Below are 57,671 nucleotides of genomic sequence, written 5' to 3' on the forward strand. Positions count from 1 at the left end.
ACACCTGCGCGGTCTTCCCCTCCGAGGAGGCCTCGCTGGAGGAGGCGCAGTTCGCCAAGTTCGACCTGGTGGCCAGGAAGCTCGGCCTCAAGCCGGGCATGCGGCTGCTGGACGTGGGCTGCGGCTGGGGCGGCATGGCCATGCACGCCGCCCGCGAGTACGGGACGAAGGTCCTGGCGGTCACCCTCTCGCGCCAGCAGGCCGAATGGGGGCAGAAGGCCGTCGCCGAGGCCGGCCTCGGCGACCTGGTCGAGATCCGGCACATGGACTACCGCGACGTGCGGGAGACCGGCTTCGACGCGGTCAGCTCGATCGGCCTGACCGAGCACATCGGCAAGGAACAGCTGCCGTTCTACTTCCGGTTCCTGTACGGCAAGCTCGTCCCCGGCGGACGGCTGCTCAACCACTGCATCACCCGGCCGACCGGTGTGGAGAAGACCCTCAACGCCGGCGGTTTCATCAACCGCTACGTCTTCCCCGACGGGGAGCTGGAGTCGGTCGGCTATCTGATCCGCCAGATGGAGGACCTCGGCTTCGAGATCCGCCACGAGGAGAACCTCCGCGAGCACTACGCGCAGACCCTGCGCCACTGGTGCGCCAACCTGGACGAGCACTGGGACGAGGCCGTGGAGGAGGTCGGCCAGGGCACCGCCAGGGTCTGGCGGCTCTACATGGCCGGCTGCGTCGTCGGATTCGAGCGCAACAAGATCCAGCTCCACCAGGTGCTGGCCACCAGACTCGACGCCCAGGGCGGGGCCCACATGCCGCTGCGCCCCTCGCTCGACTGGCCCTGACCGGCGTCCGGACCCTGACCGGTAGCCGGATCCGGCCGGCACCGCCGCCGTCGTGCGCGAGAGCCGCGGCCGTCCCGCCCCCGCACGGGCGGACGGCCGCGGCCCTCTTCTTCAGGCGGCCATGATCGGGTCGGTGTCGTCGGCCGCGACCCAGCGGCCCCTGCCCAGGCGCTTGGCGGAGTACATCGCGGCGTCGGCGGCCCGCAGGATCCCCGGGGCCGTGGCACCGGGACTCGCGCCGTCGTGGACGGCGATGCCGACGCTGGCGCCCACGGACAGCCGGTGCCCCCGGAACAGGGTCGGCGTGGAGACCTCGTGCAGGACGCGCTCGGCCAGCTCCACCGCGGCCTGAAGCGGCCTGTCCCGGCACAGCAGGACGAACTCGTCGCCGCCGAGCCTGGCCGCCAGGTCGCCGTCCCCGGCCAGGGCGGACAGGCGGCCGGCGACCGACAGCAGGACGGCGTCCCCGGCGTCGTGGCCGTGGGTGTCGTTGATCTCCTTGAAGCCGTCGAGGTCGAGGTAGAGCACGGTCACCCCGGAGCGGGCGTCGTCCACGGCCAGCTGCAGGGTGTCGTTCAGGACCGTCCGGTTGGCCAGGCCGGTGAGGGGGTCGTGCCGCGCCTGGTAGGCGAGCTGGGCCTGCATGCGCTCCTGCTCGCGGACCGCTCCGGTGAAGCGGGCCAGTACGAAGGCCGCGCAGGCCGCGCTGACGGCGATGGTCAGCACCTCCTGCTCGCTGAAGCCCGCGTACCTCAGGGCGAGGGTGGGCGTGCCCAGCAGGGCCAGCCCGAGGAAGACGACCCGGGCCGGGTGCAGGGTGTGGACCCGGGATCCGGAACGGGTCAGCTCGGCCCGGCCGGGATGCAGCGCGGCCGTGACCAGCACGGCGTGGCCGAGCAGCAGTCCGGCGCCGAGCTTCTCCACGTACGTGTAGTCCATCACGTAGGGCAGCAGGTTGTAGCCGAGGTCGACGGCCAGATAGACGAAGACCGCGGCGAGCAGCAGGCGGGTGGGGGCGCCGCGTTCGCCGGGGGACAGGGTGAGGAACAGCGTGGCCGCGAGCAGGACGATGTCGCCGACCGGATAGAGGGCGGGGATGATGGCGTCGTCGAGGCCATAGCCCAGGAGCGGCTGGATCAGGAACTGCCAGGAGGCCAGCCCGGCCACCGTGGTGAGGGTCAGCGCGTCGAGCACGCCCCCGCGCAACCGGCCGGGCGCCCGGCGGCGGGCCATCAGCACCAGGGCGGTGGCGATCAGGGGATAACCGCCGAGCCAGAACGCGTCGCTGATCCCGACCGGGGGCACCTGGCCGGTGGTCAGCAGGAAGCCCATCTCGATCGAGTCACCGGTCAGCCAGAGCGTCTGGGCGAGGGCGATCAGCAACCACGGTCGCCGGTCCCCGTCGGCCACGACCCGCAACGCCGCCCACCAGGACAGGGCGCAGATGACCCCGTACAGGGAGAAGTACATGATCTCGCCGGCCGTCGTCGCGTACACGACGGCGGTCACGGCGGCGATCGCGCCCGCCACGCCCAAAAAGGCCCATGCTCTTCCGGCTGCCATGCCCGTCCATCGGCAGCCACGACCTCGACCTGAGCGGAATCCGCCTCTGTGATCGCGTTCACAGACGCCCGGGCCTCACCCCCTCGCCCGCCGGCTCCCTTCCTCCGGCTCCCTTCCTCCGGCGCCGGTACGGCGGGCCGGGACGCGGAGGTCTCCGGCGCCGCCGTACGGCGAGCGGGAAGCTAGCGGAGCTCGCGCTTGAGGATCTTGCCGGTGGCGGTCATCGGCAGGGCGTCACGGAACTCGACGATCCGCGGGTACTTGTAGGCCGCCATGTTCTCCTTGCACCACCCGACCAGCTCCTCCTCGGTGACGGTCGCGCCCGGCGTGCGGATGATGTAGGCCTTGACCTCCTCGCCGTGCGAGTCGTGGGAGACGCCGACCACCGCGGCCAGGGAGACCTGCGGGTGGGTCATCAGGACCTCTTCGAGCTCACGCGGGTAGACGTTGAAGCCGCCCCGGATGATCATGTCCTTGGCCCGGTCGATGATGGCGTAGTAGCCGTCGGAGTCGCGCGTGGCGATGTCGCCGGTGCGGAACCAGCCGTCCTTCATCACCTCGGCGGTCGCCTCGGGCCGGTTGTAGTAGCCCTTCATCACGTTGTGGCCGCGGATCGCGATCTCACCCGGGCCCTCGCCCTCGACCGTGTTCCAGTCGCTGTCGATCAGCTTCATCTCCACGCCCCAGACCGGCGTGCCGATGGTGCCCGCCTTGCTGGGCCTGCCGACCTGGTTGAAGCTGGCCACCGGGGAGGTCTCCGACAGGCCGTAGCCCTCCAGGATGCCGACCCCGAAGGTCGTCTCGAAGTCCTTGAGGACCTCGACCGGGGAGGACGCGCCGCCGGCCACAGCGACCCTGAGCGAGGAGGGCACCTCGTCGCCGTCGGCGTGGATCTTCGTGAGCATGGCCCAGTACATGGTCGGCACGCCCGCGAACAGCGTGACGTTCTCCTGGCGCATCAGCTCCAGCGCGGGGCCCGGCTCGAAGCGCGGCATGAGCACGATGGTGCCGCGGCGGCGGAACCCGGCGTTCATGATCACGGTCTGGCCGAAGGAGTGGAACAGCGGCAGCACCGCCAGGTAGGCGTCCCCGCCCTCGCTCCGCGGGAACATCTCGTCCGAGACCATGGCGTTCATCAGCATGTTCTGGTGGCTGAGCTCGGCGCCCTTGGGCTGGCCCGTGGTGCCGCTGGTGTAGAGGATCACCGCGGTGTCGTCCGGGGCGGTCTGCACCGTCTCGAACTCGCCGGAGACGCCGTCCAGCGCCGCCCAGATGGTCTCGCCGTACTCCGACTCGGTGGCGAACGGCGTGGCCGGCAGCACGAAGAGGTGCTCGGTCCCCGCGGCGCCCTCGAAGCCGGCCTTGCCCCGCTCGCCCAGCGGCAGTTCGGGGGAGCCCTCGAAGCAGAACAGCGCCTTGGCCTCGGAGTCCTCCAGGTGGTAGGTGATCTCGCGGGACTGGAGCAGGACGTTGAGCGGCACCACCGTCGCCCCGGCCTTCAGGATGCCGAAGTAGACGAAGGGGAAGTAGGGAAGGTTCGGGCAGGCGAGCGCGACCTTGTCACCCTTGCGGATCCCCCGCGAGACCAGCAGGTTGGCAACCTGGTTCGCGACGGTGTTGACCAGGGAGTACGGCAGACGCAGCTCACCGAAGACGAGAGCGGTGCGGTCTGGGGCCTCCCGGGCGCTGTCCTCCAGCACGATCGACAGGTTGAGCATGGATGGGTCCTCCGTCCGAACAAACTCTGACCCGCTCATCCTGGCAGGCGGGACATACCAACCGGTAGGTAGCCCAGATTACAAATTGACGGGTAAAGCGGAGGCGAGTAAGCAGGTAAGAGCCCGCTTATCGGGGAGGCGAGCTGACCGTCTGGACGAAGGAAGGGTCAGTGAGCATGGAGTACGACTACGTGATCGTGGGCGCCGGCTCGGCGGGGTGCGTCCTCGCCAACCGGCTGTCGGCCGACCCGGGAGTCCGCGTCGCGCTGGTCGAGGCGGGCGGGTCCGACAGGAAGCTGGAGATCCGCATGCCCGTCGGGTTCGCCAAGCTGTTCAAGACCCCGTACGACTGGGACTTCACCACCGCCAAGCAGCCGGAGATGTCCGGCCGGGAGCTCTACTGGCCGCGCGGCCGGGTGCTGGGCGGCTCCTCCTCGCTCAACGCCCAGATGTGGGTCCGCGGCCACCGCGCCGACTACGACGGCTGGGAGGTCCCCGGCTGGTCCTATGACGAGGTCCTGCCGTACTTCCGGCGGGCGGAGCACCGCGTCGGCAGCAACCGCGGCGAGGTGTACGGCACCGACGGCCCCATCCACATCTCCGAGCTGCGCAGCCCCAACATCACCACCGCCGCGTTCCTGACGGCCTGCGGGGAACTCGGGATGACCCGGCTCGACGAGCTGAACGGCCCCTCCAACGAGGGCTACTGCCCGACGCCCGTCACCCAGGACCGCGGCCGGCGCTGGAGCGCCTGCGACGCCTACCTCAGGCCCGCGATGAAGCGGCCCAACCTGACCGTGATCACCTCCTCGCAGGTGAACAGGATCCTCATCGAGGACGGGCGCGCGGTCGGCGTGGAGTACGACGGGCCCACCGGAGGTGCGGGCGGGACGGGCGGTGTGGGCGAGCCGGGCGGGGCGGCCGGGACGGGTGAGCCGGGCGGCGGCACGGTGCTGCGCGCGAGCCGGGAGGTGATCCTGTCGGCCGGGGCGATCGGCTCGCCGCACCTGCTGATGCTCTCCGGCGTCGGGGACGCCGGGGAACTGCGCGCGCAGGGGGTGGAGCCGGTCCACGACCTGCCCGAGGTCGGCCGCAACCTCCAGGACCACCTGGCCTCGGGCGTCATCCTGCACTGCCCCCGGCCGGTCACGCTCGCCGGCGCCGACTCCGTCACGAACCTGCTGCGCTTCCTGGTCGGCCGGCGGGGCATGCTCACCTCCAACGTCGGCGAGGCCGTCGCCTTCATCCGGACCACGCCCGACGAGCCCGCCCCGGACATCGAGCTGATCTTCGCCCCGGGGCCGTTCATCGACCACGGCATGACGCCGCCGTCCGGCCACGGCCTGACCATCGCCTCGATCCTGCTGCAGCCCGAGAGCCGCGGCCGGATCTCCCTCAACGGCCGGGAGGTGGTGATCGACCCCGGTTACCTGGCGGCCGAGGTGGACGTCCGGCGGCAGATCGCGGGACTGCGCAGGGCCAAGGAGCTGTTCGCCACCGCCGCCCTGAAGCCGTTCGCCGGCCCGCCGATGGACCCGTACTGGGGGGCGGAGACCGACGAGGAGCTCGCCCGCTGGATCCGCGAGCGCAGCGAGACCCTGTACCACCCGGTCGGCACCTGCCGCATGGGCGCCGACGAGGAGTCCGTGGTCGACCCCTTTCTGCGGGTGCGGGGTGTCGCGGCGCTGCGCGTGGCCGACGTCTCGATCATGCCGGTCATCAACCGCGGCCACACCCACGCCCCCGCCGTCATGATCGGCGAGAAGGCGGCCGACCTGATCACGGAGGGACAGCGGGCCTCGTGGGCGAAGCGTGTGTCGTGACTCACACTTGACGTAAGTAATCACTTGCAGAAACCTGGGTTAATGACCGCGAGTGTGACGGACATCGACCTGTCGCAGATCCCGTTCTGGGCTCTCCCTCAGGCAGAGCGCGCGGACGCCTTCCGGCGGCTGCGCCGACTGGACCGGCCCGTCTTCGTCAAGGAGAACAAGGTCCCCTTCGTCGGGCACGGGCCCGGGTACTACGCGCTGGTACGGCATGCCGACGTCGCCGAGGCCAGCAGGAACGCCGGGGTCTTCAGCAGCGAGCCGACGGCCAACAGCATCGTGGACATGCCCCGGTGGATGGCGGTCTACTTCGGTTCGATGATCAACATGGACGATCCCCGGCACGCGCGGCTGCGCCGGATCGTCTCGCGGGCGTTCACGCCCCGGATCCTGTCCAAGATGGAGGAGGACCTCCAGAGCGCGGCCACCCGGATCGTGGACGAGGCGATCGCGCGGGGCCCCGGCGACTTCGTCACCCAGATCGCGGCCCGCCTCCCGGTCCAGGTCATCTGCGACATGATGGGCATTCCCGCGGCGTACCACGACCGGGTGCTCCGGGCGACCAACATCATCCTGGGCAACGCCGACTCCGAGTACACCGGCATCGAACCCGAGTTCAAACGCTGGAACGTGGCCCGCGGCCTGGTCAAGCTGATGAGCGCCGGGCGCTCGCTCAACCACCTGGCCGCCCGGCTCGGCCGCGAGCGGCGGGGGAACTCCAACGGGGACCTGACCAGCCTGCTGGTCAACGGCGAGGAGTCGCTGACGCCCCAGGAGCTCGGCTCGTTCTTCATCCTGCTCGTGGTCGCCGGCAGCGAGACCACCCGCAACGCCATCTCCCACGGGCTGAAGCTGCTCACCGACCACCCCGAGCAGCGGGAGCTGCTCCTTTCGGACTTCGAGGGCCGCATCGGCGGGGCGGTCGAGGAGATCATCCGCTATTCCACCCCGGTCATCCAGTTCCGCCGCACGCTCACCCGCGACCACTCGATGAACGGCATGGACTACCGCGAGGGCGACAAGGTCCTGCTCTTCTACAACTCCGCCAACCGCGACGAGAGCGTCTTCACCGACCCCGACGTCTTCGACATCACCCGCCACCCGAATCCCCACGTGGGCTTCGGCGGCCCCGGCCCGCACTACTGCCTTGGCGCCCACCTGGCCCGCCGCGAGATCACCGTGATGTTCCGCGAGCTGTTCACCCGCCTGCCGGAGATCCGCACCACCGGCGAACCCGACTATCTGCTGTCCAACTTCATCAACGGCATCAAGCACCTGCCGTACATCGCCGTGGGGGCGGCTCCGTGATCGGCTCGTCTCCTGTTCTCCGGCGCCGCCCACCTTCCTCCGGGTGTCCGGCCTGCCGCAGGGTGCCAAGCTAGTGTTAGGTTCACGGGCATGGAGATCAAGACGGTCACGGCCAACGGGATCGACTTCGGCTACCTGGAGATGGGGGAGGGGCCGCTGGCCCTGTGCCTGCACGGCTTCCCCGACACCGCCCACACCTGGCGGCACCTGATGCCCGAACTGGCCGCGCGCGGGTACCGGGCGGTCGCGCCGTTCATGCGGGGGTACGCGCCCACCTCGATCCCCGGCGACGGCGTCTACGAGCCCGGGGCGCTGGTCGCCGACGCCTGCGCGTTGCACGAGGTGCTCGGCGGGGACGGCGACGCGGTGCTCATCGGGCACGACTGGGGCGCGTTCCCGGTGTACGGCGCCACCGCCTTCGCCCCGGACCGGTGGCGCAGGGGGGTCGCCATGGCGGTGCCCCCGCCGGCCGCGATGCTGACGCGCTTCTTCGAGTACGACCAGCTCAAGCGCTCCTTCTACGTCTTCCTGTTCCAGACGCCCCTGGCCGAGACGGCCGCCGCCGGGGAGGGGTTCATCGAAGGGCTGTGGCGAGATTGGTCGCCGGGCTACGACGCCGCCGAGGACGTCGCCCACGTACGGCGGAGCCTGGGGGAGCCGGCGAACCTGGCCGCGGCGATCGGCTACTACCGCGCCATGCTGGGCACCGTGCCGCCGAGCGGCCGTTACGCCGCCGAGCAGGCCGCGACCGGCGGGGACGTCCCGATCCTCTACCTGCACGGGAAGCGCGACGGCTGCCTGGACCCGGGCCTGGCCGTGACGGCGCCGCATTTCCTGCCGAAGGGGTCCAAGGTGAAAGTGATCGACGAGATGGGCCACTTCCTCCATCTGGAACGGCCCGAGGAGGTGAATCGGCTCGTTCTGCACTGGTTGGAACAGTGACCGTATGGCAGGATCGGCAAGAAACCGAACTTGGTTCTAATGGAGGCTGGCGTGACGGTTTCGCAGGCGGGTACGGGGCTGCCCGAGATCGACCTGTCCGACATCGATCTCTCGGACGTCGCCTTCTGGGAGCGGCCGATGACCGAGCGCGAGTCCGCCTTCGCCGTACTGCGCGCGCAACCGCATCCGATCCGCTTCCCCGAGCCGGAGATCAGTTTCGCCCCCGCGGGCCCGGGTTACTACGCCCTGGTCAGGCACGCCGACATCATCGAGGCCAGCCGCAACCCCGAGGTCTTCTGTTCGGGCAGGAGCTCGACGAGCATCCACGACCTGCCGGTCGAGTTCAACGAGTACTTCGGTTCGATGATCAACATGGACGACCCGCGGCACGCGCGTCTGCGCCGGATCGTGTCGCGGGCGTTCACCCCGAAGATGATCAAGCAGTTCGAGGACGACGTGCAGTCCGAGGCCACCCGGATCGTCGACGACCTCATCGCCGAGGGGCCGGGCTGCGACTTCGTCACCGAGGTGGCGGCCAAGCTCCCCCTGAAGATCATCTGCGACATGATGGGCATCCCCGAGGAGCACTACCAGACGGTCTTCGAGGCCTCCAACGTCATCCTGTCGGGCGGCGACCCCGAGTTCATCGACGACGTCAGCCGCGCGGCCGAACTGCTCCTGGGCGCCGGCCAGCGCCTGCAGGACCTGGTCGTCTCCCTGGCCGACGCCGGGGGCGACAATCTCATCACCTCGCTGACCAGCGCCAACATCGACGGCGAGAAGCTGACGATGCAGGAGCTCGGCTCGTTCTTCATCCTGCTGGTGGTGGCGGGCAACGAGACCACGCGCAACGCCATCTCGCACGGCCTGCACCTGTTCACCGAGAACCCCGATCAGCGGGCGCTGCTGGCCGAGGACTTCGACGGCCGCATCGCCGGCGCGGTCGAGGAGATCGTCCGGCTGGCCTCCCCGGTCGCCTGGATGCGCCGCACCGTGACCCGCGACCACGAGATGAACGGCACCCTCTACCGCGAGGGCGACAAGGTCCTGCTCTACTACTGGGCCGCCAACCGGGACGAGGCCGTCTTCACCGACCCCCACCGCTTCGACATCCTGCGGACCGAGGGTCCGCACGTGGGCTTCGGCGGTCCCGGCCCGCACTTCTGCCTGGGCGCCCACCTGGCCCGACGGGAGATCACGGTGATGTTCCGCGAGCTGTTCACCCGGCTGCCGCAGATCCGCTCCGCCGGCGAGCCCGACCGCCTGCGCTCCAGCTTCATCAACGGGATCAAGCATCTGGCGTGCGAGTTCTAGGTGACGCATTGACGTAAGTCTTTGCTTGCGCAAAGACTTACGTCATGAGCGTGACGCCAGCCGAGCGGAGGCCGATCCTCTCCGCCGACGACTTCGACCTGTCGGACTACGACTTCTGGGCCCGGCCCATGGCGGAGCGGGAACGCGCCTTCCGGCTTCTGCGCGGCCTGGAGCACCCGGTCTTCTACGCGGAGCAGGAGGTCCCCTTCGCCCCCGCGGGACCCGGGTACCACGCCCTGGTCAAACACGCCGACATCCTGGAGGCCAGCCGCAACCCCGAGGTCTTCTGCTCGGGGGACGGCGGCGCCACCAACATCCCGGACATGCCGCCGGAGTTCACCGAGTACTTCGGCTCGATGATCAACATGGACGACCCCCGGCACGCGCGCCTGCGCCGGATCGTGTCGCGGGCCTTCACCCCCAAGATGATCAAGCAATTCGAGGCCGACGTCGACGCGGCGGCCGTGCGGATCGTGGACGACCTGCTCGCCGAGGGGCCGGGCTGCGACTTCGTCACCGAGGTGGCGGCCAAGCTCCCCCTGAAGATCATCTGCGACATGATGGGCATCCCGGAGAAGGACTACGGCTTCGTCTTCGACCGGTCGAACATCATCCTGGGCGGCTTCGACCCCGAGTACGGCGGAACCGACGTGGACAGCATCGCGGAGAGGCTGCTCATGGCCGGGCTGGAGCTGAACCAGCTCGTCCAGGACCTCGGCGCGCACCGCACCGAGCATCCCACCGCGGATCTCACCTCCTCGCTCGTCAACGCCAACATCGACGGGGAGCGGCTCACCGCCCAGGAACTGGGCTCGTTCTTCATCCTGCTGGTGGTGGCGGGCAACGAGACCACCCGCAACGCCATCTCCTACGGCCTGCGCCTGCTGACCCAGAACCCCGACCAGCGCGCGCTCTGGCTGTCCGACATCGACGGTCACGCCCCGGGCGCGGTCGAGGAGATCGTCCGGCTGGCCTCCCCGGTGAACTACATGCGGCGCAAGGTCACCCGCGACCACGAGATGAACGGCACCCTCTACCGCAAGGGGGAGAAGGCGGTGCTCTACTACTGGTCGGCCAACCGGGACGAGGCCGTCTTCACCGATCCGCTCCGGTTCGACATCCTGCGGACCGAGGGTCCGCACGTGGGCTTCGGCGGTCCCGGCCCGCACTTCTGCCTGGGCGCCCACCTGGCCCGACGGGAGATCACGGTGATGTTCCGCGAACTGCTGCGCCGCGTCCCCGGGATCGAGGGACACCGGCCCGAGCGGCTCTACTCCAGCTTCATCAACGGCATCAAGCACATGGAGTGCGTCTTCTGACGCGCGGCGGACGCCGTACGGCACGGGACGCCGGGCGGGCGCGACCGGCGCCCGCCCGCGCGGGTCCTCAGCCGCCGGTCGTCTTGATCCCCTTGAAGACGGTGTTGACGTCGGGCAGCAGCTCCTTGACGTCCCCCGGCACCGACATGTAGACGATCGAGGGCAGATCGGCCCCGGTGCTCACGGCCGCCACGACGACGGTCGTCTTCGTCTCACCCGAGGTGATCTCGTAGGCGGCGAGCTGCGCCGGCAGCCCGCCGACCGAGAGGGTCTGCTGGGCGGTCTTGCGGGCGGTGTTGCCCTCGGGGAAGAACTTCTTGCGGGCGGCGAGCGTCACCGCGTTGATCACCGGGGCGAGGTTCTCCGGCGAGGTGTAGCGGCTCTTCAGGCGGGGCGAGAGCGGGCCCGACATCACCTCCGCGTACTGGGCCTTGCCGGAGGCGTCCTGGCCCGCGGGAGCGTACTGGCGGGTGCTGAAGCCGTACGTCGTGGTCAGGTTCGGGCGGGTGTCCTGCTGCCACGGCGTGCCGAGCCGGGGGAGGGTGAGCGACGCGTTGGTGTCGGTGATCGTCCCGGCGACCGGCGAGGCGTCGCCCTTGTAGCGGGGCAGGCGGCCGATCGTCCGCGGCTTGGCGGTCTTCTTGGTGGCCGAGGGCGCGGGCGTGGGGGCCGGGGCGCTCTCTTCGGCGGAGGCCAGCGGCCCGGCCAGGAACGCCCAGAGCACCACGCCGACCAGCGCGATCACCGCCGACCCGGCGAGAGCGAAGATCCAGACGGGCTTGCCCGGCTCGTCGAGCTCGTCGTCCTCGCCGATGGCCTGGTAGTTCTCGCCGAAGACGGTGTTCCACAGCTCCTGCTGGCGCTCCGGCGGCGGGGTCTTGGGCCCGCTGATCTGACCGGCGGTGACGAACGGCCGGTTGGGGTCGGAGGGGTCGCGGCTCAGGTGGCCGCCCGGCGGGATCTGCTGCCCCTGCGGGCCGCCCGGCATGCCCTGGCCGGGGCCGTTGTGACCGGGACCGTTGTGCCCGGAACCGTTCTGACCCGGCCGGGGGTGCCCGGGGCCGCTCTGACCCGGCACGCCCTGGCCCGGCTGCGGGTCTCCCGGGCCGTGACCGGGCGGGAAGCCCTGGCCGGGCTGCAGGAGGCCCTGCTGGGCGGGGCCGTGCGGGCCGTGGTCACCGCCGGGCCGGCCGTTCCCGTTCCCGCCGCCGTTGCCGAACGGGTCGGCGGGAGCCTGGCCGGGAGGACCGAAAGTGGCGGTCTTCGCGAAGGGATCGGCAGGGAAGGATTCCGGCCTGGCGAAGGGATCGGCGGAGGCGAAGGAGTCCGGCCTGGAGAAGGGATCGGCGGACGGGAAGGACTCGGGCCTGGCGAAGGGGTCGGCCGAGGTGAAGGGGTCCGGCTTCGCGAAGGGGTCGGGGGAGGCGCCCCATCCGCCGTTGTCGCCGTTCCCCGGGGCGGTCGCGGCGGGGATCCCGACGGCCGGGGTCGCGGCGGCGGGGGACCACACACCGGAGTCCTCCTGCGCCGGGGCGCCCTGCGGGGCCGGGTCCTGCGATCCGAAGAACTGCTGCCACGAGCCGTTGCCGGGGACGGTGGCCTTCCAGGAGGTCGCGCCCGCGGCGGGCTGCTGCCGCTCGTTCGGGGGGAGGGGCTGCCGGGGGCCGGTGCCGCCGGTGCTGAACGGGTCGTTCGCCCGGGACTGCGAGGGCTCGGGTGTCTGCGCCCATGCCGGAGGCAGGTGGGGCTGGCTGGACTGCTCCGAGGCCATGGGTTCCTTACCTCTCGCCGGGGTGCCCGAATTGGGGGTATTGGGCATGCTCTCATGGGAAGCAGGGACGTTCGCAGGGAAACGAGAGAACGCCTCCCCGAACTGGAGCCCGCTGGGATCGGTCGGGGGATCCTGCATCGGCAGGCCCGCCTGCGCCGCCGGATCCGGGCCCTGTCCCGGCTCTGCTGAGTGTGCCACGGTGAAAAGGGTAAACGGGATGGACGCGCGAGGTCACAACGGATCTACCATTGCGGACTCCGTACTGCTTCATGGACGTCGCACCCATTGTGGTGGTCCGCGGCGCCGGTGTCCCGCGTTCGCCCGGACGGGCAGGTGGCGGGCTCGCCGTACCCGCTCCCGCGGACAGGCGACGGGGCCGCCGTATCCGCCTTCGGCCGCCGGTCGTGAAAAGCCCTCGCCGTCCGTGAAAAACCGCCGTTCATGAAAAGACGTGCGGACTGCGATAGTCTTTGACTATGCGTGCCGCGACCCTGCTGCTTACCGGGCCGCATCGGCCTTCCCGGCGCTGAGCGCCCCGTCGATGCGGCTGCCCTTCGCGTGAGCGGAGGGTTTTTCTATTGGGTCGGATGGTTCAAGATCATCTGCGCGGATGAACACCGAGGGAAGAAAACGTGAGCGAGCAAGCCGACATGCAGACCGACGAGCAGCACTATGACCCGCAGGCACTGCAGGTCAAGTGGCAGCGGCGGTGGGAGGAGCTGAACCCCTTCGCGGCGCCGGCCACCCCCTCCGGCGCGGGCGGCAAGCGCTACATGCTCGACATGTTCCCCTACCCCTCGGGCGACCTGCACATGGGTCACGCCGAGGTGTTCGCCATCGGCGACGTCGTCGCGCGCTACTTCTTCCAGAAGGGCTACGACGTCCTGCACCCGATCGGGTGGGACTCCTTCGGCCTGCCCGCCGAGAACGCCGCGATCAAGCGCAACGCCCACCCGGCCGAGTGGACCTACGCCAACATCGAGACCCAGGCGAACTCGTTCAAGCGCTACGGCATCTCCTTCGACTGGTCCACCCGCCTGCACACCAGCGACGCCGGCTACTACAAGTGGACCCAGTGGCTGTTCCTGCGCTTCTTCGAGCGCGGCCTGGCCTACCGCAAGGGCGGCCTGGTCAACTGGTGCCCCAACGACCAGACCGTGCTGGCCAACGAGCAGGTCGTCGGCGGCCGGTGCGAGCGCTGCGGCGCCGAGGTGATCCGCCGCGAGCTGACCCAGTGGTACTTCAAGATCACTGACTACGCCGACCGGCTGCTGGACGACATGGCCCAGCTGGAGGGCGGCTGGCCCGACCGCGTGCTGACCATGCAGCGCAACTGGATCGGCCGGTCCGAGGGCGCCGACGTCGACTTCGTGATCGAGGGCCGCGACGAGCCGGTGACGGTCTACACGACCCGCCCCGACACGCTGTACGGCGCGACCTTCTTCGTGGTCGCCCCGGACGCCCCGCTGGCCGGGGAGATCGTCTCCGAGGAGCAGCGGGAGGCCTTCGAGTCCTACCGGGCCGAGGTGGCCAAGCTGTCGGACATCGACCGGCTGTCCACCGAGAAGGAGAAGACCGGCGTCTTCCTGGGCCGCTACGCGATCAACCCGGTCAACGGCGAGCGCATGCCGGTCTGGGCGGCCGACTACGTGCTGTCCGACTACGGCCACGGCGCGATCATGGCCGTGCCCGCCCACGACCAGCGCGACCTGGACTTCGCCCGCGCCTTCGACCTGCCGGTGCGGGTCGTGGTCCACACCGGCCTGGCCGACCCCGGCGAGACCGGCGTGGCGACCGCGGGCGACGGCGCCCTGGTCAACTCCGGCCCGCTGGACGGCCTGGGCAAGACCGAGGCGATCCGTAAGATCATCGAGGTCCTGAGCGAGCGCGGCACCGGCAAGGCGGCGGTCAACTACCGGCTGCGCGACTGGCTGCTGTCCCGTCAGCGCTTCTGGGGCTGCCCGATCCCGATCACCCACTGCGCCGACTGCGGCGAGGTCCCCGTCCCGGACGAGCAGCTGCCGGTCACCCTGCCCGACCTGCGCGGCGAGGCCCTGGCGCCCAAGGGCGTCTCCCCGCTGGCCTCGGCCGAGGACTGGGTGAACGTGGAGTGCCCCAAGTGCGGCGGTGCCGCCAAGCGCGACACCGACACGATGGACACCTTCGTCGACTCCTCCTGGTACTACCTGCGCTACGTCGACCCGGACTACGAGGACGGGCCGTTCGACGTCGAGAAGATCCGCCAGTGGGGCCCGATCGACCAGTACGTCGGCGGCGTCGAGCACGCGGTCCTGCACCTGCTGTACTCCCGGTTCTTCACCAAGGTCCTGCACGACATGGGCATGGTCGACTTCACCGAGCCGTTCACCCGGCTGCTGAACCAGGGCCAGGTGATCAACCGGGGCAAGGCGATGTCCAAGTCCCTGGGCAACGGCGTGGACCTGGGCGAGCAGATCGACGCCTTCGGTGTGGACGCCGTCCGGCTGACCATGGTCTTCGCCGGTCCGCCCGAGGACGACATCGACTGGGCCGACGTCTCGCCCGCCGCCTCCCAGAAGTTCCTGGCCCGCGCCTTCCGGGTGATGGCCGAGACGGGTGCGGCCTCCGCGCCCGGCGCGGACGTCGCCACCGGTGACCTGAACCTGCGCAAGACCGTGCACAAGGTCGTCGACGAGGTCACGAAGCTGATGGAGTCCCATCGCTTCAACGTCGCGGTGGCCCGCATGATGGAGCTGACCAGCGCGCTGCGCAAGGCCATCGACTCCGGCCCCGGCGCCGCCGACCCGGCGGTCCGGGAGGGCGCCGAGGCGCTGGCGGTCATGCTGTCGCTGGTCGCGCCGTACGCGGCGGAGGAGGGCTGGGAGCGGCTGGGCCACCCGGCCTCGGTCGCCAGGGCCGGCTGGCCGGTCGCCGAGGAGGCCCTGCTGGTCGAGGACTCCGTCACCTGCGTCGTGCAGGTCGCGGGCAAGGTCCGTGACCGCCTGGAGGTCTCCCCGGACATCTCCGAGGCCGACCTGCAGGCGTTGGCGCTGGCCTCCGAGCGGGTCCGGGGCTTCCTGTCCGGTGCCCCCCGCAAGGTCATCGTCCGCGCCCCCAAGCTGGTCAACATCGTCCCCTGACGCACGGGCCGCGGGGCGCTCCGGCGCGCCCCGCGGGAGGGGAGCCCGGTCCCGCTCCACTGTGGATCGGGAGAGCCGGGGTTCTTCACTAAAGTACGTGTGTGCGACGTTTCGGGATGCTCCTGGCGCTGGCCGGGCTGGTCATGGCGGGCTGCTCGGGCGGCGACGCCGGGACCGGGTTGCGCGGGGCGATGTCCGAGGTGTCGGGTGGTGAGGCGGATCAGCCGTTCGCATACAACGACCTGGCCCACTGGCGGGAGCTCGGCGTGATGCGGGGCCGGGAGCCGGAGGCCGAGGGGCCCTGGCTGGACGCGGCCTACTTCGGGCTGGACGTGCTCGGGACCCCGGAGCTGCGTGACTCGATCGGCGTCGACCTGTCCGCGGCCGACCGGGCCGTCTCGGTCGGACACCGGCCGGCGGCCGTCCGGCTGGACGGCGCCTTCGACGCCGCGGCCGTGCGGGACAAGCTCGTCGCCTCCGGGGGGAAACCCGTGAAGGTCGGTGACCACGAGGTCATCTCCCGGGGCGGATACGCCACCACGACCGTCGAGAACGGCGGGCTGGCCGTCAGGGGCAACGACGACCCCTTCGCCGAGGTCGCCGTGAGCGACTCCGTCATCGCGACCGGCCCCGGGCTCGCCGACGTGCTCGGCGGCCCGCTCGACCTGGAGGACCATCCCGAGTACGTCGCGGTCGCCGACTGCCTCGGCGACGTGGTCACCGCCGCCCTGCGGCGGCCCGAGACGCCCGGCGGCGTCCGGCTCTACGGGGTCGGCCTGCGCCGTCCCGGCTCGGCGGACGAGCGGCCCTCCAGCGTGATCTGCGTGCTGCCGGAGCCCACTGCGGGCGCCGACGCGCGCAGGGGGTTCGCCGGCGGGTTCACCACGCGGGGTACGACCGACCAGGGCGAGCCGATCGGCCGCCACGCCGAGGAGATCGTCCACGACGAGGTCGAGTCGGAGGGCCTCACGGTGCTGCGCGCCGGGGTACGGCACACCGCCGGGAGTTCGGCGTCGTTCTTCCTCAAGACGTTCTCTCCCGAGAATCTCCTGTAGCCCTCCGGGGAACCACCTGCCGCCCGCTCCGGACCGTTGACAGGGCCGCCCGGGTCACGAGGCGGGACGACCTTTCACTAGGGTTCGCACATGCGAGGTATAGCCCGACGTACGGGTGCGTTCCTGCTGGCGGGCGGGCTGGCCCTGACCGCCTGCTCCGGTGGCGGCGCCAGCCCGCGGCCGGGCGGATCCCCGACCGCGCCTGAGTCCGCGCAGACCCCCGGGAGCTCCGGCGCCCCCGCGTCGCAGGGCCTGCGGGCCGCGATGGCCGGGGTCTCCGGAGACGGGCCCGCCGCCCTCCACTTCGAGTACGGTGACCTGGCCCACTGGCGGGACATCGGCGTCACCACCGATCAGGGGCCGGGGCGGGACAAGACCTGGCTGTCCGTCATCGGGTACGGCCTGGGCGAACTGGTCCGGGCGGGGCGGCCGCTCACCGAGCGGACCGGCATCGCCCCCTACGCGGCCGACCACGCCGTCTCGATCGGCGTGCCGCCGGATACGGCGGTCCGCATCGACGGCGGCGTGGACGCCGAGACGATCAAGACCAAGCTGACCGCGCTGGGCGGCGTACCCGCGAAGATCGGCGATCATGACGGCCTGTCGCTCGCCGACGACCACGCTCTCGACCCGGACGGACCGCTGATCGATCTCGGTCTGGTGAACCAGCTCAACAAGGTCGTCGTCACCGGCTCCACGGTCGCCGTGGGATCGGCCGCCGCACCCGTCTCCGCCGTGCTCGGCGGTGATCGTTCTCTCGCTGACGTCTCCGCGCACGCCGCCGTCGCCGACTGCCTCGGCGACGTCGTCACCGCGGTGCTCACCGTCCCGCAGAACTCCGGGGCGGTGGCGCTGTACGGGGTCGGGCTGCGCCGTCCGGCGTCCCCGGGCGACACGGCCGTCAACGTGATCTGCGTGGCGCCCAGGAGCGGGGCGATCCCCGCGGTGAAACAGGCGCTCACCACCAAGCTCACCACGGCGGCCCCGACCACCCAGGGCACGCTGTACGGGGATCATGCCAAGGAGATCGAACATGACGAGGTGGTGAGCGGGAATTTCACGGTCCTGCGCGCCACCCTCGCCCTCACCCCGGGCACCCCGGCCTCCTTCGTGCACCAGATGCTGCTCACCCGCGACCTGGAAGCGGTCGCCGACCCCACGGCGGTCAACAGCCGCCTGCCGATACCCACGCCGACCTCCTAGGATCTGCGCCCTGGACGGCGTCCTCTCCCGCCGCGCTCACCCGCGAGGGGTCAGTTTGGCCTCCACGGCGTCCAGCACCCAGCCGAGCCCGGCGTCGAAAGCGGTGCCGGCGTCCACGTCCGCGCCGTCGTGCACGGCCCTGGCCAGCGCGGGGTAGCGGCCCGTGGCCAGCATCCCGCTCAGGTACGGCCCGGCCGCGTCCTGCCATTCGCTCTCGGACATCCCGGTGGCGCGCTCGGCCCGGCGGTCGGCGATCTCGCTTCTGATCGCGCCGGTCACGTAGGCGTTGACGGTCTCCACGGCGCGGATCACGGTGTCGACGTCGGCCAGGCCGTCCAGGGCCGCCAGTGAGGACTCCGTCACGGCCAGCGCGTTCGGGCCCAGGCTCGGCCGGCCGCCGAGCAGGTCGGCGAGCCACTCGTGGCGCAGGGCGGTCTGCCTGGTCCGGTGCGCCCGGGTGCGAAGGGCGTCCCGCCAGTCCGTGCCCTTTCCCTCGGGTTTTCCCGCATCCTTTCCGGTGCCCTTTTCCGGGGCCTGCTCCGGCGGGAGGATCTCGGCGTGAATCGCGTCCACCATGAGATCAAATAACTCTTCTTTGGTGGATATATAGCCATAGAGCCGCATCGGCCCGGCGTCGAGTTTGGCGGCGACCTTCCGCAGGGACACCGCTTCCAGCCCGCCCTCGTCGGCCAGCTCGATCGCGGCGGCGACGATCCGCTCCCGGCTGAGCGGCACGGGCGCGGGTCGGGTCTGCGGCTCCGGCCGCTCCCACACAGTCATGGATACATCGTACGGTTGTGATACGTCGTATCGACAAATACACTGTATCGACATGAGACATCGTATCGCCGTAGTCGGAGCCGGCCCCGCCGGTCTCACCTTCGCCCGTGTCATGCACCGGCACGGCCACCCCGTCACCGTCCTCGAACGCGATCCCGCCCCCGACGCCCGGCCCCAGGGCGGCACGCTGGACATGCACGCCGGAATGGGCCAGGTCGCGCTGGCCAAGGCCGGGCTGCTGGAGGAGTTCCACGCACTGTCCCGCCGTGAGGGACAGGCCATGCGCATCCTGGGGGAGGACGGCGCCGTCCTGCGGGACTGGCCGGCCGGGCCCGACGACGACAGGCAGCCCGAGATCGACCGCGGCCTCCTGCGCGACCTGCTGCTCGGTCCCCTCGACGTCCGATGGGGCCGAGGCGTGGCGGAGGTCGTCCCGTCGGCGCGGGACGGGGCGCTCGTGCGCTTCGCGGACGGCTCCGAGGAGCCGTACGACCTCGTGGTCGGCGCGGACGGCGCGTGGTCCCGGGTGCGCCCGGCCGTGTCGGCCGCGATCCCGCACTACACCGGCGTCACCGTCGTCGAGACGACCCTGGACGACGTCGACGAGCGCCACCCCGATCTCGCGCGGCTGGTCGGCGACGGATCCATGTCGGCCTACGGCGCGGACCGGGTGCTCACCGCGCAGCGCAACAGCGGCGGGCGCGTCATGGTGTACGCCCAGCTCCGGGGCCCGGTGGACTGGCACACCGGAGTGGACCCCGCCGACCCCGAGGCGGTGCGATCATGCCTGCTCGCGATGTTCCACGGCTGGGACGACGGCCTGCTCGAACTCCTGCGCCGGGGTAGGGCCTACGTCAACCGGCCGATCCACACCCTGCCGGCGGCCCACACCTGGACGCACACACCCGGCGTCACCCTGCTGGGAGACGCCGCGCACCTGATGCCGCCGCTCGGGGTGGGTGCCAACCTGGCGATGCTGGAGGGCGCCGAGCTGGCCGAGGCGATCCTCGCCCGGCCGGGCCTGGACGAGGTCGTCCGCGCCTACGAGGAGCTGATGTGGCCGCGCGCCGCCCGGTGGGCGGAATTCGCGATCGCCGGCCTCCGGCGTCTCGTCTCCGGCGCCGCGGAGGCGGTCGCCCTCTTCGACGAGTTCCAGCCTTCCGCCTAGGGGGCGCCCTTCACGGCCTGCGCGATCCGGTCGAGGATCTCCGACAGGACCGGGCCGGAGGTGGCGAAGTTCAGCCGGGCGAAGCCCTCCCCGCCCGCGCCGAACAGCGGGCCGGGGCTGAGCATGACCTTGGCCTCGCGCTCCAGGAACACCGCGGGTTCCTCCTGCAGGCCGAGTCCGGACAGGTCCAGCCAGGCCAGGTAGGTGGCGTCGGGCACCCGGTAGCCGATGCCGCCGGGGAGCCGTCCGGCGATCAGTTGCCGGTTGCGGTCGAGCACCGCCAGGGCCTCCGCCAGCCAGTCGTCGCCGTGCCGCCAGGCGGCCACCGTCGCCTCGACCCCGAAGACGTGGGGCGAGCCGTACAGGTGGGCGGGCTGGGCGGCCAGGGCGGCGCGCAGGATGGGCGCGCCGAGGTGTGCCACCGAGCAGCGGATGCCGCCCAGGTTGAACGCCTTGGTGGCGGAGGTGAGCGTGACGGTCCGCTCCGGCAGCAGCGTGGCGAAGGGGATGTGGTCGCCGGAGCCGTGGACCAGGTCGGCGTGGATCTCGTCGGAGATCACCAGCAGGTCGTGGCGCTCGGCCAGCTCGGCCAGCTCGGTCAGCTCCCGGCGGGTGAAGGCACGGCCGGTCGGGTTGTGCGGGTTGACCAGCAGCAGCGCGCGGCAGCGGCCCTCGGCGAGCCGCTCGGCCAGGGCGCCGGAGTCGAACCCCCAGGAGTCCCCGTCCGGTTCCATCTGAATCGGCAACGCCGGGCGGTCCATCTCGTTCAGCGTCCCCAGGAAGGGGGGATAGGCCGGGACGTGCACGGCCACCTGGTCACCGGGCCGGGTGGCGACGTGCAGGATGACCTGGAGGGCCTGGTTGATGTCGGTGAAGGAGCGTACGAGGTCCGGATCGGCGCGCCAGCCGTACCGGCTCTCCATCCGCTCGGCGAAGGCCTCGGCCAGCGGGCCGGACCCGGGCCGGTCGAGCCAGGCGGGATAGCCGAGATCCCCCTGGGCCCGGCGGGCCAGGGCCTCGCGCACCGCGGTAGCGACCGGGAAGTCCATGTCGGCGATCCAGGCGGGGATCACCCCCGGTGCGGGCTGGGACCACTTCACCCCGTCCCGCGACGTCAGCTCCTCCAGGGTCAGCGCGTTCAGGGAATATGTCTCGGTCACCGCCCCAGCCTAACCAGGGCGGTGACCGATATATCAGAAGGTGTCTGGCTTACTGGGAGATGGTGAGTCGAATCAACCGAGACCGGTCTTCATCGCGCTGATCAGCTCGCCGTTGGCGGTGTCACCGCTCAGCTCCCAGAAGAACGCCCCGCCGAGACCCTGGTTCTTGGAGTAGCCCATCTTCCCGCCGATGGTGGCCGGGGTGTCGTAGCTCCACCACTGGTTGCCGCAGTGGGCGTAGGCCGTGCCGGCGATCGTGCCGGTGGCCGGGCACTTGGTCTTGAGGACCTTGTAGTCCTCGTTGCCCGCCTCGTAGGTGCCCGGGGCCGCGCCGGTGGCGGTGCCGCCCGGAGCCGACTGGGTCACCCCGGTCCAGCCGCGGCCGTAGAAGCCGATGCCCAGCAGCAGCTTGCTGGCCGGGACGCCCTTGCCCTTGAGCTTCTGGATCGCGGTGTCGCTGTCGAAGCCCGCGATCGGCATGCCGGGGTAGCCGGTGAGCGGGGAGTGCGGCGCGGTCGGGCCCTGGGCGGCCCAGGCGCCGAAGAAGTCGTAGGTCATGACGTTGTACCAGTCGAGGTACTGGGCGGCGCCGCCGTAGTCGGCCGCGTCGATCTTGCCGCCGGAGGTGCCGTCGGCGGTGATGGCGGCGGTGACCAGGTTGCCGGAGCCGAACTTGGTCCGCAGCGCCGACATCAGGTTCTTGAACGCGGCCGGGCCGCTGGTGTCGCACGTGAGTCCGCAGGCGTTGGGGTACTCCCAGTCGATGTCGATGCCGTCGAACACGTCGGCCCAGCGCGGGTCCTCGACCAGGTTGTAGCAGGACTCGGCGAAGGCCGCGGGGTTGGCCGCCGCCTGGCCGAAGCCGCCGGACCAGGTCCAGCCGCCGAAGGAGTACAGGATCTTGATGTTCGGGTGGGCCTTCTTCAGCTTGCGCAGCTGGTTGAAGTTGCCGCGCAGCGGCTGGTCCCAGGTGTCGGCGACGCCGTCGACGCTCTGGTCGGCGGTGTAGGCCTTCTCGTAGTCGGCGAAGCCGTCGCCGATGGTGCACCGGCCGCCCTGCACGTTGCCGAAGGCGTAGTTGATGTGGGTCAGCTTCGAGGCCGAGCCGCTGGTCACGATGTTCTTCACGTGGTAGTTGCGGCCGTAGACGCCCCAGTTGGTGAAGTAGCCCAGCAGCTTGTTCCCGCCGGTGCCGCGCTCCTTGGTGGTGACCTTCAGCTCGTTGCTCGCCCCGGACCGGTTCCCGGCGGCGTCGCGGGCCTTGACGGTGTAGGTGTACTGGGTCGTGGGCGACAGGCCGGTGTCGGTGTGGCCGGTGCCGGTGACGGTGGCGACGAGGGTGCTGCCGCGGTAGACCTCGTAGCCGGTGACCTTGACGTTGTCGGTGGAGGCGTCCCAGGTCAGCTCGGCGCTGTCCGCGGTGACGGTCCCGGCGCGCAGGTTGCCCGGGACGCTCGGCGCCTCGGTGTCCTCGCCGCCCTCGTCCTCGGTGGTGACCTTCAGCTCGCCGCTCGGCCCGGAGCGCTGACCGGCGGTGTCGCGGGCGCGGACGGTGTAGATGTACTCGGTCCCGGGCGTCAGGCCGGTGTCGGTGTGGCCGGTGCCGGTGACGGTGGTGACGAGGGTGCTGCCGCGGTAGACCTCGTAGCCGGTGACGCCGACGTCGTCGGTGGAGGCGTCCCACTGCAGGGACACGCTGGTCGTGGTGGCCCCGGTGGAGCGCAGGTTCTGGGGGACCGTCGGCGGGGTGTCCCCGCCGGTCTGCCCGGTGACCGAGATCGCCGAGACGGTCGCGTAGTTGGCCCCGCCGTTCATGTTGAACTGCACGTTGAGGGCCCCGTCGGTGACCGTCACCGGGAAGGACTTGTCGCAGGCGGTCAGCCTGCCGCAGGTGGCGAAGATGTCGAAGGCGGTCAACGCGTTGGCGCCCTCGGCCCGGACGTCGAACTTGCGCTGCCCCGCGGCGTTGGCCCAGTCCTCGACCATTTTCAACGTCACCTGGTAGGTGCCGTTCGGCAGGTCGAAGCGGTAGCCGCTCCAGCCGTTGAAGGTGTTGTAGCTCTGGTAGAGCGCGTCGTCGTCGGTGCCGGCGATCGGGCTGCCGGTGGTGTTCGTCCCGTAGCTGGTCTGGTAGCCCCAGTCACCGCTGGTGTACGCCTTGTCGGCCGACCACTGGACGCCTGCGCCGTCGGTGACGGCCGCGCCGCCGGAGTTGACCCGGATGGGTACGGCGGCGGCGCCGTACGCCCCCGGAGCCGTCGCGACGGCGGCTCCGAGGGGGAGCAGAAGCGCTCCCACTACGCCGAAGAGTTTCAAAACAGTTCTGTTTCGCACGAGGAATACCTCTCCTACCTGCGTGGGGGGTGAGAACTAATAGGAAGCTTTCCTATTAATGAGGTGAACGTATCCCCCTGGCCACGACAGGTCAAGAAAGGAATGAGAACCGTGTTTTCAATTTAGGGCCGATATAAATGCATATAAAGATATGTCTGAAAACAGCGATGTGTCCGAAAATGACAATGGCGGCTGCCCGTCCCTGAGGGGATGGGCAGCCGCCATGAGAGCGGAGAGATGCCGAGTCTGTCCGGAGTCGCCGTCGTGAACGGCGGAGCCGTCCGGATCAGAGGCGGCGCAGTGATTCAGAGACGCCGCAGGGGGTCGGAGGCGGTGGATCAGAGACGGCGCAGGACCGCCACGACCTTGCCGAGGACGGTGGCCTCGTCACCCGGGATCGGGTCGTAGTTGGGGTTGTGCGGCACGAGCCAGACGTGGCCGTCCTTGCGCTTGAAGGTCTTGACCGTCGCCTCGCCGTCGATCATCGCCGCGACGATGTCGCCGTTGTCGGCCACCGGCTGCTGGCGCACGACCACCCAGTCGCCGTCGGCGATGGCGGCCTCGATCATCGAGTCACCGGCGACCTGGAGCAGGAAGAGCGTGCCCTCGCCGACGAGCTGCTTGGGCAGGGCGAAGACGTCCTCGATGCTCTCCTCGGCGAGGATCGGCCCACCGGCGGCGATGCGGCCGACGAGGGGCACGTAGGCCGCGGTGGGACGGCTGACCGGCGCCTCCTCCGTGTTCGCGTCGGGGTCGACCCACAGCACCGGCTCGCCGGGCAGCCGGACTTCCAAAGCCCTGGGGCGGTGCGGGTCACGCCGCAGGTAGCCCTTGCGCTGCAACGCCGTCAACTGGTGCGACACGCTGGAGGTGCTGGTGAGCTGCACCGCCTCGCCGATCTCGCGCATCGACGGCGGATAGCCGCGCTGCTGCACCGAGTCGCGGATCACCTCAAGGATCTTGCGCTGCCTGGGGGTGAGGCCGAGGGAGTCACGTCTGCGCACTGCCAGGTCGCTGGCGGCCGCGCCGTTCTCCTTGTGCTCGCTCATGCGATCTCCTTGCCTCCAAGTCCGTGTCCCACATGCCGCACACCAGCGACCGTACTCCGATTGAAGATCATCTTCAAACAATTGTTCGAGTCGTCCTCGAAATCGATAGCGGTGTGGTGTACAACATCGTACGGGAGTTCGATCGACATCGTGTTCGATTCGCCGATCTTTCTTCGACCTGTGTTCGGCCAGGTCGCGGAGATGGGGGGCAGATGAAGGCGACCGCGCAGACGCGACGGCCCCACGGGCCCCATGGGCCCCGGGAGCCCCGGGAGTCCCGCGCATCCCGGAGGGTGCCCGCCCCCGGGCCCGGCCCGGAGGAGAACGTGATCCCCCTCCGTCCCGAGGGGAACGTGATCCCCTTCCGCCCCCGGACGGGCGCCCGGCGTCCCGCGGGAGGCGCGCGCCGTACGGCCCCGGCGGAGGGTGCGCGCCCCGCCCGTCCCACGGGAGGTGCCCGCTCTACGGAAGATGCGCGTTCTGGGGGAGACGCTCGCCCGGCGGGGAACGCACGTTCCGCGGGAGGTGCCCGCCCGGCGGGGAGTGCGCGCTCTGCGGGAGGTGCCTACCCGGTGGGAAACGCCCGCCGGGTCCGCTCCGGGACCCCTTCCCGGAAAGGGACGCGACCTTCCCGCAGGCCCGTCCGGCTCACGCGGCGCGGCCGGATCGTGGTGGTCGTCCTCCTGGTCGCGGCCACCCTCGCTATGCTCTGGATCGGCTCTCGCATCGCCCCGGCCTCGGCGGCCGGGCACCCCGGTCGCGAGGGTCTGCCCTGGGTCGAGGCGCACCAGGGCGACACGCTCCGGGAGGTCGCCGAGGCGGTGACGCCCGAAGGCGACCCCGCCGTGACCGCCCACCGGATCGGGAGCTGAAGGGTCTGTCCGGCACGCTGATCCGGCCGGGCGCCCGCATCCACCTCCCGGGCGGCTCCGCGAGCTGAGCGGGGGGCGGGGTCCGCAGGCTGGAAGGTGCGCCGCGGAGGCGCGCGGGGGAGGATCGGCTCCGGTGTGCGGGAAGGCGTGCCGGAGGTGATCGATCCTGGCGTGTGGGCAGGTGTGCCGCGGGAGGCGGATCCGTGCCCCGGGGCTGCTCCGCAAGGGCGACACGCCCGGCGAAGCCGATTTCGGGCCGCTGATCAGCGACTTCTGTGGCGGGGCCGCGTCTAACTTGCGTTCATGGTCGCGCACTTCTACGGTTGGACCACAACATCTAGTGGCTGTACCGGTGGATCCCACCACAAATTGTGTTTCTATCGTCGCACCTCGATCGTTCGGGGGCGTGCGCGAGCGTTCTTCCGTGGGAGTCGACGGAGGTTCTGAGGCACATGTGGCGGGTGGGTCGGCCGGCGGACCAGGGAGGCGACGCGCGTGCACTGTCCTTTCTGCCGCCATCCCGACACCCGGGTCATCGACAGCCGGTCCACCGAGGACGGCGCGGCCATCCGCCGCAGGCGCACCTGTCCCGAATGCGGGCGCAGGTTCACCACCCAGGAGACCGTGCTGCTCATGGTGAGCAAGCGCAGCGGGGTGACGGAGCCGTTCTCCAGGGACAAGGTGATCGCCGGAGTCCGGCGGGCCTGCCAGGGACGGCCGGTCAGCGAGGACTCCCTGGCGCAGCTCGGCCAGCGGGTCGAGGAGAGCATCCGGGCCACCGGCATCGCGGAGATCCCCGCCCACGAGGTGGGGCTGGCCATCCTGGGCCCGTTGCGCGAGCTGGACGAGGTCGCCTACCTCAGGTTCGCCTCGGTCTACCGGGGTTTCGAGACACTGGCCGACTTCGAGGCCGAGATCGAGAAGTTGCGGGCGGAGCGCTCCGCCCAGCAGGGCTGACATATCAATCATCCCCGGGCGCCGGGGGACGAAGCGGCGCATTGGTGTTGTCCGATTCGCGGGCTCATCCGAGCCCGGAAGGGGGAAGTCATGACGGAGACGGTCAGCGGCGCAGCGGCCCGCGGGGGTAAGCGGCCGCGCAAGGGGCTGAAGATGAAGCGCATCTTCACGACCCCCGGAGTGCACCCCTACGACGAGGTGCGCTGGGAGCGCCGCGACGTCGTCATGACGAACTGGCGTGACGGCTCGGTCAACTTCGAGCAGCGGGGCGTGGAGTTCCCCGACTCCTGGTCGGTCAACGCCACCAACATCGTCACCACCAAGTACTTCCGCGGCGCCGTCGGCACCCCGCAGCGCGAGTGGAGCCTCAAGCAGCTCGTCGACCGCGTGGTGGGCGTCTACACCAGGACGGGCGTCGAGCACGGATACTTCGCGACCGACGAGGACGCGGAGATCTTCGACCACGAGCTCAAGCACGCCCTGGTCAACCAGATCTTCAGCTTCAACTCCCCGGTGTGGTTCAACGTCGGCACCGCCTCGCCGCAGCAGGTCTCGGCCTGTTTCATCCTGGCCGTCGACGACCAGATGGAGTCCATCCTCGACTGGTACAAGGAAGAGGGTGTGATCTTCAAGGGCGGCTCCGGCTCCGGCGTGAACCTCTCCCGGATCCGCTCCTCCAAGGAGCTGCTCTCCAGCGGCGGCACCGCCAGCGGCCCGGTCTCCTTCATGCGCGGCGCCGACGCCTCCGCCGGCACCATCAAGTCCGGCGGCGCCACCCGCCGCGCCGCGAAGATGGTCGTCCTCGACGTGGACCACCCCGACATCGAGGAGTTCATCGAGACCAAGGCGCGCGAGGAGGACAAGGTCCGCGCGCTGCGCGACGCCGGCTTCGACATGGACCTCGGCGGCAAGGACATCGTCTCCGTCCAGTACCAGAACGCCAACAACTCCGTGCGCGTCTCCGAGGAGTTCATGCGCGCGGTGGAGAAGGGCGAGGAGTTCGGCCTGCGCGCCCGCCTGTCCGGCGAGGTCATCGAGAAGGTCGACGCCCGCGACCTGTTCCGCAAGATGGCCACCGCCGCCTGGGAGTGCGCCGACCCCGGCGTGCAGTACGACGACACGATCAACGACTGGCACACCTGCCCGGAGACCGGCCGCATCACCGCCAGCAACCCCTGCTCCGAGTACGTCCACCTGGACAACTCCTCCTGCAACCTGGCGAGCATCAACCTGCTGAAGTTCCTGCAGGACGACGGCTCCTTCGACATCCGGAACTTCGTGAAGATCACCGAGCTGATCATCACCGCGATGGACGTCTCCATCACCTTCGCCGACTTCCCGACCGAGAAGATCGGCGAGACCACCCGGGCCTACCGCCAGCTCGGCATCGGCTACGCCAACCTCGGCGCGCTGCTCATGGCCACCGGCCACGCCTACGACTCCGACGGCGGCCGCGCCATCGCCGGGGCCATCACCTCGCTGATGACCGGTGTGTCCTACCGCCGCAGCGCCGAGCTGGCCGGGGTCGTCGGGCCGTACGACGGCTACGCCCGCAACGCCGAGGCGCACAAGCGCGTCATGCGCAAGCACGCCGCGGCCAACGGTGAGCTGCGCACGCTCGACGCCATGGACCGCGACATCCACACCGAGGCGAGCCGGGAGTGGGCGGACTGCCTCAAGCTCGGCGAGAAGAACGGCTACCGCAACGCCCAGGCCTCGCTGCTGGCGCCCACCGGCACCATCGGCCTGATGATGGACTGCGACACCACCGGCATCGAGCCCGACCTCGCGCTGGTGAAGTTCAAGAAGCTCGTCGGCGGCGGCTCCATGCAGATCGTCAACCAGACGATCCCGCGGGCGCTGAAGAAGCTCGGCTACCAGGACGAGCAGATCGAGGCGATCGTCGAGTTCATCGGCGAGCACGGCCACGTCGTCGACGCCCCGGGCCTGCGCCACGAGCACTACGAGGTCTTCGACTGCGCCATGGGCGAGCGGGCCATCGCCCCCATGGGCCACGTCCGCATGATGGCCGCCACCCAGCCGTTCCTGTCGGGCGCGATCAGCAAGACGGTCAACCTGCCCGAGTCGGCGACCGTGGAGGACATCGAGCAGGTCTACCTGGAGGGCTGGAAGCTCGGCCTGAAGGCCCTGGCCGTCTACCGCGACAACTGCAAGGTCGGCCAGCCGCTGTCGGTCGCCGGCAAGAAGACCGAGGACAAGACCGAGGTCAAGGCCGAGACCGCCGCGGAGCCTGAGGTCCGCGTGGTGGAGATCAGCCGCCCGACCCGCCGCCGGATGCCGAACCAGCGCCCCAGCACCACCACCCGCTTCACCGTGGGCGGCGCCAAGGGCTACATGACGGCCTCGTGCTACCCCGACGACGGCCTCGGCGAGGTCTTCCTGAAGATGTCCAAGCAGGGCTCGACCCTCGCGGGCGTCATGGACGCCTTCTCCGTGGCCATCTCCATCGGCCTGCAGTACGGCGTGCCGCTGGAGACCTACGTCAGCAAGTTCGTCAACATGCGCTTCGACCCGGCGGGCATGACCGACGACCCGGACGTCCGCATGGCGGCCTCGGTGATGGACTACATCTTCCGCCGCCTGGCCCTGGACCACCTGTCCTACGACGAGCGCGCCGCCCTCGGCATCTTCTCCGCCGACGAGCGCGCCGCCCAGCAGCGCGGTGAGGACCCGGCGGCGCTCCACACCGACCAGGTCATCGCCGAGCTGGCCACCTCCGCCCCGATCGAGAGCTCCAGCCCCCGGGCCGAGACCAGGACCGAGGCCCCGGCCCCGGTCCGGGACCTGCCCGAGCCGGTGCGCGGCGGCTCCCTGGAGTCCCACCAGGGCCGCACCGCCGACGCGCCGCTCTGCCTGACCTGCGGCACGAAGATGCGCCCGGCCGGCAGTTGCTACGTCTGCGAGGGCTGCGGCTCCACCAGCGGCTGCAGCTGAGAAACGGGCGCTGACGGCTTGAGCAGCTGATCGGGACAGGGATCCGGGCCACGGCCCGGATCCCTGTCAGCGTCTTCGGCGGCCTCGCCGCCGAGACCGGCACGTGAGCCGGAAGCCGGCCTGCCCGGCAGGCGGCGGGCCCGATCCCGCTGCCGGGTGACGGCGGTCCGTTCAGGGCAGCAGCGCCAGCTTGCCCACGGTCGCCCGCGCCGCCGGTCATCCGCAGCACCTCGGCGGCGAGGCCGGCATCGCGGGAGTCGACGACGTGGTCGGCGCCCAGCGCCCGTACCGCCTCGTGCTTGTCCGGCGAGGCCGTGGCGATCACCGTCGCGCCGTAGTGCTTGGCCATCTTCACCGCGACCTGGCCGGTCCCGCCGGCCGCGGCGTGGATCAGCACGGTCTGTCCTGCGGCGAGGCCGCCCAGCGGCTTGAGCGCGGCCAGCGCGGTCGGCCAGTTCACGACCAGGCCCAGCGCCTGCTCGTCGGCCCAGCCCGCCGGCACCGGCACCGCGCCGGCCGCGGGCAGCACCATGTACTCGGCGAACGCGCCGCCTGCGATGCCGACGCCGACGACGTGGGCGCCGGGCTCCGGATCGGTCACCCCCTCACCGACGGCGATGACCTCACCCGCGCCCTCGATGCCCGCCGGATACGGCGGCTGCGGGCCGCCGGCGAACGTGCCGCGAGCCTGTGAGATGTCGACGAAGTTGACACCGGCGGCGGTGACCCGGATCAGTACCTCGCCCGGGCCCGGGCGAGGTACCGGCGCGTCGGTGATCAGGCGCAGGTCCTGCGGGCCGTTCAGTGACGTCTGCTGCAGGGCGCGCATGGTCGCGGGAACGCTCATGACGGTCGGGCTCCTTTATTTATCGAACGACAAACAAGCCGTGTCATGGCCGCACGAGGCAGGTCAAGGTAAACTTGATCGAACGACAAACAATCACGGAGACGCATCCCGATGGCTGCTCGCGGCAGGCCGCGCACATTCGACCCGGACACGGCCCTGCGCCAGGCGCTGGAGCTGTTCTGGGAACGGGGCTACGAGGGGACCTCGCTCAAGGACCTGGCCGACGCCATGGGCATCGCCTCGGCCAGCATCTATGCCTGCTTCGGCAGCAAGGAGGAGCTGTTCCGCAAGGTCATGGCGCTGTACGGCGCGACGTCGGGTGAGCCGCCCAGGCGCGCGCTGCGCGAACAGCCGACCGCGCGCGCCGCGATCCACGCCATGCTGCGCGCCACCGCCGATGAGATCACCCGGCCCGGCGCCCCGCACTACTGCATGCTCATCCTGGCCGCGCCGACCGGCGCCGTGGAGAACCACGCGATCCGGGAGTTCCTGGCCGGCCTCAGGCACGACCAGTTCACCGCCATCGGAGACCGGCTCGCCCGCGGCGTCGCCGACGGCGACCTCGCCGCGCCGTCCGCCGGCCTCGACGCCGTCGCCCGTTACTACACGACCGTGGTGCAGGGCCTGTCCGTGCAGGCCCGCGACGGAGCCACCCGCGCCGAGCTGGAAGAGATCATCACCTGTGCGATGGCCGCCTGGGGCGCGCTCACGTCCGCGCCGTCGCACATCTGACCGGTCAGTCTCCTGGGCTGCTCCCTGTTTTGAGGGTTTCTCGTAGACGAACTGGGGATATCGCGCGAAAGTCTCCACCAAAAGGTTCAACGATACCGTTGAAGGTATGGCTACTGGTATCAAGGACATCGCCCATGCCGTCGAGGCCGCCGCCGTCATGAGGCTGCTCCCGGGCCGGCCGCGCATGCTCGCCCTGGGAGAGCCCACCCACGGCGAGGACATCCTTCTCGATGTGCGCAACGAGCTCTTCCGGCAGCTCGTCGAACAGGAGGGCTACCGGACGATCGCCATCGAGAGCGACTGCCTGATGGGCCTGGTCGTGGACGACTACGTCACCTCGGGCACGGGCACCCTCGACGAGGCCATGGAGCGCGGCTTCAGCCACGGGTGGGGCGCCTCCGCGGCCAACCGCGAGCTCGTGCGCTGGATGCGCGCCTGCAACGACGGCCGCCCCGCGGCCGATCGGCTGCGCTTCGCCGGGTTCGACGGCCCGCTGGAGTACTGGGCCGCGAGCCCGCGCCAGGCCCTCACCGCACTCCACGGCTATCTCGCGGCCCGGGTGGAGGCGGACCTGCTTCCCTGCACCGCGCAGACGCTCGACCGTCTTCTCGGCGACGACGACCGCTGGTCCGAGCCCGCGGCGGTGATGGAACCGTCCCGGTCCGTGGGTCAGGCGGCCGAGGCCCGGCGGTTGCGGCTGCTCGCCGACGACCTCGTGGCGCTGCTCGACGCGCAGACGCCGCACCTGATCGCGGCCACCTCGCGGGAGGAGTGGGACCGGGCGCGGCTGTACGGGCGCACCGCCACCGGCCTGCTGGGCTATCACTACTGGATGGCCGACACCTCGCCGGGCCGCGTGAGGCGGATGTGCGCCCAGCGGGACTCGATGATGGCCGCCAACCTCCTGGCCCTCGCCGAGCGGGGGCCGGTGCTGGTCCACGCCCACAACAGTCACCTCCAGCGGGAGATGAGCTCGATGCGGATGGGCGACCTGCCGCTGGAGTGGTGGAGCGCAGGCGCGATCGTGAACGCCCACCTGGGCGAGGAGTACGCCTTCCTGGCCACGGCCCTCGGCACGATCCGGCACCGGGGGGTGGACACCCCGCCTGCCGACACCCTCGAAGGGCTCCTGTACGCGCTCCCGGAGGACCGCTGCGTCCTCGACGCCCGCGCCCTGGCCGCAGCCCTCGGTGACGCGCCGCCCGCTCCCCGTCTCTCCCCGTGGTTCGGCTACGCCTCGCTGGACCCGGCCCGCCTGAGCGGCGTCGACGGGGTCGTGTTCGTCAAGGACGTCCCGCAGGGCGGGGCCTTCTTGTAGAACATTATTCCGTACGATCTTCCCATGACCGTCTACGCAGTCGCCCAGATCTCGATCCACGACCGGCAGCGCTACGACAAGTACGTCGCGGGGTTCATGGACGTCCTCCTCGAGTACGGCGGGCGGTTGCTGGCCGCCCAGGAGAACCCTGAGGTCGTCGAGGGGCGGTGGCCGTACGAGAAGATCATTCTGCTGGCCTTCGAGGACCGGCGGGCCTTCGAGGTCTGGGCGGGTTCCCTCGAGTACCGGGAGATCTCCAAGGACCGGGTCGCCTCCACCGGCGGCGTCGTCCTCGCGGTGAACGGCCTCACCTGACGATCACGTGATTAGCGGTCGATCTCAGGGGAAGTCGGCTGGTCCGGGTACGAACCGGCGCGGATGCATCATCGCGGCGCGCCCGGCAGGTATCCGGACCGGCGCCGCCGGGGCCGGTCCGGATACCTGCCGGGCGGTGTCGCCGCGGCGCGCGGGGACGGGCCCGTCAACGGCCGATGCGGTCCGCGCAGCGGCATTGACGCAGGAGGTGACTTCCCATGCTCGGGATCGTGGGCGTTCCGTTGCTGGCCCTGGTCGGATTGATGGTCATGCAGTGGCTGGAAAGTACGGTCCTGTCGTCTCCGGCCGAGGCGCCGTCGATGCCCGTCGCGCCGTCGCCCTCCACGGCCTCGCCCTCCACGGCCTCGCCCTCCACGGCCTCGCCCTCCACGGCCTCGCCCTCCACGGCCTCGCCCTCCGCATCATCGCCCTCCACCGCGCCGCGTGAGGAGGAGCCCCGCGAGCAGGCCCGTCACACCGCCTCCGCCCACCCGTCCGGGCCGTCGTCGTCGGTGCGCCAGGCCGCGCCGGGACGGCGGACCGCCACCGCCTGCCGGGTGCGGACCCGCCACGGCGCCGTCCTGCCGGCGCGGCCGCACCGGATCGGCGGCAGCCTCCGCTGAGGCGCGCGGTCCCGGCGCCCCCGATCGCGGCGGCCCGCTAGAGCCAGTGGTTGTCGTGGCGCAGGAAGAACTCGGCCAGTTCCTCCTCGCCCGGCCTGCCTGACACGGCGAGCTCCGCGAGCCCCTCGAAGTAGCCCTCGCGGGGCGCGCCGGGGGAGAAGTGCAGGAGCATCGAGGCCGGCTCGCCCGACTCGTTGCGGAAGCCGTGGATCCCGCCCTCCGGGACGTGCACGAAGTCGCCCGGGACCGTGTCGATCCAGCGGTCGCCGTTGAAGATCCGGACGGTCCCGGTGAGGATGAAGAACGACTCGGAGATCGACCGGTGGAAGTGCGGGCCGGGCCCGGACGGCTCGGGGCCCATGTTCCACCGGTAGAGGCCGAACTTCCCGCCGGTGGAGGCGCCCGTCGCCAGATAGTCCACCGTGTTGCCGTTCTGGTAGGTCAGGTCGGGCTGGTGGCCCGCGGGGCGGAAGGTGGCGCTGATCTCACCTTTGTCCCCGAAATAGCTTGGTTCCGGATATGTCATGATCTTCACTCTAGGCGATCGGCTCCGGAGAAGGCCGGGAGGTCACGACGCGAGCCGCGCCAGGACCCCGGCGACGCGTTCGACGTCGGCCTCGGTGGTGCGCCAGTTGCTGAAGGCGGCCCGCAGCGCCGGCACTCCGTCGTAGACCGTCGGCGTCAGGAACGCCTCGCCCGACTCGGTGATCGCGGTGACGAGCTCCCCGGCCCGCTCGGGCTCCCGGGCGAGGGTGAAGCAGACGACGTTGAGCCGGACGGGGGCGAGCAGCCGGTACCCGGGCATCGCGGCGATGCGCTCGCCCAGCAGCCCGGCCAGGGCGATGTCGCGCCGGACGATCTCGGCGTGCCCCTCGCGCCCGTAGGCCGCGAGCGTGAACCACGCCGGGATCGCGCGCAGGCGGCGGGAGTTCTCCGGGGTCAGGTGCACGAAGTCGGGGTCGTCGCTCAGCGGCCCGAGGTAGGCGGCGGAGTTGGCGAAGGTCCTGATCTGCAGGTCGCGGCGGCGGGTGAACTGGACCGCGCTGTCGTAGGGGACGTTCAGCCACTTGTGCAGGTCGACGCAGATCGAGTCGGCCTCGCCGAGCCCGTCGAGCAGGTGGGCGTGCGCGGGGGAGAGGGCGGCGAAGGCCCCGAAGGCCGCGTCCACGTGCAGCCAGAAGGGGTACCGCTCGCGCAGCGCGGCGATCGCCCGCAGGTCGTCGAAGTCGACGGTGTTCACGGTCCCGGCGTTGGCGACCACGATCGCGGGCCGCCCTCCGAGCTCCTCCAGCGCCCGCTCCAGCCGTGTCACGTTTACGGCCTCGCGTCCCGGCAGCACCTCGACCCGGCGCAGCGCCGAGCGTCCCAGCCCGAGCATGGACACGGCCTTGCCGATGCTGGAGTGCGGGCTCGCGGACAGCACGGTGACCGGGCCCAGAGCGGCCAGTCCTTGATCGGCCACCGAGATCCCGGCCCGCTCGCCGAGCCATTCCCTGCCGACGGCCAGGCCGGTGAAGTTGGACATGGTCGCGCCGCTGACGAGGGTCCCCTCGTGCTCGCCGGGCAGGCCGAACAGCTCACGCAGCCAGGCGACGGTCTCGCGCTCCAGGTCCGGGCCGGTGGAGTCGATGCCGGAGGTGGGGTTCTGGTCCAGGGTGCCGGTCAGCCAGTCGCCGGCCAGCGAGGCCGGGGTGGCGCCGCCGGTGACGAAACCGAGATAGCGGGGCCCGGCGCTGGCGGCGAGACCGGCCTCCCACCGCTCGGCGAAGGCCTTCACCGCCCCCCGCAGCCCCGTCCCCTCCGCGGGCAGCGGCTCGGGCCGGCGCCGTGCGGGAACCCGGGCGACGGGCCGGTCGTCGAGCCCCTCCAGGAGCCGTACGGCGTAGGCCCGCGTCTCGTCGAGCAGTTCGGGCAGGCGTGCGAGGTCGTCATCGAGAAGCGGATGCATGCCACCACCGTAGGATCCCGGCCCGTCCCCGTCTCCGGCCAATCCGCCCAAATGGCCTTGACGGCGCCCGCCGTCAGGTGACGATCCAGCGGCGGCCGATCTCCTCGGGGGTGGGCGGCGGGCCGGGCAGGGGCTCGGCCGAGGTCAGGTGGAGGCCGTCGAGGATCAGCTCCAGATAGCGGTGGCGCATCTCGACGGTGCGCTCCTCGTCGACGAGATGGACGGCGGCGAGCTGCTCGAAGACCATCGAAAGGTCGGAGACCTCCAGGCCGGGACGGAGGACGCCGGCGTCCCTGGCCCGCTCGAAGACCCGCACGGCCAGGCTCTCGGCGTACTCCGACTCGCGGAAGAGGTCCTCGTCCGGGGCGAAGGTGCCCGCCAGGTTCAGCGTGAGGGAGTGGGTGTCGGCGTCCACGATGCGGCGCATGAAGTCGGCGAAGACGCTCCACGGGTCGCGCTCGTCGGCCAGGGCCGCCTCCGCCTCGGCGATGTAGATCTTCAGGCCGTCGGAGCAGAGCTTGCGCAGCAGGATCTCCTTGCTGGCGTAGCGGCGGTAGAGCGCGCTGATCCCCACGCCGGCCCGCTCGGCCACGGCCGCGATCGGCGCACCGGGGTCGGCGACGAAGACCGCGCGCGCGGCCTGGAGGATCGTCTGGTCGTTGCGGGCCGCCTGGGCCTTGCGGCCGCTCATCGGGGCCGGGGTCGTCGTCTCCATACCACCAATGTAACCTACGGAACAAAATATTCCGTTCTAGGATTGGGTGAAATCCGACATCATCTGTCACTCTGGGCGGGTGATCGAGGAGTTCGAGGCCCACCGGCCGAGGATGTTCGGCCTGGCCTATCGGATGCTCGGCTCCGCGGTGGAGGCCGAGGACGTCGTCCAGGACGCCTACCTGCGCTGGAGCGGGATTGAGCCGGGCTCGGTCGCCTCCCCGGGCGCCTGGCTCGCCAAGGTGGTCACCAACCTCTGCCTCAACCGGCTGACCGCCGCCCGCGCCACCCGGGAGAGCTACGTCGGGCCCTGGCTCCCCGAGCCGGTGCCGACCGACGTGCTCGGCCCGCTGGAGACCGCCGAGCAGCGCGACTCGGTGTCCATGGCGTTCCTGGTCCTGCTGGAGCGGCTCACCCCGGCGGAGCGGGCCGTCTTCGTGCTCAGGGAGGCCTTCTCCTACGGCTACCGCGAGATCGCCGAGGTGCTGGACCTGACGGAGGCCGGCTGCCGCCAGCTCCACCGCCGGGCCCGGCAGCGGGTCGGCGAGCGCCCCAGGTTCGACGCCCCCGGCGAGCAGCGCCGCAGGATCGTGGAACGCTTCCTGAAGGCGGCCGAGAACGGTGACCTGCCGGGACTGGAACAGGTCCTGGCCGCCGACGTGGTCTCCTGGTCGGACGGCGGCGGCAGGGTCAGCGCGGCGCTGCGGCCGGTCACCGGCCGGGACAGGGTCGTCCGCTATCTGGTGGGGCTCACAGTCAAGTACGGCGCGGGCGCCGAGGCGCACTACGCCGAGGTCAACGGTCAGGACGGGATCGTGCTGGCGAAGGACGGGCAGGTCGTCATGGTGTCCGTGGTGGAGATCGCGGACGGCGAGGTGGTCGGTCTGCGAGGCGTGCTCAACCCCGGCAAGCTGGGCCGGTTCCGGTGGCCGGCCGGAGGCGTGTGATCACGGGGTTCGCCGCCGCGACGCCCGGTCCGGGGCGCCCGCCGGAGGAATCCCGGAAAAAATCATGGAGTTCCCCGCGGATCCTGTCACGTTCGCGGGGGCTCGCCGGTTCCTAGCTGCATGACACACACCATCCTCGTCACCGGCGGCACGGGCACCCTCGGCCGCCACGTCGTCGACCGGCTCACCGCCGCCGGTCACTCCGTCCGCGTGCTGAGCCGCACGCGCCCGCCGTACATCGGCGATCTGACCACCGGGGCCAGCCTGGCCGAGGCCGTCGAGGGGGTGCGGACGATCGTCCACCTGGCCAGCGACCCCTTCAAGAGGGGGGCCGACGTCGAGGCCGCCCGGCGCCTGATCGCCGCGGCGCCCGAGGGGACGCACCTCCTCTATGTCTCCATCGTCGGCGTCGACCGGCACCCCTACTCCTACTACCGTACGAAGTACGAGGTCGAGGGCATGATCGAGCGCTCCGGCCTGCCGTACACCATCCTGCGGGCGACGCAGTTCCACGACCTGGTCCGTTACGGCGCGCGCATGCTGGCCCGGCTGCCGGTCATGTTCGTCCCGGCCGGGACGAGCTTCCAGCCGGTCGAGGCCGCGGACGTCGCCGAGCGGCTGGCCGAGTTGGCCGTGGGCGAGCCCGCCGGGCGCGTACCCGACATGGGCGGGCCGGAGGTCCTCGGCGCGGCCGAGATCGCGCGGATCCATCTTCGGGCGACGGGCAGACGGCGGCCCGTGCTGCCGGTCCCCATCCCGGGCAAGGTGTTCGCCGCCTTCCGCGGGGGCGTGCACACGGTGCCCGAACGCCGCGACGGCCGGGTCACCTTCGAGGAGTTCCTGACCGCGGCCGAGGACCGCTCCGGATACAGCGAGGCGGGCCGGTGAGCGCGCGGCCGGAGCCGGTCGTGACGGCCGGGGGCGAAGCGGAGCGGGACCGGGCGAAGGGAGATCGGGTGAGGCGGGATGCGGCGGCCGGAGGTTCCGGGGAGCGGGGCCGGGCGACGGGGTGGGGTCCGCCGCCCGGGGTCTCGCGATGGTTCCGTGCGGGCCTGGTCTATCTGGCGCTGACGCAACTCGTGATCGGGGCGTGGGCGCTGGTCTCCCCGGCCGGTTTCTACGAGGGGTTCCCGCTGCCCGGCCGCCGGTGGGTGGACCCGCCGTACAACGAGCACCTGCTGCTCGACTTCGGCGGCCTCAACCTGGGGTTCGGGGTGATGCTCGCGGTGGCGGCCGTCACGCTGGACCGGCTGCTCGTCCGCACTCTCCTGGTGGGATTCCTGGTCTTCGCGGTGCCGCACCTGGCCTTCCACCTGGGGCACCTCGGGCACTTCCCGCCGGTGGACGCGGCCGGCCAGGCCGTCACGCTGTCGCTGGCCGTACTGATCCCCGTGGCGCTGCTGGGCCGGAGCCTGCGGGGGATCAGGCGGCGGGGGTCGGACCGTTCGCCCGGGGGAAACGGATGACGTTGCGGCCCGTGTAGGCGCGCAGATCGACGACCTTGGGATCCCCCGGACTCCGGCGGCGTGTCGCGGAGCGGATGTCCCTGATCTTGATCCGCGCCACATGCGGTGGAACGACCACAAGTCTCCTCATTGAGCCCCCCGGCGTGATGATTCCGTTATATGAAATATGCACATAACCGTATAAGACGGCCGTAAGGATCGTGTCAGTAGGGCAGCCTGCGGCCCGACGGCGACCGTAGGTCCAGATCGGCCGTCCGGACGGGACGGCGCCGGGTCTGTGTCCGGGTGAGCTTGATGCGTCGCATGGTCTGCCCTCCTTTCCTCACTGTCACTGTGCGCCGGGGCGCTTGACATCCGGTTGGCGGCCGCTTGCAGGGCCGCCTCCCGGGAGGTGCATGCGGGCAAACCTATAGGCGTGGCACGTCCGGTTCAATAGGTTCAGTGACTCTGGGAATCCGTATTTATACGTGTAGTGACGAGCCTTTGGCCACCTGTTGGGCGGGGACCTGGGACGATGCCGCCCCGAAGGTCACCGTGCGGTGTAGGTGAGGTCGATCTGATCCATCGCGGTGGCGGGGCCCTCGGCCAGGACGCGTACGGCGCGGCCCTGAAGGTCCAGCATGACCACTTCCCTGTCCTTCCCCCGTGATCTGATCCCCAGCAGGTTGCGTTCGCCCAGCCAGCCGGCGAAGTCCGTCCCCTCGGGCAGGGGCACGGTGGCCTTCTTTGCGCCGGTGACGTAATCCCATAGACAGATGTTTCCCGATTTATCGGGACAAACCGTAGTGACGACCGTGCCCAGCGGGGTGACCGCGACGTCGTCCCACGTCGCCTGGCCGACCGAGCGCAGCGTGCGCACGAGCGAGCCGTCGAGGTTCCTGACCCGGACCGCACCGCCGGGAGCCTGCTGGACCACGGTCGTCCCGTCGGGACCCCAGGCGTATATATACGGCTGGTCGTTGTCGTCGGCGACGGCGACGAACCGCGCGCTGCGCGTGGCCGCGTCCACGATCGTGAAGCCCGTGCTCCGCCCGATCAGCTGGTGCGGCCCGACCGTCTCGAAGGTGGTCAGCAGCACCCGGGAACCATCGGGCGACCAGCGCGGATAGCGGCTCTGCGCCGGTCGCCGCACGGTCCGCACGACGGACTGCCCGCCGGTGGCCCGGTCGACGATCCGGATCTGGTCGAAGTCGAAGAAGTCGGTCTTGAAATGCGGGCTGACCACGAAGAACGAGCCGCCCGGGGAAACGACGAGGTCGTTCCTGCCCTCGAACTTCTCGAAGGCGTCCCCGTCGCGGGCCCTGACGAACGGCGGGCCCGAGCTCGTGACCTCCCGGTTGTCCTCGTAGGAGGTGACCCGCCAGGAGTCCGCGGGGTTCTCCCGCAGTGTGATCTCCGTTCCCGGGATCCGCACCGACGTGGTCGACTCCGCGGCCATGGTCCCGCCGGTCCGGCGCTGGGCGGGGGGAGCCGCCGTCCCGCGCTCCGCCGTACCGCCCCCGGACGCGCCGCCGTCCGGCCGATCGCCCACCGCCATGTGGATCCCGGCCCCGGAGGCGAGTGCGAGCACCACCGCGGCCAGTCCCGTGACGATCCCGCGGCGGCCGCGCATGACCTCGCCCATGCCGCGGGCGGAGGAGGGGATCGTGTCACCCTCCCGCAGGGACGGGTCCTCCTCCACGCCGGGATCGCGCCCCCCGGCCCGGGCGCGGCCCTCGGCCAGCAGGCGCGGCGGCGCGACGGCGTGGCCGAGCAGCCGCAGCAGCGCCGCCGTGGCGGTCGGCCGCACGGCCGGATCCTTGGCCAGGCACTGCAGGACCAGCTCCCGCAGTTCCCCCTCCAGTTCGCCCACCTTCGGCTCGCCGGACAGGATCCGGTGGATGGTCGCCGGAACCGGCCCCGTCCCGAACGGGGGCGAACCGGTCGCCGCGCAGGTCACCGTGGCCGCCCAGGCGAACATGTCGGAGGCCGGCCCGGTCGGCGCCCCGCTGAACTGCTCGGGCGCCATGTAGGGCGGGGTGCCGACGATGTGCTCGGCGGTGGCCTCGGAGTCCTCCGCCCGGGCGATCCCGAAGTCGATGACGCGGGGCCCGTCCCTGGCCAGCAGCACGTTGGCGGGTTTGAGATCCCGATGGACCACGCCCGCCTGGTGGATCGCCGACAGGGCGGTGAGCATGCCGATCGCCAGCCTGCGCAGCTCCGTACCCCGCAGGACCCCGCGCTCGTCGATCACCTGCGCGAGGCTGGGGCCGTCGACGTACTCGCTGACGATGTACGGCGCGCCGCCGAACTCGCCGTGCTCCAGCACCTGCGCCGTGCAGAACGCCTTCACCCGCAGGGCGAGCTCGATCTCCCGGTGGAACTCGGTGAGGGCGGAGTCGTCACTCCCCGCGCGCAGCAGCTTGACCGCGACCCGCTCACCCGAGGGCGACTCGGCCAGGTAGACCACGCCCTGCCCGCCCGCGCCCAGCCGGCCGGTGATCCGATGACCGCCGATCCACGCGGGATCGGCGGCGCGCAGGGGATCGACCGGCATCAGGGAGCCGACCGGCGGGTGAAGCTCAGGATCGAGTTCACCTTCCTGCCCATGATGTCGGCGAGCACCCGCTGCGTCCCCCCGGCGAAGTCGATCACCTGGGCCTGGCGGTTCTTCCCGACGTTCTTCACCACCAGCAGGTGGTTCTCGTTGAACCAGCCCAGGAGCTCGTTCACATCGGTGCCGGGGATGGTGTGGCGGCGGTTGCCGGTCGCGGTGTCCCACACGCAGATGCCCTGGTCCTTGGGGCAGACGGTGGTGAAGAGCTTGCCGGAGGGGGAGAACCAGTTCACGCTCCGGGGAGCGCCGACCCAGTGCATGGTCCGGACGATCTGCCCCTGGAGGTTGTAGAAGTCGGCGCCGGAGGTCTTGCCGTCGAAGTAGCGCCGGGCGACCGATCCGTCGGGGGCGAAGGTGAAGGGGTCGGTGGAGGAGCCCACGACCTCGGTCACCACGAGGGTGGACTTCCTGGCGGCCACGTCCACGAGCACGAAGCCGCCGCTCACCTGCTTGTCCTTCTGGACGACCGAGAGCAGGACCTTGGAGCCGTCCGCCGACCACACCGGGAAGGCGGTCTCGAACGGCTTCTTCACGGTCGGCACCGTGAAGGCCTCACCGGTCGCGACCTCGGTGATCTTGAGGTAGTCCGTGTCCGACTGGGTGAACTTCAGGTTGGGGCTGAGGGCCACCAGTTCCTCGTCGGGCGACAGGGCCGGGGACATCACGTTGTCCACCCGGCGGTAGACGTCCTTGCCCTTCTCCCGGGCGAAGGTGTCGAAGGGGGCCTCCACGGTGGCGTAACCGCTGAGCCTGACCGGGTCCTCCGGGTGTTCGTGCAGGACGATGCCGATGTCGGGCAGGGGGATGTTCCTGGACGCCTTCTCCACCTCCTCCAGCGGGGACAGCACGACCTCCGGCCCCGTGGCACCGGGCTTTGCGGAGGGGAGGAGTTCTCCCGCCGGGGACGGCGTGCCTGCGGCGACGGGGGTCGAGGCCGCAGACGGGGACGTGAGCAGGTATACCGTGCCGCCGGACAGCAGGGCGATGGCCATGGCACCGGCGCCCAGCAGCAGCGGCCGGCGGCGCCGTACGGGGCGGGTGGCGGCCGGGGCGGGGCCGAGGTCGGTGGTGAGCAGCTCGCCGACCAGCCTGAGCAGGACGTCGCTCGCCGCCGGGCGGCCGCCCGGGTCCTTGGCCAGGCACATCGCGACGGTGCCGCGCAGGTCGTCCTCCACCGCGCCCAGGTCCGGCTCGTCGTTGAGGATGCGGTTGACGGTCCCGGCCATCGAGCCGCCGTCGAAGGGGGAGCGTCCCGTCGCGGCGAACACCAGCGTCGCGGCCCAGCCGAACAGGTCGGCCGCGGACGCGGGGTCCGCGCCGCGGAGCACCTCGGGGGCGGTGAAGGCCGGGACGCCGACCCTGCGGGTGTCGGCGGCCTCGGTCGCGGACAGGGCCCTGGCCACCCCGAAGTTGATCACCCGTGGCCCGTCGGGGCCCAGCACGACGTTGTCGGGGCGGATGTCACCGTGGATCATCCCGGCCTGGTGGACGGCCACCAGCGCCGTCATCATGCCGACCGCGAGCCGGTGCAGCGCCGCACCCCGCAGGGTGCCCCCGGAGGCGACGGCCTCCTGGAGGTCGGGGCCGTCGATGTACTCGCTCACGATGTACGGCCGGCCGTCCGCCACCCCGGTGCCCAGGACCTCGGCGGTGCAGAACGCCGAGATCTCCCGCAACGGCCCGGCCGCGGCGAGGAAGCGCTCCCGGTCGAGGTCGGCCGGGAGCAGTCTGACGACGACCCGGCCCCCGCCGGGCGAACGTCCCAGATAGACCGCTTCCCCGAGCCGGCCGGTGATCTCGTACTCATCCACGCGTCCGGGATCCCCCGGGCCGATCGGCCCGACATCCGGCATGATGATTCCCCCCTGAGACGGTCATTGCGGATCACCAATTATGGGGATCAAGGCTGACAAAGGGCACTCCTTCGGCCAAGATGACCAGGCCGACCGGCCCGGCCGTCCCCGTGCCGTCCTCCCGGATCGGTCCCAGGATGCCGATGATCAAGACGGTTCGATGCCTTCGACGATCTCGGGGAGGTGGGGGAGCAGGGGCTCGCCGGCCAGGACGGTCACGGCCACGCCGGGGCGTTCGATCCAGCCGACCAGGCGGCCGGGGCCCAGGGCTCCGTCGCCCTCCATGGCGAGGACCCGCCGTCCGGCGAGGGACTCGACCGTGACGTCTCCGGAGAACCTGCCCAAGGGGACCGGAAGGTTCCTGAGACGGTCCAGGTCGCGCAGGGCGTCCCAGCAGACCACCCGGATCCACAGGAACCGGTGCCGCTCGTCGGCGTCGTCCCTGTCGTCGGACCAGGAGCGGCCGTACTCCCACACCTCGCCGTACGACTGCGGGGCCGGGCTCTCGCTCCAGGAGAACCCCTCCGGCACGTACCCGACGTGCAGCCCGTCGATCACGTTCCCGCTCCGGGGCGGGGGCTCCGGTTCGGAGTCGCCGGACGGCACGGCCTGCCCGGCGGCGGGCCGGCGCCGGGGGTCGCACAGTCCCGCCGGTCCGGAGGCGCGGGCCGTCACGGCGTCCGGCGCCCCGGAAGGCACCGCGGAAGGTGACGCGGACGGCGCCGCGGCGGTAGGGACCGGTGAGGCGGCGGGCGGTGCCGCCGTGTCCCGGGACGGCGCCGCGGACGACGCCGCGGGGGAGCAGGCGGCCAGGAGCGAGATCGTCATCAGCGTCAGTGCGATGCCGGCGCCCCCGCGGGGACCGGCGTGCGACGGCTTCATATCTCATTGGAGGTTCGCGGGGCCGCGGAGGTTCGCGGGTTTCCCCGGCGAAAAGGAAGATCGGGAAGACTGGGGCCGCGGGACGGGGGCGCCGCGTAGGGTGGGAGGGCGGTGCCCCGGCGCTGCGGGCGCGGCGCCGGCGAAGTGACCACGGGGAGGCCCGCCATGCCGGTCGAGCTCAACCACACCATCGTCGCGGCCAGCGACAAGAAGGCCTCCGCCGACTTCCTGGCCTCCATCCTCGGCCTGGCGGTCGGCGCGCCGTACGGGCCGTTCCTCCCGGTCGAGACGGGCAACGGGGTCACCCTGGACTTCATGGACCACGACGGTCCGATCACCCCGCAGCACTACGCCTTCCTGATCTCCGAGGAGGAGTTCGACACCATCTTCGAGCGGATCCGGCAGGCGGGGGTCACCTACTACGCCGACCCCGGCCACCGGCAGCCCGGGCGGATCAACCGCAACGACGGCGGCCGGGGCCTGTACTTCGAGGACCCCGACCGGCACAACCTGGAGATCATCACCCGCCCGTACGGCAGCGGCGGCTGATCCCGGCTCCGTGACCGGCCGGCGGCCGGACGGGCGAGGCGGTCGGGCGGGGCGAGGCGGTCAGGCGGACGAGGCGGCGACGGGATGCTCGACGGCCTGGCGCCGTTCGGCGACGATCACCGCCGTCACCAGGGCCACCAGGGCGACCAGCTGCGCCAGGGCGGACCACAGCCCGAGGGCGACCGTCAGCGGCGCGACCAGCGCCCCCACGACCCGCAGGCGGTTGCCCGGGATCCCGAGCACCCGGCGGAACCAGGCGTTTCCCGCCAGGAACAGGGTGACGCCTGCGGCCAGGGTCACGGAGGCGGCGAGCTTCAGCGGGTCCACCGGGTGGCCGATGGCCTTCTTGATCCCCGCGGCCACCGCGACGACGCCCAGCAGGATCGGGATGTGCGCGTAGAAGTACGCGCCGAGGATCAGCCGCGTGCGCCGTACCGGCTCGTTGGCGTTCAGGCTGTGCTCGGCACGCGTCTCGTCGTCGCCGCCGAAGTACACCCACCACAGGCACGCGGCCAGCGCGAGGCCGAGCACCGCGGCCAGGCCCAGGGCGAAGCCGATCGGCAGGTCCTTGGCCCCGATGCCGATCGCCACGATCGACTCGCCGAGCATCACGATCACCAGCAGCCCGTGCCGCTCCACGATGTGCGCGGCCTTCAGCGCGAAGCCCTTCTGCCCGATGAAGTACGGGCTGCTCCAGAGCAGGAGCACCGCCAGGCCCCAGAGCAGATAGTCGTAGGGCGGGTCGAACAGGCTCGCCGCGCCGATCAGCGCGACCCCGCCGAGGTTGAACGGGATGACCCGGGAGATGGCGGCGGTCGCCTGGAGGTACAGGCCCGCGTGGACGAGGATCAGCAGCAGGTAGCCGACGGTGAAGGCGACGCCTCCGCCGTCGAAGGCCGTGGGGATCGCCAGCGCCACGATCAGGAACCCGGCCATGCCCAGCAGGATCAGCACCCGCCGGGCGGGCCGCACCGGGGGGATGGCGTTGGTCAGCCAGGCGTAGCCGGCGTACATCCACCAGATGACCCCGAACACCAGCAGCACCTGCAGCGACCCATGCCAGGGGGCGCCGTTCTGGATGCCGTCGACCACCAGCCCGGTGAGCTGGGTGACGGTGAAGACGAAGACGAGGTCGAAGAAGAGCTCGAGCGTGGAGACGCGCAGCTCGGTCTCGGGGGGCACGGGTTCGGCCCGCTCGGCGAACCAGCTGGGGAGGCGCATGCCGGACATTGTTACGCCGACGCGGGCGGCACCGCACCGAATAAAACACGATTTATGGAGTTATGTCGCGTTACGCCGCTAGCGGAGTGATCACCAGCGGCCGGCTCGTCGTCGGCGAAGCCGTCCTCACCGCCCGGCGGTTCACTCGTCCGCCGGGGGGTTCTTCTGCCGGGCGACCAGGGTGTCGCCGCGCTTGGGAGGAGCGGGCTGCTCGCTCGTGCCGCTCCGGCGGCGGCTCCGCGGGCGGGCGGGGAACTCCGCGGTGTCCGTGGTGCTCTCCTCCTCCGCCGAAGGCGTGCTCGCGGCAGGGGGAGGCGGGGGAGCCGTCTGCTCCGGCGCCGGCGCGGGCTCCTGCGGGGCGGGAACGGGAGCGGCCGTCTCCGGCTCGCGCAGCGAGGCCAGGACGTCGTCGGCCTCGGAGTCGGCGGCGAAGTCCTCGGCGGCCTCGGCCTCCCTGCGTTTGATCACCACCATGTGGTCGACCGACAGCCGCCCGGCCCCGTTGACGGCCAGCAGGATCGAGGCGGCGCCGAGCGCGACGATCAGGCTGACCTCGCCCCCGGTGAGCGGGAGCCCCTTGTCCCCGCTGGCGATCACGAAGACCGCCAGGGCCTCGACGAACAGCAGCAGGCCGCAGGCCGGTACGGCGAGCCCGGCGATGAGCAGGGTCCCGCCGATGAGCTCCATCAGCATCGTGGTGCCGGCCCACAGCTCGGGCAGGGGGGCGCCCAGTGCGGCGAACTGGTCACCCGTCGCGTCCAGGCCGGCCCTCAGCTTCTGCCAGCCGTTGACGAAGAAGATCCCGCCGACTCCCAGCCTGGCGGCCAGCGCGGCGATGTCTCGGAGGGATTGTCGCACGGCTCCTCATTCTGGTCCGATTCACCGTCCTCGCCCTTTAAATGACCGGACGGGAGCCGGGCAAACTCGTCAGTCGGGATCGTTGCGGTCGGCGGACCCGCGCGGCACGAGAAGTGCCACGGCGGCGGCGGTGGCACCCAGCAGGAACACGCTGACCACGATCGTGGAGTGCAGCCCGGCGACGAACGCGACGCGGGCGCTGTCCAGCAGCGTGGCCCCGGGCAGGCCGCCGATCTCCCGCGCCACCGGGGCGGCGGCGGCGAGCGACTGGCGGGCCTGGGTCATCAGCTCCTCGGAGACGCCCGCGACCGGGGGCAGCGAGGGGGCGTAGACGGCGGTGGTGATCGTGCCGAGCACCGCGACGCCCAGCCCGGCGCCGAGCTCGTAGGCCGTCTCCTCGACCGCCGCGGCCCCGCCCGCCCGGGACTCGGGAACCGAGGACATGATCGTGTCGGAGGCGGCCAGCAGCGCGACCTGGATGCCGAAGCCGATGCCGACGAAGCAGAGGGTGAGCCCCAGCGGGTGCGGCTCGGTGCCCCAGCACAGGGTGGGGGCCAGGGACGCCGCGGTCAGCGCCAGCCCTCCGCCCATCGTGGCACGCAGCCCGAACCGGCGCAGCAGGTGCGCCCCCGCCAGGCCGCCCGCCACCGAGGCGGCCATCAGCGGCAGCATGCGGACGGCGGCGCCGAGCGGGCCGTCGCCGAGCACGAGCTGGAGATACTGGGCGAGCATGAGCTGGAGCCCGACCAGGGCGAAGACGGTCAGCAGCACCGCGGCGACCCCGGTGGAGAACGCCCGGCTGCGGAACAGGCCCAGGTCCAGCAGGGGGAAGGCCAACCGCCGCTGCCTGCGTACGAACCAGGCCAGCAGCCCGGCGCCGCACGCGAACGCCGCCAGCCCCGCAGGGTGCCCCGACCCGGCCTCCTTCAGGCCGAAGGCGAAGGCCAGGATGCCCAGCACCGACAGCAGCGCGCTGGGCCCGTCCCAGGGATGGCCGGCGCGCTCGCGGGACTCGGGCAGGATCCGCGCCGCGGCCGGCAGCAGCACCAGCAGGATCGGCACGTTGATCAGGAAGACGACGCCCCACCAGAAGTGCTCGACGAGCAGGCCGCCGAGCATCGGGCCGAGCGCGGCCCCGGCCGCCGCGACGGCGCTCCACACCCCCAGGGCGATCGCCCGCTCCCGCCGGTCGGTGAAGACCTGCCGGATGATGGAGAGCGTGGCCGGCATGATCATGGCGCCGCCGACGCCGAGGAGGGCGCGGGCGGCGATGAGGGCGGTGGGGGTCGGCGCCAGCGCCGCCGCGGCCGAGGCGAGGCCGAACACCAGATAGCCGAGCAGCACCAGGCGCTTGCGCCCGTAGCGGTCGCCGAGCGTGCCGAACGTCAGCAGCAGCGGCGCGACCACCAGGGAGTAGACGTCGATGATCCACAGCAGCTGCACCGAGCCGGGCTCGAGCGCCGCGGTCAGGGCGGGCACCGCGATGTGCAGCACGGTCGCGTCCACCGCGATCAGCAGCAGGCTGAGGCAGAGCAGGACGAGAACCGACCAGCGGCCGGTCCTGAGCGGGTGGGGGCCGGTCCCCGCGCGCTCGGCGCCGGCCGCTGTCTCCACAATGGTCATAGGCCGCAGGGGGAGCCGGCCTGGGTGAACATGCGAGGCAGCTTAGGCCAACTCCGGCGGTCGCGCGTGCTCATTGGAGGATCGATTCAGGCGATATGCACCCTCACGCGGCTTCGACCTCTCTAGAGAGATAGACCCCTATAGCGTGGACCTAGGCAAACGGTGATCGTGCACCGACCATGGCGATCGTGGGAGTCGGCGCGAGGGTGAGCCGTCGTGGTCTATCGGTACGAGGTTCGTGGGTCCCATGACGAGTCAGGTGCGAGGTTCGTGAGCGACCATGGTGAGCAGATGCGAGGTTCGTGAGTCACCGTGGTGAACGGTCCCGGTGAGGACGGTTCCGGCGCGGCTCCGCTGGATCCCGGCAGCGCGCGCGAATGGTGCGCCGTGGCGGTCGCCCGGCTGGGCAGGGACCAGCCCGAGGCCGCCCTGGAGGCGGCCCGCCTGGCGGTCGAGAGCGATCCGCACGCCCAGGACGGGGCGGGCTGGGGCTACCGCCTGGCCAGCCTGGCCTTCGAACGGCTCGGCCGCGACGCGGAGGCCGTGGCCGCCGCCGAGGAGGCCGTACGGCTGGCGCCGGGCTCCTGGGCCGCGCGGCTGCGCCTGGGTGCGGCCCTGCGCCGCGTCCCCGGACGCTGGAAGGAGGCGTGGTCCCAGGCGGGCCGGGCCGTGCGCTACGCCCCGCAGGAGCCCGACCCGCACGTGCTCGTCGGCGACCTGCGCCTCCTGCGCGGGGAGCACCGCCACGCCCGCGCCGCCTACGGCCGGGCGCTGCACCGGGTGGAGGACCATCCCGCGGCCCGGGTCAACCTCGGCCTGACGTTCCTGCGCTGGGAGCGCTCGCGCGGGCATCACGACCCGGCCTGGCCGGTCGACCCGCGCGAGACCGGCCGCGCGCGGCGCGCCCTGGAGTCGTGGTCCCGGCAGGTCCGCGTCCTGCTCGCGGTGGCGCTCCTGGCGGTCGGGGTGGCCGCCTTCGGCTACGGGCTGACCGAGGAGGCCGTGATCGGCGGGGCCCTGGCGCCGGTCGCCGCACTGGTGATCACGCTCAGGCAGGCCCACCGGGTCAGGCTCTGGCCCTACGTCCCGGGGATGCTCGCCCGCGACGCGTGGCTCAGCATGGGCATCGCGATCACGCTGATGGCGGTCGCCGCCTACGTCGCGGCGGTCGCCACCCTGCCGCGCGCCGTACAGGACTTCCCCCTCACCGGGCTGCCCGACCCCGCCGCGCTGCCCGCCCTCGCCCGCAGCCCCTGGGCCGGGCTGGCGGCCCTGGTGCTGCTCAACGGGCTGGCCGTGCTGATCCTGCGCACGCTCGCCGAGGCGTGGCGGGGGCGGCCGATCCGGGCGCTGGCCGAGTTCGCCGCGGCCGGGGACGACCGCACGGCCGCCCGCGACATCGACGTGACGCTCTGGCTCGTGGCGGTCCGGGCCTGGTCGGCGCTCGTCCTGGTCGTGGCGGGCGCGCTGCTGCTGGACGACTCCCGCTGGGCCCTGGCGGCCCTGACCGTGCCGCCCGCGCTGGGCCGGGCGTACGGCAGGGCGCGCGGCCGGGCGCCCGCGGACCGCTGGCTCACCGTGGTGACGGTCCTGCTCGTCGTGGCGCCGGTCGCGCTCGTCGCGGCGGCGGCCGCAGGCCCCCTCGGACTCCCCGATCGGTTCGGCCGCTGGTCGTGGCAGGCGGCGATCGGGGTCCTGGTGACGGTGGTGGCCGCCTACGTCATCAGGTCGGCCCGGGCGTGGTGGCGGGGCGCGCCCGGGCCCTGGCGGGGCTCGCTGGCCATGTACGAGGGTTCCGGGCGCCGCCTGCCCGGTGACGCGCGGGCCCCGGTGGAGCTGAGCGGCGAGGTGCGCGAGGCCCTCGCCTACGCGCGGGGGGTGGTTCTGGCCTACTCCGATCCGACGGGGCCGAGGGCGCTGGCCGTCGGCTCGGTCGGATCGGTCGGCCCGGGAGGCGAACTCCGCCTGATCGCCGCCGAGGACGCGTGGGAGGCCGCCGAGCGCGACCCGCGGGTGGCGGTGTTCGTCGCCGACCCGGCGGACCGCCGCTTCTGGGCCGAGGTGCGCGGCATCGCCATCGGCGACGCCGAGGCCGACGTGCTCAGGGTCACCCCCGAGCACGTCGTGATCGGGGACTATCCCGGGCGCCACCAGGGCCGGGTGCGCCCCGGGGACGGCCGCCCCGCGCACTGACCCCGTCCGCGCGGCCACGGGTCCCGGGCCGTCCGCGAGGGGGTGTCCGCCGGGTCCTGATTCGGCCGGCCTGTCACGGATGGGGTGGCGGGCAGGTGACATTCCCATTCGTGACGTTCGTCGCGCCGCATGCCGGTTATCTGATTGTTCTGGTGCGGCGGCGTGGCGCGGTGCCCGGGCACGCCCAAACCCCTTCCCGGTGCGGTATAACCGGGGGCGGACCGGGGAGGCGTGATGCGGGACTCCGACAGGGCCAGGCCGGCCGGGCGGGCGGCGGCACGGGATCTGTTCGAACAGGTGCGGGCACGTTACTTCCATCTTCCCCCCGCCGGACGACGACTGCTCCACGTCGGCGTCTTCCTCGCCGTGATGACGCTGGCCGCGGTGCTGAGCTGGTCCCTGTTCACCACCGCCCTCCTGACGATCGCGCTGCTCGGCTTCGCGGCGCTGACCCTGCGCTTCCCCCGCGCCGGCGCCACCGTGCTGGTCCTGGCCGGGTGGATGCTCCTGCTCGGCTTCTTCATGGGCCTGTACGGTCCGCAGTCGCCCGCCCCCGCGCTCCTGCTGGTCCTGGGCGTGGCCGTGGCCGGGGTCGCCCACCTCATCCGCTGGGTCCCGCCGTGGCTGACCACCCTGATGGCCCTGGTCCCCGCCGCCGTGGCCGCCTTCGCGCTGTACTTCATCGCGCCCGTCGCCGGCCCGTGGGCCGCCTACGGCGTGGCCGCCGCGGTCCTGCTCTACCGCTTCGTCGAGGCCCGCAGGGTCAGGGGGACGCTGCCGGAGTACGAGCAGCCGGTCAGGGTCCGCGTCCAGGAGGGCGCGCCGCAGGTCCAGAGCCACGGCGGCAGGTCCGCGCCGCCGCCGATCTCGGTGGAGGAGGCGCTCGGCGAGCTGGACGCCATGATCGGCCTGGCCCCGGTGAAGGAGCAGGTCCGCTCCATCGCCGCCTCGATCGAGGCCTCCCGCCTGCGCAGGGAGGCCGGATACTCCACCGAGCCGCCGATGCGCCACTTCGTGTTCGTGGGCCCGCCCGGCACGGGCAAGACCAGCGTGGCCAGGACCGTCGCGAAGATCTTCTACGCCTTCGGCCTGCTGGAGACGCCGTACGTGGTGGAGGCCCAGCGCGCCGACCTCGTGGGGGAGTTCCTCGGGGCCACCGCGATCAAGACCAACGAGCTGATCGACCGGGCGCTGGGCGGGGTGCTGTTCGTCGACGAGGCCTACAGCCTGATCAACTCCGGTGACGGCCAGCCCGACCGCTTCGGGGCCGAGGCCGTGCAGACGCTGCTCAAGCGGGCCGAGGACGACCGCGACCGGCTGATCGTCATCCTGGCCGGATACGAGAAGGAGATGACCTCCTTCCTGACCAGCAACCCCGGTCTGGCCAGCCGGTTCGCCACCCGCGTCCGCTTCCCCGGCTACGCGCCCGGCGAGCTGGTGCAGATCACCGACCTGCTGCAGCGGCGCCGCGGCGACCGGATGGCCGAGGAGGCCCGGCCCGCGCTCCTCGCGAGGTTCGAAGACGTCCACCGCCGCGGGATCGTCGACGAGCTGGGCAACGCCCGGTTCGTCCGCAGCCTGGTGGAGGCCGCCGCCCAGGCCCGCGACGTGCGGGTGGTCGGCGCGGGCGGCTCGCCCACCACCGAGGACCTGGTGACCACCACCGAGCCGGACGTCGCCAAGGCCTTCGACGAGCTCACCGCCCGCTACCGCGGCTATCAGGCCACGCCCACCCTGGAGGAGGCCCTGGCCGACCTGGACCGGATGGCCGGGCTGGAACCGGTCAAGCGGCAGGTCCACGCGATCACCGCCCAGCTCCGGGTGGCCAGGATGCGCCAGGAGCGCGGCCTGCCCACCCCGCCGCAGATGCGGCACTTCGTCTTCACCGGCCCGCCCGGCACCGGCAAGACCACCGTGGCCCGCATCCTCGGCCGCATCTTCGCCGCCCTGGGCCTGCTCGCCCGTCCGGACGTGGTGGAGGCCCAGCGCGCCGACCTGGTCGGCCAGCACCTGGGCTCCACCGCGATCAAGACCAACGAGCTGGTCGACCGGGCGCTGGGCGGGGTGCTGTTCGTCGACGAGGCCTACAGCCTGGTCAACAGCGGCTACGCCGGAGGCGACGCGTTCGGGGCCGAGGCCGTGCAGACCCTGCTCAAGCGGGCCGAGGACGACCGCGACCGGCTGGTGATCATCCTGGCCGGATACGAGCGCGAGATGACCTCCTTCCTGGCCACCAACCCGGGGCTGGCCAGCCGGTTCAACCAGCGGGTGCGCTTCCCCTCCTACACGCCGGGCGAGCTCGCCGAGATCGCCGAGCTGCTCGCCGAGCGGTCGGGCGACAGGTTCGACGAGGCCGCCCGGGAGAACCTGGCCGCGGTCTTCACCTGGGTCTGCGAGGACGGGTCGATCGACGGCCTGGGCAACGGCCGCTTCGTCCGCTCGCTGTTCGAGCGCGCCGCGATGCTCCGCGACGTGCGCCTGGCCGCCCTCGGCGGCACCGCCAGCTCCGCGGAGCTGACCACCGTCACCGGCGCCGACGTGCGCGACGCGGTGGACGAGATCTCCGGCCGCTGACCCCGTACGGCACGGCCGGTGGACTGTCACCGCCGGGGTGTAGGAAGTGGGGCATGACGATTTCGGTGACGTGGCCGCAGGTGCTCGCCTGGCGGTTGAGGCGGCAGTTCGTCGACCCGGTGGCGGGGGGCGAGGCGGTCTCGGTGGTCCGGCGGCTGAGCGGGGTGCAGGCCCAGGTCGCCTCGTCGGCCGAGCTGGCGGTCGCCGTACGGCAGGCGCGGCCCCGGCGCGGTGAGATCGGGCAGGCCCTGTGGCGGGAGCGCACGCTGGTCAAGACCTGGACGGCGCGCGGCACGCTCCACCTGGTCCCGGCCGACGAGCTGGCCTCCTACGCCGCGGTCCTGGGCTCGTTCCGCCACTGGGACAAGGGATCGTGGCAGCGGGGCCACGGGGTGACCGCCGCGGAGGTGGCGGCCATCGTCGAGGCCGTCCCCCGGGCGCTGGAGGGGCGCACGCTCACCCGCGAGGAGCTGGTCGAGGGCGTCATCGAGGTCACCGGCGACGTCCACCTGAGGCAGGCGCTGACCTCCGGCTGGGGCGCGCTGCTCAAGCCGCTCAGCTTCCTGGGCGAGCTGTGCTACGGTCCGCCGCGCGAGGGCAGGGTCACCTTCGTCAGCCCCCGCGACTGGGTGCCGGGCTGGCCGTCCGAGCCCCCTTCGGCCGCGGAGGGCGGCATGGCCCTGGTCCGCTCCTTCCTCGGCGCCCACGGCCCCGGCACCCCCGAGACGTTCGACGCCTGGCTCTTGCGGGGCGGCGCCAGGAAGGCCGACCTGCGCGGCTGGTTCCGCGACCTGGCGCCCGAGCTGGCCGAGATCGAGGTGGAGGGCCGCCCGATGGTCCTGCTCGCCGGGCACCTCGACGATCTGGCCGCGACCTCACCCGCCGCCGGCGTCCACCTGCTGCCCGGTTTCGATCAGTACATCCTGGGCGCCCCCCGCGACCTCGAACCGCTCCTGCCCAAGGAGGCCAGGCCCAAGGTGAGCAGGGCCGCCGGATGGATCTCCCCGGTCGTGGTCCACCGGGGCCGGGTGGCCGGAGTGTGGGAGGCCAGGAACGGCGAGATCGTCTTCGACCTGTTCGAGGACGTGCCCCCCGCGGACCTGAAGGCCGAGGCCGAGCGCGTCGCGGCGCTCCTGGGATAGCGGGCTCTCCGGCCCGTCGCCGCAGGCCGGAGGCGGAAGCGGACCGCGTCGCCGCAGGCGCAGCCGTCAGAGGCGGAAGCGGACCGTGTCGCCGGGGCGGAGCTGGGCGATCCGGGCGAGGTCGGCGGGGGCGACGACGGCGATGACGGGATAGCCGCCGGTCGGCGGGTGGTCGGCGAGGAAGACGATCGGCTGCCCGTCGGGCGGCACCTGCAGCGCCCCGGCCACCATGCCCTCACTGGGCAGTTCCCCGTCCACGGCCCGCTTCAGCACCGCGCCCCGCAGCCGCACGCCGACCCGGTTGCTGTCCTGGCTGACCTCGTACGGCCGCGCGCACAGGGCCGCCGGCGCGTCCGGGACGAACCAGTCGTCCCGCGGACCGGCGAGCAGCCGCACAGGAGTCCGCGCCGCGGGAGGGGGCGGCGCCGCGTCCACCGTGATCGGCGCCAGTTCCCGGGCCGGGCCCACGGGCAGGGTCGCGCCGGGGGACAGCGGGGCGGGACCGAGGCCGGACAGCGAGTCCGTCGAGCGGCTGCCGAGCACCGGCGGCACGTCCACGCCGCCCCGGACCGCGAGATAGGTGCGCAGCCCGGTGGCGGGCGTGCCCACCCGCACCAGGCCGCCCGCCGGAACCCAGAACGGCGCGTACATCCCGGCCCGCAGGTCCCGGCGTAGACCCCGCCCGCCCGGGATCTCCGCTCCGGGCTCCCGCCGTAGACCCCGTGCGTCTCCGGTATCCGCCTCCCGGCCGTCGGCTCCGCGCCTCTCGTGCCGGGCGTCTATCTCCTGGTCTCCCGCCTCCGCGCCGCTTGTCCCGGGCCCTCCGGGGACGAGGAGTTCGACCGGGCATGAAGCGCCCGTGAGGGCGACCCAGGCCCCGGCGGACAGGCGCAGGCGGGCCCCGCCGAAGGTCAGCTCGATTCCCGCCGCCTCCTGCGGGTTGCCGACCAGGCGGTTGGCCAGCCGCAGGCTCGGCGCGTCGGCGGCGCCCGAGCGGGGCACCCCCAGATGGCCGTACCCGGGGCGCCCGAGATCCTGCACGGTGGCGTAAGGCCCCGGCGCGATCACCTCGATCATGCGGTCATCCGGTGACCGCCTCGAAGCGGACGCGGGTGCCGGGGGTCAGGACGGCGGGCGGATCGGCCGCCACGTCCCACACCGGCATCGGCGAGCGGCCGAGCAGCCGCCAGCCGCCGGGCGAGGCCGCGGGGTAGACCGCGGAGTAGGGGCCCGCGATCGCCACCGCTCCCGCCGGGACCGAGGTGCGCGGGGTGGCCAGGCGCGGCACGTGCAGGACCGGGTCCAGGCCGGTGAGGTAGGCGAACCCCGGGGCGAAGCCCAGCCAGCCCACCACCAGCTCCCGTCCCGTGTGCCGCTCGACCACCTCCCGCGGGGACAGGCCGGTCAGCGCGGCCACCTCCCCGAGGTCGGCGCCGTCGTAGACCACCGGGACCGTCACGACCCCGTCCGCCGCGGCGGCGCCCGCACCGGGGGCGGCCGCCGTACGCATCAGGAGGGACAGCCGCGACCTGAGGCGGGGCAGGTCGGCGCCCGGCGCGACGACCAGCACGGTGGCCGGACCGGGAACGATCTCCACGACCCCGTCCGGCCGGTCGGCCCGCAGCAGCGCGTCCAGCCGGTGGGAGGCCTCCAGCGCCCCGGTCTCCACCAGGAGCCCGTGCTCCCCGGCCCGCCGGATCACCGCCTCCCCGCCGGAACCCGCGCCGCCCGGCGTGTCCCGCCCGTCCGCGCCGCCCACCGTCATCGCGTCCGCGCCGTCCGGCGTGCCTCGACGACCCGCGCCGCCCGGCGTGCCCGCGGTGTCCGGGCCGATCACCGGCGCCCTCCGGGACGGCGGGACCGGCCGGCGCCGGCCGGTCTCACGTGAAGGCCTTCACGATCACTCCGGCGTCGGCCAGGCCGTCGCGGACGGCCCGCGCCAGCCGTACGGCGCCGGGGGTGTCGCCGTGCAGGCAGATGGATCGGGCCCGGACCGTGACCTGGGATCCGTCGTCGGCGGTCACGACCTGGTCGGTCGCCATGCGCACGGCCCGGGCCGCGACCGTGCCGGGGTCGTGCAGCACCGCGCCGGGGGAGCGGCGGGAGACCAGGGTCCCGGCGGGCGTGTAGGCGCGGTCGGCGAAGGCCTCGGTGACGGTGGCGACCCCCTCGCGGGCGGCGATGTCGTGGACGGCCGAGCCGGGCAGGGTGAGCACCGGCAGGGTCCGGTCGTAGTCGGCCACGGCCACCACGACCGCCTCGGCCTGCTCGGGGTCGCGGCAGATGCGGTTGTAGAGCGCGCCGTGCGGCTTGACGTAGGAGACCCGCCCGCCCATCGCCCTGGCGATGCCGTCCACCGCCGCGATCTGGTAGAGCACCTCGGCGCACAGCTCCTCGGGGTCCATCTCCATCTCGCGGCGCCCGAACCCGGCCAGGTCGCGGTAGGAGACCTGGGCGCCGATGGACACCCCCCGGTCGATCGCGGCCGCGCAGGTGCGGCGGATCGTGACCGGGTCGCCGGCGTGGAATCCGCAGGCGACGTTCGCGCTGGTCACCACGTCGAGCAGGGCCGCGTCGTCGCCCAGTCGCCAGATGCCGAAGCTCTCACCGAGGTCGGCGTTGAGGTCGATCACCATGGCTCACCCCTACATGGGAGGTTCGTCGGGAATGTCCGCGATGTCGTCGAGGGCCGTGGCGAGCTCCTCGGGGTCGTCGCCGATCCGCTCGGCGATCTCGATCAGCACGTGCAGGACCTCGTGCCTGTCGTGACCGAGGTCCAGCAGCCGCTGGGCGGCCTCCCACAGCTGCGGCGGGTCGCCCTCCCACAGCCGGGCGGCGATCTCCTCGTGCCAGGCCAGGTGCTCGTCGTAGTCGAAGCGGTCGCGGTCGTCGCCGTGGTCGATCTCCAGCAGCACCCGGCGGTCGGTCTCGTCGGCGGGGTTGAGCAGGTCGAGCTTGATCTCGCCGTGCATGCCCTGCAGGAACGGGAAGGCGAAGACCCGCCGGGCCAGGGCCGACAGGTCCCCGTCCGGCAGCAGCCGCTCCACCAGGTCGCGGTCGAGGCCGAAGGTCGTCGGGTCGCGGTAGGTCTCGGCGAACTTGGCCGTGGCCTCCCAGACCCCGTCCAGGGTGGCGCGCAGCCCCTCCTCCGCCAGCCCGCTGCGGTGCGCGGCGAAGCGCGCCCAGGCGCTCAGGGCGTACGGCATCGCCTCCTGCTCGGCCGGGCTGAGCATCACCTTGCGCGGCAGCCAGTCGAGCAGGAAGGTCTCGCATTTGGTGGGGCTGACCCGCAGCGGGCGGCCGAAGTCCTGGTCGCAGCCGTAGTCGATGATGTGGTCGGCGCACCGGGAGGCCGCCGAGGGGTCCGACAGGTGCTCGGCCGCGTCCGAGGAGAGGAACTCCGCGGCCAGCATCGCCCGGCGGTCGCGGCTGTAGGGCGCCTCGCTGTGCAGGGGCGCCGGGCGCTTGCGGCCGGGGGGCAGCGCCTTGATCCGGGAGCGGGCGAAGGCGTGATAGGCGCTGTAGCTGTCGCTGACCGGGGCGGTCGTCTTGCGGTCGCCGTACTCGGCGGTGGCCTTCATGGCCGACTCCAGCAGGGCCCTGGCCTGCTGCGGCTCGATCTCCTCGAAGCGGAGCATCGCGTTGGCGTCGGCCTCCGCCCTGGCCTGCTCCAGCAGCTTGTCCACGTGCGAGGAGACCCAGGCGTCGCGGGCGATGCCCCGCATGTTGTAGTCGACGACCATGACCAGGGCGTGCCGGTCCTCGCCGCTGTCGGAACCCCGGTAGCCGAAGGTGCACACCACCGTGTCCTGGTCGCCGTAGGCGTCGCGGGAGACGTAGCAGCCGGTGGGCTTGACCACGCCCAGCCGGTCGGCCCAGCGGGGCCGGGCCACGCCGCGCTCGATGAGCGCCAGCGCCGCGCCCTCGGCCTTGGCGGCCTGGCGGGCGGTGCCGAGGTAGGCGAGCGCGATCAGCAGGGTCAGCGCGGCGGGCGTGCCGGCCTTCGCGGCGTAGTCGACCAGGCCCTCGCCGAGGACCTGCTCGGCGTCCCCCCGCCGCA

Annotated in this window: 44 protein-coding genes and 1 pseudogene (2 of these 45 only partly in view); 24 read left to right on the forward strand and 21 right to left on the reverse strand. The window is 71.9% G+C overall.

Going from position 1 to position 57,671, the window contains the following annotated elements; translation table 11 throughout:
- Positions 1-794: the 3' portion of an SAM-dependent methyltransferase gene (locus tag Pta02_RS12145; protein ID WP_203874868.1), read on the forward strand. Its footprint begins 466 nt before the window's first position; 794 of the gene's 1,260 nt are visible here — the last part of the coding sequence; the start codon falls outside the window, past its left edge; it ends in the stop codon at positions 792-794.
- Between the two features lie 111 nt (positions 795-905).
- Here Pta02_RS12145 and Pta02_RS12150 read toward each other — a convergent pair whose 3' ends face one another.
- Together Pta02_RS12150 and Pta02_RS12155 are read right to left on the reverse strand one after the other, a co-directional pair.
- A complete protein-coding gene (locus Pta02_RS12150) occupies positions 906-2,357 on the reverse strand; it encodes a GGDEF domain-containing protein (RefSeq protein WP_203874869.1) in 1,452 nt (483 codons plus the stop codon).
- Between the two features lie 182 nt (positions 2,358-2,539).
- Entirely contained in the window at positions 2,540-4,075 is a 1,536-nt protein-coding gene (locus tag Pta02_RS12155) for a long-chain-fatty-acid--CoA ligase (RefSeq protein ID WP_203874870.1), read from the reverse strand.
- Between the two features lie 176 nt (positions 4,076-4,251).
- Here Pta02_RS12155 and Pta02_RS12160 point away from each other — a divergent pair, with 176 nt between their 5' ends.
- The 5 genes from Pta02_RS12160 (at position 4,252) to Pta02_RS12180 (ending at position 10,787) form a co-directional block, all read left to right on the forward strand.
- On the forward strand, positions 4,252-5,898 hold the full coding sequence (locus Pta02_RS12160) for a GMC family oxidoreductase (protein ID WP_203875021.1): 1,647 nt from the start codon (positions 4,252-4,254) through the stop codon (positions 5,896-5,898).
- Between the two features lie 42 nt (positions 5,899-5,940).
- Entirely contained in the window at positions 5,941-7,212 is a 1,272-nt protein-coding gene (locus Pta02_RS12165) for a cytochrome P450 (RefSeq protein ID WP_203874871.1), read from the forward strand.
- Positions 7,213-7,302: 90 nt separating this feature from the next.
- Positions 7,303-8,154, forward strand: coding sequence for an alpha/beta fold hydrolase (locus Pta02_RS12170; RefSeq protein ID WP_203874872.1), 852 nt, complete (start codon positions 7,303-7,305; stop codon positions 8,152-8,154).
- A gap of 138 nt (positions 8,155-8,292) precedes the next feature.
- Positions 8,293-9,468 carry a cytochrome P450 gene (locus Pta02_RS12175; RefSeq protein WP_239130366.1) on the forward strand — a complete coding sequence of 392 codons (1,176 nt, stop codon included), beginning with the start codon at positions 8,293-8,295 and terminating at the stop codon, positions 9,466-9,468.
- 44 nt (positions 9,469-9,512) lie between these two features.
- A complete protein-coding gene (locus tag Pta02_RS12180; RefSeq protein WP_203874874.1) occupies positions 9,513-10,787 on the forward strand; it encodes a cytochrome P450 in 1,275 nt (424 codons plus the stop codon).
- Between the two features lie 67 nt (positions 10,788-10,854).
- On the opposite strand, the gene Pta02_RS12185 is transcribed toward Pta02_RS12180, so the two are convergent.
- On the reverse strand, positions 10,855-12,558 hold the full coding sequence (locus tag Pta02_RS12185) for a hypothetical protein (RefSeq protein ID WP_203874875.1): 1,704 nt from the start codon (positions 12,556-12,558) through the stop codon (positions 10,855-10,857).
- Between the two features lie 650 nt (positions 12,559-13,208).
- Between Pta02_RS12185 and leuS the strand changes: the two genes are divergently transcribed.
- The 3 genes from leuS to Pta02_RS12200 all read left to right on the forward strand — a co-directional run bounded on the left by leuS (position 13,209) and on the right by Pta02_RS12200 (position 17,935).
- Positions 13,209-15,677: a leucine--tRNA ligase gene (gene leuS / locus Pta02_RS12190; RefSeq protein WP_203875022.1), complete on the forward strand. Its 2,469-nt coding sequence runs from the start codon at positions 13,209-13,211 to the stop codon at positions 15,675-15,677.
- A 101-nt stretch (positions 15,678-15,778) separates the two neighbouring features.
- Complete coding sequence (locus Pta02_RS12195; RefSeq protein ID WP_203874876.1) at positions 15,779-16,732, forward strand: hypothetical protein; 954 nt, start codon at positions 15,779-15,781, stop codon at positions 16,730-16,732.
- Positions 16,733-16,822: 90 nt separating this feature from the next.
- Positions 16,823-17,935, forward strand: coding sequence for a hypothetical protein (locus Pta02_RS12200; protein ID WP_203874877.1), 1,113 nt, complete (start codon positions 16,823-16,825; stop codon positions 17,933-17,935).
- Positions 17,936-17,971: 36 nt separating this feature from the next.
- Here Pta02_RS12200 and Pta02_RS12205 read toward each other — a convergent pair whose 3' ends face one another.
- The gene (locus tag Pta02_RS12205; protein WP_203874878.1) at positions 17,972-18,715 is read right to left on the reverse strand and encodes a TetR/AcrR family transcriptional regulator; all 744 of its coding nucleotides are present in this window, start codon (positions 18,713-18,715) and stop codon (positions 17,972-17,974) included.
- A 52-nt stretch (positions 18,716-18,767) separates the two neighbouring features.
- On the opposite strand from Pta02_RS12205, the gene Pta02_RS12210 reads away from it, so the two are divergent.
- A complete protein-coding gene (locus tag Pta02_RS12210; protein ID WP_203874879.1) occupies positions 18,768-19,883 on the forward strand; it encodes an FAD-dependent oxidoreductase in 1,116 nt (371 codons plus the stop codon).
- Here the strand turns inward: Pta02_RS12210 and Pta02_RS12215 are convergent.
- From Pta02_RS12215 to lexA, 3 genes are all read right to left on the reverse strand, one after another.
- Entirely contained in the window at positions 19,880-21,043 is a 1,164-nt protein-coding gene (locus Pta02_RS12215; protein ID WP_239130322.1) for a MalY/PatB family protein, read from the reverse strand. The genes Pta02_RS12210 and Pta02_RS12215 overlap by 4 nt on opposite strands.
- 72 nt (positions 21,044-21,115) lie before the next feature.
- Positions 21,116-23,341, reverse strand: coding sequence for a glycosyl hydrolase family 18 protein (locus Pta02_RS41885; protein ID WP_275423574.1), 2,226 nt, complete (start codon positions 23,339-23,341; stop codon positions 21,116-21,118).
- 374 nt (positions 23,342-23,715) lie between these two features.
- Positions 23,716-24,426 carry a transcriptional repressor LexA gene (gene lexA / locus Pta02_RS12235; protein ID WP_239130325.1) on the reverse strand — a complete coding sequence of 237 codons (711 nt, stop codon included), beginning with the start codon at positions 24,424-24,426 and terminating at the stop codon, positions 23,716-23,718.
- 668 nt (positions 24,427-25,094) lie between these two features.
- Here lexA and Pta02_RS12240 point away from each other — a divergent pair.
- From Pta02_RS12240 to Pta02_RS12250, 3 genes are all read left to right on the forward strand, one after another.
- Positions 25,095-25,298, forward strand: a complete 204-nt coding sequence (locus Pta02_RS12240; RefSeq protein ID WP_203874880.1) for a hypothetical protein — start codon at positions 25,095-25,097, stop codon at positions 25,296-25,298.
- A gap of 495 nt (positions 25,299-25,793) precedes the next feature.
- Positions 25,794-26,255: a transcriptional regulator NrdR gene (gene nrdR, locus Pta02_RS12245; protein WP_203874881.1), complete on the forward strand. Its 462-nt coding sequence runs from the start codon at positions 25,794-25,796 to the stop codon at positions 26,253-26,255.
- A 90-nt stretch (positions 26,256-26,345) separates the two neighbouring features.
- The gene (locus tag Pta02_RS12250) at positions 26,346-29,210 is read left to right on the forward strand and encodes a vitamin B12-dependent ribonucleotide reductase (RefSeq protein ID WP_203874882.1); all 2,865 of its coding nucleotides are present in this window, start codon (positions 26,346-26,348) and stop codon (positions 29,208-29,210) included.
- 265 nt (positions 29,211-29,475) lie between these two features.
- Here the strand turns inward: Pta02_RS12250 and Pta02_RS12255 are convergent.
- A pseudogene (locus tag Pta02_RS12255) lies at positions 29,476-30,057 on the reverse strand (alcohol dehydrogenase catalytic domain-containing protein); the annotation flags it as partial.
- A 111-nt stretch (positions 30,058-30,168) separates the two neighbouring features.
- On the opposite strand from Pta02_RS12255, the gene Pta02_RS12260 reads away from it, so the two are divergent.
- From Pta02_RS12260 to Pta02_RS12275, 4 genes are all read left to right on the forward strand, one after another.
- Positions 30,169-30,789: a TetR/AcrR family transcriptional regulator gene (locus Pta02_RS12260; protein WP_203874883.1), complete on the forward strand. Its 621-nt coding sequence runs from the start codon at positions 30,169-30,171 to the stop codon at positions 30,787-30,789.
- 106 nt (positions 30,790-30,895) lie between these two features.
- Positions 30,896-32,107, forward strand: coding sequence for an erythromycin esterase family protein (locus Pta02_RS12265; protein WP_203874884.1), 1,212 nt, complete (start codon positions 30,896-30,898; stop codon positions 32,105-32,107).
- A 24-nt stretch (positions 32,108-32,131) separates the two neighbouring features.
- A complete protein-coding gene (locus Pta02_RS12270; RefSeq protein ID WP_203874885.1) occupies positions 32,132-32,422 on the forward strand; it encodes a DUF1330 domain-containing protein in 291 nt (96 codons plus the stop codon).
- Between the two features lie 218 nt (positions 32,423-32,640).
- Positions 32,641-33,045: a hypothetical protein gene (locus tag Pta02_RS12275; protein WP_203874886.1), complete on the forward strand. Its 405-nt coding sequence runs from the start codon at positions 32,641-32,643 to the stop codon at positions 33,043-33,045.
- Between the two features lie 37 nt (positions 33,046-33,082).
- Here Pta02_RS12275 and Pta02_RS12280 read toward each other — a convergent pair whose 3' ends face one another.
- The 3 genes from Pta02_RS12280 to Pta02_RS12290 form a co-directional block, all read right to left on the reverse strand.
- A complete protein-coding gene (locus Pta02_RS12280; protein ID WP_203874887.1) occupies positions 33,083-33,571 on the reverse strand; it encodes a cupin domain-containing protein in 489 nt (162 codons plus the stop codon).
- 42 nt (positions 33,572-33,613) lie between these two features.
- Positions 33,614-34,993, reverse strand: coding sequence for a pyridoxal phosphate-dependent decarboxylase family protein (locus tag Pta02_RS12285; protein ID WP_203874888.1), 1,380 nt, complete (start codon positions 34,991-34,993; stop codon positions 33,614-33,616).
- 73 nt (positions 34,994-35,066) lie between these two features.
- Positions 35,067-35,708 carry a TetR/AcrR family transcriptional regulator gene (locus Pta02_RS12290; RefSeq protein ID WP_239130328.1) on the reverse strand — a complete coding sequence of 214 codons (642 nt, stop codon included), beginning with the start codon at positions 35,706-35,708 and terminating at the stop codon, positions 35,067-35,069.
- A gap of 79 nt (positions 35,709-35,787) precedes the next feature.
- On the opposite strand from Pta02_RS12290, the gene Pta02_RS12295 reads away from it, so the two are divergent.
- From Pta02_RS12295 to Pta02_RS12305, 3 genes are all read left to right on the forward strand, one after another.
- On the forward strand, positions 35,788-36,654 hold the full coding sequence (locus Pta02_RS12295; protein ID WP_307837459.1) for an RNA polymerase sigma-70 factor: 867 nt from the start codon (positions 35,788-35,790) through the stop codon (positions 36,652-36,654).
- Between the two features lie 120 nt (positions 36,655-36,774).
- Positions 36,775-37,542: an SDR family oxidoreductase gene (locus Pta02_RS12300; protein ID WP_203874889.1), complete on the forward strand. Its 768-nt coding sequence runs from the start codon at positions 36,775-36,777 to the stop codon at positions 37,540-37,542.
- 68 nt (positions 37,543-37,610) lie between these two features.
- Positions 37,611-38,120 carry a hypothetical protein gene (locus Pta02_RS12305; protein ID WP_203874890.1) on the forward strand — a complete coding sequence of 170 codons (510 nt, stop codon included), beginning with the start codon at positions 37,611-37,613 and terminating at the stop codon, positions 38,118-38,120.
- Between the two features lie 529 nt (positions 38,121-38,649).
- Here Pta02_RS12305 and Pta02_RS12310 read toward each other — a convergent pair.
- The 3 genes from Pta02_RS12310 to Pta02_RS12320 all read right to left on the reverse strand — a co-directional run bounded on the left by Pta02_RS12310 (position 38,650) and on the right by Pta02_RS12320 (position 43,451).
- A complete protein-coding gene (locus Pta02_RS12310) occupies positions 38,650-40,656 on the reverse strand; it encodes a serine/threonine-protein kinase (RefSeq protein ID WP_203874891.1) in 2,007 nt (668 codons plus the stop codon).
- A complete protein-coding gene (locus Pta02_RS12315; protein WP_203874892.1) occupies positions 40,656-42,527 on the reverse strand; it encodes a protein kinase domain-containing protein in 1,872 nt (623 codons plus the stop codon). Before Pta02_RS12315 ends, Pta02_RS12310 begins: the two co-directional genes overlap by 1 nt.
- A 189-nt stretch (positions 42,528-42,716) precedes the next feature.
- Positions 42,717-43,451 carry a hypothetical protein gene (locus Pta02_RS12320; RefSeq protein WP_203874893.1) on the reverse strand — a complete coding sequence of 245 codons (735 nt, stop codon included), beginning with the start codon at positions 43,449-43,451 and terminating at the stop codon, positions 42,717-42,719.
- Between the two features lie 165 nt (positions 43,452-43,616).
- On the opposite strand from Pta02_RS12320, the gene Pta02_RS12325 reads away from it, so the two are divergent.
- Entirely contained in the window at positions 43,617-44,000 is a 384-nt protein-coding gene (locus tag Pta02_RS12325; protein ID WP_203874894.1) for a VOC family protein, read from the forward strand.
- A gap of 60 nt (positions 44,001-44,060) precedes the next feature.
- Here Pta02_RS12325 and Pta02_RS12330 read toward each other — a convergent pair whose 3' ends face one another.
- The 3 genes from Pta02_RS12330 to Pta02_RS12340 all read right to left on the reverse strand — a co-directional run bounded on the left by Pta02_RS12330 (position 44,061) and on the right by Pta02_RS12340 (position 47,702).
- Positions 44,061-45,221 (reverse strand): low temperature requirement protein A, encoded by a 1,161-nt coding sequence (locus Pta02_RS12330; RefSeq protein WP_203874895.1) that lies wholly within the window; start codon positions 45,219-45,221, stop codon positions 44,061-44,063.
- A 141-nt stretch (positions 45,222-45,362) separates the two neighbouring features.
- Positions 45,363-46,079 (reverse strand): DoxX family protein, encoded by a 717-nt coding sequence (locus Pta02_RS12335; protein ID WP_203874896.1) that lies wholly within the window; start codon positions 46,077-46,079, stop codon positions 45,363-45,365.
- 69 nt (positions 46,080-46,148) lie between these two features.
- Complete coding sequence (locus Pta02_RS12340; RefSeq protein ID WP_203874897.1) at positions 46,149-47,702, reverse strand: MFS transporter; 1,554 nt, start codon at positions 47,700-47,702, stop codon at positions 46,149-46,151.
- Positions 47,703-48,014: 312 nt separating this feature from the next.
- Here Pta02_RS12340 and Pta02_RS12345 point away from each other — a divergent pair, with 312 nt between their 5' ends.
- The 3 genes from Pta02_RS12345 (at position 48,015) to Pta02_RS12355 (ending at position 53,611) form a co-directional block, all read left to right on the forward strand.
- Positions 48,015-49,895, forward strand: coding sequence for a hypothetical protein (locus Pta02_RS12345; protein ID WP_203874898.1), 1,881 nt, complete (start codon positions 48,015-48,017; stop codon positions 49,893-49,895).
- 234 nt (positions 49,896-50,129) lie between these two features.
- Positions 50,130-52,469, forward strand: a complete 2,340-nt coding sequence (locus tag Pta02_RS12350) for an AAA family ATPase (protein ID WP_203874899.1) — start codon at positions 50,130-50,132, stop codon at positions 52,467-52,469.
- A 53-nt stretch (positions 52,470-52,522) separates the two neighbouring features.
- Complete coding sequence (locus tag Pta02_RS12355; RefSeq protein WP_203874900.1) at positions 52,523-53,611, forward strand: winged helix DNA-binding domain-containing protein; 1,089 nt, start codon at positions 52,523-52,525, stop codon at positions 53,609-53,611.
- A 66-nt stretch (positions 53,612-53,677) separates the two neighbouring features.
- Here Pta02_RS12355 and Pta02_RS12360 read toward each other — a convergent pair whose 3' ends face one another.
- The 4 genes in view from Pta02_RS12360 to Pta02_RS12375 are tightly spaced (at most 43 nt apart) and all read right to left on the reverse strand, a layout consistent with a single transcriptional unit that may run on beyond the window.
- A complete protein-coding gene (locus tag Pta02_RS12360; protein ID WP_203874901.1) occupies positions 53,678-54,688 on the reverse strand; it encodes a 5-oxoprolinase subunit C family protein in 1,011 nt (336 codons plus the stop codon).
- A 4-nt stretch (positions 54,689-54,692) separates the two neighbouring features.
- Positions 54,693-55,448, reverse strand: a complete 756-nt coding sequence (locus tag Pta02_RS12365; RefSeq protein ID WP_275423575.1) for a 5-oxoprolinase subunit B family protein — start codon at positions 55,446-55,448, stop codon at positions 54,693-54,695.
- Positions 55,449-55,491: 43 nt separating this feature from the next.
- Complete coding sequence (locus tag Pta02_RS12370) at positions 55,492-56,247, reverse strand: LamB/YcsF family protein (RefSeq protein WP_203874902.1); 756 nt, start codon at positions 56,245-56,247, stop codon at positions 55,492-55,494.
- Positions 56,248-56,256: 9 nt separating this feature from the next.
- Positions 56,257-57,671 carry the 3' portion of a hypothetical protein gene (locus Pta02_RS12375; protein WP_239130372.1) on the reverse strand. The gene runs 97 nt beyond the window's last position, so the window shows 1,415 of its 1,512 coding nt (coding positions 98-1,512); its start codon lies beyond the right edge, outside the window; the stop codon is at positions 56,257-56,259.

The sequence above is a fragment of the Paraplanobispora takensis genome, assembly GCF_016863195.1.
Lineage (GTDB): Bacteria > Actinomycetota > Actinomycetes > Streptosporangiales > Streptosporangiaceae > Planobispora > Planobispora takensis.

Bases quoted from the DNA above. Each gene is read 5' to 3' on its own strand.
- Pta02_RS12280 (WP_203874887.1), bottom strand. From the start codon at position 33,571: ATGACATATCCGGAACCAAGCTATTTCGGGGACAAAGGTGAGATCAGC.
- Pta02_RS12330 (WP_203874895.1), bottom strand. From the start codon at position 45,221: ATGCGCCTCCCCAGCTGGTTCGCCGAGCGGGCCGAACCCGTGCCCCCC.
- Pta02_RS12185 (WP_203874875.1), bottom strand. From the start codon at position 12,558: ATGGCCTCGGAGCAGTCCAGCCAGCCCCACCTGCCTCCGGCATGGGCG.
- Pta02_RS12175 (WP_239130366.1), top strand. From the start codon at position 8,293: ATGACCGAGCGCGAGTCCGCCTTCGCCGTACTGCGCGCGCAACCGCAT.
- Pta02_RS12350 (WP_203874899.1), top strand. From the start codon at position 50,130: ATGCGGGACTCCGACAGGGCCAGGCCGGCCGGGCGGGCGGCGGCACGG.
- Pta02_RS12355 (WP_203874900.1), top strand. From the start codon at position 52,523: ATGACGATTTCGGTGACGTGGCCGCAGGTGCTCGCCTGGCGGTTGAGG.
- Pta02_RS12325 (WP_203874894.1), top strand. From the start codon at position 43,617: ATGCCGGTCGAGCTCAACCACACCATCGTCGCGGCCAGCGACAAGAAG.
- Pta02_RS12155 (WP_203874870.1), bottom strand. From the start codon at position 4,075: ATGCTCAACCTGTCGATCGTGCTGGAGGACAGCGCCCGGGAGGCCCCA.
- Pta02_RS12165 (WP_203874871.1), top strand. From the start codon at position 5,941: ATGACCGCGAGTGTGACGGACATCGACCTGTCGCAGATCCCGTTCTGG.
- Pta02_RS12160 (WP_203875021.1), top strand. From the start codon at position 4,252: ATGGAGTACGACTACGTGATCGTGGGCGCCGGCTCGGCGGGGTGCGTC.
- Pta02_RS12205 (WP_203874878.1), bottom strand. From the start codon at position 18,715: ATGACTGTGTGGGAGCGGCCGGAGCCGCAGACCCGACCCGCGCCCGTG.
- Pta02_RS12370 (WP_203874902.1), bottom strand. From the start codon at position 56,247: ATGGTGATCGACCTCAACGCCGACCTCGGTGAGAGCTTCGGCATCTGG.
- Pta02_RS12340 (WP_203874897.1), bottom strand. From the start codon at position 47,702: ATGACCATTGTGGAGACAGCGGCCGGCGCCGAGCGCGCGGGGACCGGC.
- Pta02_RS12320 (WP_203874893.1), bottom strand. From the start codon at position 43,451: ATGAAGCCGTCGCACGCCGGTCCCCGCGGGGGCGCCGGCATCGCACTG.
- Pta02_RS12285 (WP_203874888.1), bottom strand. From the start codon at position 34,993: ATGCATCCGCTTCTCGATGACGACCTCGCACGCCTGCCCGAACTGCTC.
- Pta02_RS12210 (WP_203874879.1), top strand. From the start codon at position 18,768: ATGAGACATCGTATCGCCGTAGTCGGAGCCGGCCCCGCCGGTCTCACC.
- Pta02_RS12170 (WP_203874872.1), top strand. From the start codon at position 7,303: ATGGAGATCAAGACGGTCACGGCCAACGGGATCGACTTCGGCTACCTG.
- lexA (WP_239130325.1), bottom strand. From the start codon at position 24,426: ATGAGCGAGCACAAGGAGAACGGCGCGGCCGCCAGCGACCTGGCAGTG.
- Pta02_RS12200 (WP_203874877.1), top strand. From the start codon at position 16,823: ATGCGAGGTATAGCCCGACGTACGGGTGCGTTCCTGCTGGCGGGCGGG.
- Pta02_RS12310 (WP_203874891.1), bottom strand. From the start codon at position 40,656: ATGCCGGTCGATCCCCTGCGCGCCGCCGATCCCGCGTGGATCGGCGGT.
- Pta02_RS12270 (WP_203874885.1), top strand. From the start codon at position 32,132: ATGACCGTCTACGCAGTCGCCCAGATCTCGATCCACGACCGGCAGCGC.
- Pta02_RS12265 (WP_203874884.1), top strand. From the start codon at position 30,896: ATGGCTACTGGTATCAAGGACATCGCCCATGCCGTCGAGGCCGCCGCC.
- Pta02_RS12260 (WP_203874883.1), top strand. From the start codon at position 30,169: ATGGCTGCTCGCGGCAGGCCGCGCACATTCGACCCGGACACGGCCCTG.
- Pta02_RS12250 (WP_203874882.1), top strand. From the start codon at position 26,346: ATGACGGAGACGGTCAGCGGCGCAGCGGCCCGCGGGGGTAAGCGGCCG.
- leuS (WP_203875022.1), top strand. From the start codon at position 13,209: ATGCAGACCGACGAGCAGCACTATGACCCGCAGGCACTGCAGGTCAAG.
- Pta02_RS12275 (WP_203874886.1), top strand. From the start codon at position 32,641: ATGCTCGGGATCGTGGGCGTTCCGTTGCTGGCCCTGGTCGGATTGATG.
- Pta02_RS12300 (WP_203874889.1), top strand. From the start codon at position 36,775: ATGACACACACCATCCTCGTCACCGGCGGCACGGGCACCCTCGGCCGC.
- Pta02_RS12150 (WP_203874869.1), bottom strand. From the start codon at position 2,357: ATGGCAGCCGGAAGAGCATGGGCCTTTTTGGGCGTGGCGGGCGCGATC.
- Pta02_RS12290 (WP_239130328.1), bottom strand. From the start codon at position 35,708: ATGGAGACGACGACCCCGGCCCCGATGAGCGGCCGCAAGGCCCAGGCG.
- Pta02_RS12360 (WP_203874901.1), bottom strand. From the start codon at position 54,688: ATGATCGAGGTGATCGCGCCGGGGCCTTACGCCACCGTGCAGGATCTC.
- Pta02_RS12180 (WP_203874874.1), top strand. From the start codon at position 9,513: ATGAGCGTGACGCCAGCCGAGCGGAGGCCGATCCTCTCCGCCGACGAC.